The organism is Flavobacterium sp., from assembly GCF_031423415.1.
GTDB lineage: Bacteria > Bacteroidota > Bacteroidia > Flavobacteriales > Flavobacteriaceae > Flavobacterium.
In genome coordinates this window covers 1-57671 of the sequence record NZ_JANPFL010000001.1, presented here as the reverse complement: position 1 = coordinate 57671, position 57671 = coordinate 1, and the positions used below count along the sequence as shown (strand labels likewise).

Annotated in this window: 40 protein-coding genes and 1 pseudogene (1 of these 41 running past the window's edge); 17 read left to right on the top strand and 24 right to left on the bottom strand. The window is 36.5% G+C overall.

What is annotated here, in order from left to right; genetic code table 11:
- The 9 genes from RMO83_RS00205 to RMO83_RS00165 all read left to right on the top strand — a co-directional run.
- Positions 1–1252: the 3' portion of a G-D-S-L family lipolytic protein gene (locus RMO83_RS00205; RefSeq protein WP_310557652.1), read on the top strand. It extends 311 nt beyond the left edge of the window; only the last 1252 of its 1563 coding nucleotides appear in the window; its start codon lies beyond the left edge, outside the window; its stop codon occupies positions 1250–1252.
- Positions 1253–1499: 247 nt separating this feature from the next.
- Positions 1500–3011 carry a F0F1 ATP synthase subunit beta gene (gene atpD, locus RMO83_RS00200; protein ID WP_310557651.1) on the top strand — a complete coding sequence of 504 codons (1512 nt, stop codon included), beginning with the start codon at positions 1500–1502 and terminating at the stop codon, positions 3009–3011.
- A gap of 90 nt (positions 3012–3101) precedes the next feature.
- Positions 3102–3383: a F0F1 ATP synthase subunit epsilon gene (locus tag RMO83_RS00195; RefSeq protein WP_310557650.1), complete on the top strand. Its 282-nt coding sequence runs from the start codon at positions 3102–3104 to the stop codon at positions 3381–3383.
- A gap of 213 nt (positions 3384–3596) precedes the next feature.
- Complete coding sequence (locus RMO83_RS00190; protein ID WP_310557649.1) at positions 3597–4778, top strand: pyridoxal phosphate-dependent aminotransferase family protein; 1182 nt, start codon at positions 3597–3599, stop codon at positions 4776–4778.
- A gap of 73 nt (positions 4779–4851) precedes the next feature.
- On the top strand, positions 4852–5238 hold the full coding sequence (locus tag RMO83_RS00185; RefSeq protein ID WP_310557648.1) for a GxxExxY protein: 387 nt from the start codon (positions 4852–4854) through the stop codon (positions 5236–5238).
- A gap of 49 nt (positions 5239–5287) precedes the next feature.
- Positions 5288–5923, top strand: a complete 636-nt coding sequence (bioD, locus tag RMO83_RS00180; protein WP_310557647.1) for a dethiobiotin synthase — start codon at positions 5288–5290, stop codon at positions 5921–5923.
- 39 nt (positions 5924–5962) lie between these two features.
- Complete coding sequence (gene bioA, locus RMO83_RS00175; RefSeq protein ID WP_310557646.1) at positions 5963–7234, top strand: adenosylmethionine--8-amino-7-oxononanoate transaminase; 1272 nt, start codon at positions 5963–5965, stop codon at positions 7232–7234.
- A 774-nt stretch (positions 7235–8008) separates the two neighbouring features.
- Positions 8009–11944 carry a T9SS sorting signal type C domain-containing protein gene (locus RMO83_RS00170; RefSeq protein ID WP_310557645.1) on the top strand — a complete coding sequence of 1312 codons (3936 nt, stop codon included), beginning with the start codon at positions 8009–8011 and terminating at the stop codon, positions 11942–11944.
- A gap of 1218 nt (positions 11945–13162) precedes the next feature.
- Complete coding sequence (locus RMO83_RS00165; RefSeq protein WP_310557677.1) at positions 13163–14350, top strand: beta-ketoacyl synthase N-terminal-like domain-containing protein; 1188 nt, start codon at positions 13163–13165, stop codon at positions 14348–14350.
- On the opposite strand, the gene RMO83_RS00160 is transcribed toward RMO83_RS00165, so the two are convergent.
- Positions 14347–14736, bottom strand: a complete 390-nt coding sequence (locus RMO83_RS00160; protein WP_310557644.1) for a hypothetical protein — start codon at positions 14734–14736, stop codon at positions 14347–14349. The genes RMO83_RS00165 and RMO83_RS00160 overlap by 4 nt on opposite strands.
- A 372-nt stretch (positions 14737–15108) precedes the next feature.
- On the opposite strand from RMO83_RS00160, the gene RMO83_RS00155 reads away from it, so the two are divergent.
- Entirely contained in the window at positions 15109–23283 is an 8175-nt protein-coding gene (locus tag RMO83_RS00155; protein ID WP_310557642.1) for an MBG domain-containing protein, read from the top strand.
- 343 nt (positions 23284–23626) lie between these two features.
- Here the strand turns inward: RMO83_RS00155 and RMO83_RS00150 are convergent, their stop codons facing one another.
- From RMO83_RS00150 to RMO83_RS00135, 4 genes and pseudogenes are all read right to left on the bottom strand, one after another.
- Positions 23627–24355: a methyltransferase gene (locus tag RMO83_RS00150; RefSeq protein ID WP_310557641.1), complete on the bottom strand. Its 729-nt coding sequence runs from the start codon at positions 24353–24355 to the stop codon at positions 23627–23629.
- Between the two features lie 55 nt (positions 24356–24410).
- Positions 24411–24761 (bottom strand): four helix bundle protein, encoded by a 351-nt coding sequence (locus tag RMO83_RS00145; protein ID WP_310557640.1) that lies wholly within the window; start codon positions 24759–24761, stop codon positions 24411–24413.
- 186 nt (positions 24762–24947) lie between these two features.
- Complete coding sequence (gene rimM / locus RMO83_RS00140; RefSeq protein ID WP_310557639.1) at positions 24948–25472, bottom strand: ribosome maturation factor RimM; 525 nt, start codon at positions 25470–25472, stop codon at positions 24948–24950.
- A gap of 147 nt (positions 25473–25619) precedes the next feature.
- Positions 25620–26189, bottom strand: a pseudogene (locus tag RMO83_RS00135) (30S ribosomal protein S16); the annotation flags it as partial.
- 254 nt (positions 26190–26443) lie between these two features.
- On the opposite strand from RMO83_RS00135, the gene RMO83_RS00130 reads away from it, so the two are divergent.
- Both RMO83_RS00130 and RMO83_RS00125 read left to right on the top strand, forming a co-directional pair.
- Positions 26444–26920: a DUF6252 family protein gene (locus RMO83_RS00130; protein WP_310557638.1), complete on the top strand. Its 477-nt coding sequence runs from the start codon at positions 26444–26446 to the stop codon at positions 26918–26920.
- 116 nt (positions 26921–27036) lie between these two features.
- Positions 27037–27399, top strand: coding sequence for an RNA-binding protein (locus tag RMO83_RS00125; protein WP_310557637.1), 363 nt, complete (start codon positions 27037–27039; stop codon positions 27397–27399).
- 109 nt (positions 27400–27508) lie between these two features.
- Here the strand turns inward: RMO83_RS00125 and leuB are convergent, their stop codons facing one another.
- The 5 genes from leuB to leuC all read right to left on the bottom strand — a co-directional run bounded on the left by leuB (position 27509) and on the right by leuC (position 32634).
- Entirely contained in the window at positions 27509–28570 is a 1062-nt protein-coding gene (gene leuB / locus RMO83_RS00120; protein ID WP_310557636.1) for a 3-isopropylmalate dehydrogenase, read from the bottom strand.
- 88 nt (positions 28571–28658) lie between these two features.
- Positions 28659–30182, bottom strand: a complete 1524-nt coding sequence (locus tag RMO83_RS00115; RefSeq protein ID WP_310557635.1) for an alpha-isopropylmalate synthase regulatory domain-containing protein — start codon at positions 30180–30182, stop codon at positions 28659–28661.
- A gap of 37 nt (positions 30183–30219) precedes the next feature.
- Positions 30220–30522, bottom strand: coding sequence for an antibiotic biosynthesis monooxygenase (locus tag RMO83_RS00110; RefSeq protein ID WP_310557634.1), 303 nt, complete (start codon positions 30520–30522; stop codon positions 30220–30222).
- A gap of 3 nt (positions 30523–30525) precedes the next feature.
- Positions 30526–31122 (bottom strand): 3-isopropylmalate dehydratase small subunit, encoded by a 597-nt coding sequence (leuD, locus tag RMO83_RS00105; RefSeq protein ID WP_310557633.1) that lies wholly within the window; start codon positions 31120–31122, stop codon positions 30526–30528.
- A 117-nt stretch (positions 31123–31239) separates the two neighbouring features.
- The gene (leuC, locus tag RMO83_RS00100) at positions 31240–32634 is read right to left on the bottom strand and encodes a 3-isopropylmalate dehydratase large subunit (RefSeq protein ID WP_310557632.1); all 1395 of its coding nucleotides are present in this window, start codon (positions 32632–32634) and stop codon (positions 31240–31242) included.
- An 882-nt stretch (positions 32635–33516) separates the two neighbouring features.
- Here leuC and dnaE point away from each other — a divergent pair.
- The 5 genes from dnaE (at position 33517) to trxA (ending at position 43274) form a co-directional block, all read left to right on the top strand.
- A complete protein-coding gene (dnaE, locus tag RMO83_RS00095; protein WP_310557631.1) occupies positions 33517–38097 on the top strand; it encodes a DNA polymerase III subunit alpha in 4581 nt (1526 codons plus the stop codon).
- Between the two features lie 31 nt (positions 38098–38128).
- The gene (locus tag RMO83_RS00090) at positions 38129–38977 is read left to right on the top strand and encodes a hypothetical protein (protein WP_310557630.1); all 849 of its coding nucleotides are present in this window, start codon (positions 38129–38131) and stop codon (positions 38975–38977) included.
- A gap of 188 nt (positions 38978–39165) precedes the next feature.
- A complete protein-coding gene (locus RMO83_RS00085) occupies positions 39166–41793 on the top strand; it encodes an Eco57I restriction-modification methylase domain-containing protein (RefSeq protein WP_310557629.1) in 2628 nt (875 codons plus the stop codon).
- A 9-nt stretch (positions 41794–41802) separates the two neighbouring features.
- Positions 41803–42678 carry an Abi family protein gene (locus RMO83_RS00080; RefSeq protein ID WP_310557628.1) on the top strand — a complete coding sequence of 292 codons (876 nt, stop codon included), beginning with the start codon at positions 41803–41805 and terminating at the stop codon, positions 42676–42678.
- Between the two features lie 278 nt (positions 42679–42956).
- Entirely contained in the window at positions 42957–43274 is a 318-nt protein-coding gene (gene trxA, locus RMO83_RS00075; RefSeq protein ID WP_143392107.1) for a thioredoxin, read from the top strand.
- A gap of 99 nt (positions 43275–43373) precedes the next feature.
- Here the strand turns inward: trxA and RMO83_RS00070 are convergent, their stop codons facing one another.
- From RMO83_RS00070 to RMO83_RS00005, 14 genes are all read right to left on the bottom strand, one after another.
- On the bottom strand, positions 43374–44360 hold the full coding sequence (locus tag RMO83_RS00070) for a Gfo/Idh/MocA family oxidoreductase (protein WP_310557627.1): 987 nt from the start codon (positions 44358–44360) through the stop codon (positions 43374–43376).
- Positions 44361–44363: 3 nt separating this feature from the next.
- Positions 44364–45335, bottom strand: coding sequence for a virulence protein RhuM/Fic/DOC family protein (locus RMO83_RS00065; protein WP_310557626.1), 972 nt, complete (start codon positions 45333–45335; stop codon positions 44364–44366).
- Positions 45336–45950: 615 nt separating this feature from the next.
- A complete protein-coding gene (locus RMO83_RS00060) occupies positions 45951–46175 on the bottom strand; it encodes a hypothetical protein (protein WP_310557625.1) in 225 nt (74 codons plus the stop codon).
- A gap of 84 nt (positions 46176–46259) precedes the next feature.
- On the bottom strand, positions 46260–47141 hold the full coding sequence (locus tag RMO83_RS00055) for a hypothetical protein (protein ID WP_310557624.1): 882 nt from the start codon (positions 47139–47141) through the stop codon (positions 46260–46262).
- Complete coding sequence (locus RMO83_RS00050; RefSeq protein ID WP_310557623.1) at positions 47141–48574, bottom strand: MBOAT family O-acyltransferase; 1434 nt, start codon at positions 48572–48574, stop codon at positions 47141–47143. Before RMO83_RS00050 ends, RMO83_RS00055 begins: the two co-directional genes overlap by 1 nt.
- A gap of 78 nt (positions 48575–48652) precedes the next feature.
- Positions 48653–50023 carry an NADH-quinone oxidoreductase subunit N gene (locus tag RMO83_RS00045; RefSeq protein ID WP_310557622.1) on the bottom strand — a complete coding sequence of 457 codons (1371 nt, stop codon included), beginning with the start codon at positions 50021–50023 and terminating at the stop codon, positions 48653–48655.
- 92 nt (positions 50024–50115) lie between these two features.
- A complete protein-coding gene (locus RMO83_RS00040) occupies positions 50116–50484 on the bottom strand; it encodes a four helix bundle protein (protein WP_310557621.1) in 369 nt (122 codons plus the stop codon).
- A gap of 77 nt (positions 50485–50561) precedes the next feature.
- Positions 50562–52004, bottom strand: a complete 1443-nt coding sequence (locus RMO83_RS00035) for an NADH-quinone oxidoreductase subunit M (protein ID WP_310557620.1) — start codon at positions 52002–52004, stop codon at positions 50562–50564.
- 13 nt (positions 52005–52017) lie between these two features.
- Positions 52018–53889 carry an NADH-quinone oxidoreductase subunit L gene (gene nuoL, locus RMO83_RS00030; protein ID WP_310557619.1) on the bottom strand — a complete coding sequence of 624 codons (1872 nt, stop codon included), beginning with the start codon at positions 53887–53889 and terminating at the stop codon, positions 52018–52020.
- A gap of 5 nt (positions 53890–53894) precedes the next feature.
- Positions 53895–54215: an NADH-quinone oxidoreductase subunit NuoK gene (gene nuoK, locus RMO83_RS00025; RefSeq protein WP_310557618.1), complete on the bottom strand. Its 321-nt coding sequence runs from the start codon at positions 54213–54215 to the stop codon at positions 53895–53897.
- A 1-nt stretch (position 54216) separates the two neighbouring features.
- Complete coding sequence (locus RMO83_RS00020; protein WP_310557617.1) at positions 54217–54759, bottom strand: NADH-quinone oxidoreductase subunit J; 543 nt, start codon at positions 54757–54759, stop codon at positions 54217–54219.
- Positions 54759–55304 (bottom strand): NADH-quinone oxidoreductase subunit I, encoded by a 546-nt coding sequence (locus tag RMO83_RS00015; RefSeq protein WP_310557616.1) that lies wholly within the window; start codon positions 55302–55304, stop codon positions 54759–54761. The genes RMO83_RS00020 and RMO83_RS00015 overlap by 1 nt, the downstream gene beginning before the upstream one ends.
- A 155-nt stretch (positions 55305–55459) precedes the next feature.
- Positions 55460–56515, bottom strand: a complete 1056-nt coding sequence (nuoH, locus tag RMO83_RS00010; RefSeq protein WP_310557615.1) for an NADH-quinone oxidoreductase subunit NuoH — start codon at positions 56513–56515, stop codon at positions 55460–55462.
- Positions 56508–57557 carry a 2Fe-2S iron-sulfur cluster-binding protein gene (locus RMO83_RS00005; RefSeq protein WP_310557614.1) on the bottom strand — a complete coding sequence of 350 codons (1050 nt, stop codon included), beginning with the start codon at positions 57555–57557 and terminating at the stop codon, positions 56508–56510. Before RMO83_RS00005 ends, nuoH begins: the two co-directional genes overlap by 8 nt.
- Positions 57558–57671 lie beyond the last annotated feature (114 nt).

Genomic DNA, 57671 nt, shown 5'->3' with positions numbered 1-57671 from the left:
AACTCAATTTGCAGGGCCAAGATTGTATTTTAATGGCTCAGCCCCAGTTCCGGTTACGGGGACTCCATCAACAGAGATTCTCAATCCTGCGGTAGTTGCGGCAGGACCTTACAATAACTGCGGAGTTCCTGGTGCTAAAAGTTTTCATTTACTATCGCCAAGCTACGGGAGTGTAGCTGGAATTTCGCTTGGAACTGCAAACCCATATTATGTGCGTTTTGCACCAAATGCTACAACTTCGGTTTTAGCTTATGCAATGTCTCAAACACCAACATTCTTTTCGCTTTGGATTGGAAACAATGATGTTTTGGGTTATGCTACTACAGGTGGAGATGGATCAAACCCAATAACCCCATCCGCAGGACCAGCAGGTGCGGGCTTTGACGCTACATATGACGCTTTAGTAAACACATTAACTTCTGCTGGAGCCAAAGGTGTCATTGCAAATATCCCTTATGTAAATACCGTGCCATTTTTCACAACTATTCCCTACAATCCATTGTCCGCAAGTGTTTTAGGAGCTGGTAATGTTGCTTTAGGAACTGGAACAATAAACGCGTTAAATGCTCAGTTGTACGGGCCATTAAAAGCAGCTTTAACAGCCTTTGGAGAAGGAAACAGAATTAACTTATTGTCTTTAACCGTTGCAAACCCTTTATTGATAAAAGATGAATCTTTGACAGATTTATCCGCACAATTAACCGCTGCATTTACACCATCACTTGGTCTTGCAACAGCTACTTTTTATGGAAGTGTTTTTGGAAAAGCCAGACAGGCTAAAGCTAATGATTTGGTTCTTCTGACAACACAATCCGCAATTGGTGCCGCACCTTCTGCATCTGATTCTGGTCTTGGTTTTGCACCACCATCCCCATTAGATAAATTTGGAATCACATATCCTTTACAAGACAAACACGTTTTAATTCCGACTGAGGTTTTGGAGTTAAAAACAGCTACAGACGCCTATAATGCTAAAATAAAAGCAGTTGCAACTGCAAAGGGCCTTGCTTTCCTTGATGCAAATGCCCTAATGACACAAATTGCAAACGGTGGCATCCCTTCAAATGGATTTACGGTTACAGGAGCATTTATAACTGGAGGAGGATTTTCAACAGATGGAGTTCATCCGTCTCCAAGAGGATATGCATTGATTGCCAATAAGTTTATTGAAGCGATAAATAAAACTTACGGTTCCAATTTAAAAGGAGTAGATCTAGGAAATTATCGAATTTTATTTCCAAGGTCTCTTTAAATTTTTATACAACAGTTGTCAAAAACCATCATGGGAACATGGTGGTTTTTTCGTTTTTAGGCGCTTTTGTTTCTTTATTCTACTGCAATCACGAGAGCGATTGAAACCCACTTTTTTTTTATAAAAAAAGTGTTGATTTTTATGTTTTAAAAAATTATCTTTGCGCACTGAAAAACACAACTACTTGAATAGTTTCAATTAGGTGTACTTCATAAACCAGATTAGCTATTTAATAAATACATAAGCAATGTCAAAAGTAATAGGAAAAGTTGCCCAAATCATCGGACCAGTTGTCGATGTAGTTTTCAACGGTAAAGATGTTGAACTTCCAAAAATTTATGATTCATTAGAAATCACAAAAAAAGACGGAACATTATTAGTTCTTGAAGTACAATCCCACATTGGTGAAAACACTGTTCGTACCATCTCAATGGATTCAACTGACGGTTTGAGCAGAGGTTATGAAGTAGTTGGAACAGGAAACCCAATAAAAATGCCAATTGGAGCAGATGTTTACGGACGTTTGTTTAACGTAATTGGTGATGCTATTGATGGTTTAGGAAACTTGCCAAAAGATGGTGAAAACGGAATGTCTATTCATAGACAAGCTCCAAAATTTGAAGATTTATCAACTTCATCAGAAGTTTTATTCACAGGTATTAAAGTAATCGATTTGATTGAACCTTACTCAAAAGGAGGAAAAATTGGATTGTTTGGTGGTGCTGGTGTTGGTAAAACAGTATTGATTCAAGAGTTGATCAACAATATTGCAAAAGGTCACGGTGGACTTTCTGTATTCGCAGGAGTAGGAGAAAGAACACGTGAAGGAAATGACTTACTTCGCGAGATGTTAGAGTCAGGAATTATAAAATACGGAGATGCTTTTATGCACTCTATGGAAGAAGGTGGATGGGATTTATCTAAAGTAGATATGATGGGAATGAGAGAGTCTAAAGCTACTTTCGTTTTCGGTCAAATGAACGAACCTCCTGGAGCTCGTGCTCGTGTGGCCTTGTCAGGATTGTCTATCGCTGAGTATTTCCGTGATGGTGCAGGTTCAGACCAAGGAAAAGACGTTCTTTTCTTCGTTGATAATATCTTCCGTTTTACACAAGCAGGTTCTGAGGTTTCGGCACTTTTGGGACGTATGCCTTCTGCAGTAGGATATCAACCCACATTAGCAACCGAAATGGGAGCGATGCAAGAACGTATCACATCAACAAACAAAGGTTCTATAACATCGGTACAAGCGGTTTACGTTCCTGCGGATGACTTAACAGATCCAGCTCCAGCGACAACTTTTGCGCACTTAGATGCTACAACAGTATTGTCTCGTAAAATTGCCGAGTTAGGTATTTATCCAGCAGTGGATCCATTGGATTCTACTTCAAGAATTTTGACGCCACAAATTATTGGTGACGAGCATTATAACTGTGCACAAAGAGTAAAAGAGATTCTTCAAAAATACAAACAATTGCAAGATATTATTGCGATTCTTGGTATGGAAGAATTGTCTGAAGAAGACAAATTATCGGTATCAAGAGCTAGACGTGTACAGCGTTTCTTGTCTCAACCGTTCCACGTTGCAGAACAATTTACAGGATTAAAAGGAGTTTTGGTTGACATTAAAGATACTATTAAAGGATTTAATATGATCATCGATGGAGAATTAGATCACTTGCCAGAAGCCGCTTTCAACCTTAAAGGAACCATTGAAGACGCTATCGAAGCTGGAGAAAAAATGTTGGCAGAAGCATAATAAAGTGGGAAGTTAGAAGTGGGAAGTTAGAAGTTGTTTAAACTTTACCTCCACTTCTAACCTCTAACTTCTAACCTCTAATCTTAAATTATGTTATTAGAAATAGTATCACCAGAAGCACAATTATTTTCAGGCGAAGTAACATCGGTGTCTCTTCCAGGAGTTGATGGACATTTTCAAATGTTGAATAATCACGCACCAATAGTTTCGATACTTCAAAAAGGTATCGTTAAAATTACCGCGATTAGTTTCAAGTTTACCAAAGAATCCGAAGGGTTATTTACCAAAGTAAATGATCAAAATTACACACTAGCTATCAATTCTGGAACTATCGAAATGAAAGACAATAAAGTAATTGTATTAGCCGACTAAAGAAATTCTATATAATAACTAAAAGTCATACAGTAATGTGTGACTTTTTTTTTGAAGCTATTTCCAGCTATTCATTTCAATCTCTTGCTTTTTTAAAGAAAAAAAGCAAGAGGATTTCCACTTCTATCTGGGCTAGAAATGGCTGTAAATTCATAGTCCCCATTTCAGCCGTAGCCTATTTTTTTACCCCGTTTTTTTTCTAACTTTGCCATTATGATGTTTCCGAAAAATCTCTCAGCTAAACTCGAAACTCGCAAGCAAAACAGTGCATTGCGAAAATTGCCTTTACCTAACGATTTAATCGATTTTGCTTCGAATGATTACATCGGGTTTTCAAAAAGCAAATCCATTTTTGACGAAACCCACCAGTATTTAATTGACAATAAAATCATCCAAAATGGCGCAACAGGTTCACGATTACTATCAGGAAATCACAAAGTTTATCAAGAAACCGAAGATTTTATCGCCAATTTCCATCAGTCAGAAAGTGCGTTGATTTTTAATTCGGGTTACGATGCCAATGTGGGTTTTTTTAGTTCCGTTCCCCAGAAAGGAGACTTCATTTTGTATGATGAATTGAGCCACGCCTCTATTCGAGATGGAATCCAACTTTCGAATGCTAAATCCTATAAATTCCAGCATAACGATTTTGAAGATTTGGAACGATTGATTGTTAATTGCAATGGGAGCAACGGGGACAATTTGGCAAACACTCCCAACCTCCAACTTCCAACTTCCATCTATATCGTCACCGAAAGTGTTTTTTCGATGGATGGCGACACTCCAAATCTCGAAGAATTGGCACAACTTTCCGAAAAATTCAAATGTCATTTAGTTATCGATGAAGCTCATTCTCTAGGTGTTTTTGGAGATAATGGTGAAGGATTGGTTCAAATGTTGGGTTTGCAAGACAAGATTTTCGCCCGAATCATGACCTTCGGAAAAGGATTAGGTTGTCACGGCGCAGCGATTTTAGGGTCGAAAGTTTTGAGTAATTATCTCGTCAATTTCGCCCGAAGTTTTATTTATACCACGGGACTTTCTCCACATTCTACAGCTACTATTTTAGTGGCGTATCAATATTTACAATCAGAAAAGCAAACAATCGCAAAACTTCGGAAAAATATCGTTCACTTCAATCAAGAAAAAAATATTTTGGGATTGAAACCTATGTTTGTAAGAAGTAAATCAGCTATTCAAAGTGCTATAATTCCTGGAAATCAAAACGTAAAATCAATAGCGAGTCAGCTTCAAGAAAAAGGGTTTGACGTCAAGGCTATTTTATCACCCACAGTTCCCGAAGGTCAAGAGCGACTTCGTTTCTGTTTGCACAATTATAATTCGAAAGAAGAAATAGCAGATGTTTTGCGTCTGTTAAGTACCTTTGTTTTTTAGCCACAGACCTGCCTGCCGGCAGGTGACGCGGATTTAACCGATTTTCACAGATAATAATTTTTAACAGCGATGAATGACTGAATTTTTACACAAAGAATTATCGGAGGCGATTTTAAAAGTTTTTTATGAAGTTTACAACGAACTTGGTTATGGATTTCTTGAAAATGTTTATCAAAACGCAATGTATATAGAATTAAAATCACAAGGTTTTAAAGTAGAAGCTCAAAAACAAATTAAAGTATATTATAAAAATGAGCTAGTCGGTAATTTTATTGCCGATTTGGTTATTGATGATGTAATTATAATAGAATTAAAGGCTTGTGACACTTTAGTGAAAGCGCATTATGCCCAAACTTTAAACTATCTAAAAGCAACAAATATTGAAATTGGCTTATTATTAAACTTTGGTGAAAAGCCAGAAATTAAAAGACTTATTTTTACAAACAACCGAAAAGATTAAATAATCGGTGTAAATCCGTTAAATCGGTGTCATCTGTGGCCCAATTGCTATGAAACTATTTATAACAGGAATCTCAACCGATGTAGGCAAAACCATTGCCTCCTCTATCATCGTCGAAGCACTCGAAGCTGATTATTGGAAACCCATCCAGGCCGGTGACTTGGATAATTCCGATAGTCATAAAATCAGGAATAATATTTCGAACAACAAAACCATTATTCACGAAAACAGTTATAAACTCAACACACCAGCTAGTCCGCATCTTGCAGCTGAACGTGACGGAATTACAATTGACTTAAAACAAATCAAAGAACCCAATCCCGATGGCTATCGGGAAAAAAATCATCTTGTCATAGAAGGTGCTGGTGGTTTATTGGTGCCATTAAATGATACTTATTGTATTGTCGATTTAATCAAAGCTGATTATAAAGTTATTGTGGTTTCAAAGCATTATTTGGGAAGTATCAATCATACTTTGCTGACTATTGAAGCATTAAAAAGCAGGAAAATAAAAATTGCAGGAATCATTTTTAGCGGTGACAAAAACGAATCTACTGAAACGATAATTCTAAATAAAACAGGAGTCACATTTATTGGAAGAATAGAGCAAGAGCCTTATTTTGACCAAACTGTTGTTCGAGAATATGCCGATTTGTTTCGAGAGAATTTGTTGAAACTTCAATAGCAATTACAATTTCAAAAATCAATTTCAATCTGAAATCAAATGAATTTAACCGAAAGAGACCAAAAAAACATTTGGCATCCTTACACTCAACACAAAACAGCAACGCTGCCTATAGCTATAAAAAGAGGTGAAGGCGCCTTGCTCTGGGACGAAAACAACAAAGAATACATTGATGCGATTGCTTCGTGGTGGGTTAATCCTTATGGGCATTCCAACAAATATATCGCCGACGCCATTTATACCCAATTGACTACCTTGGAACACGTTCTCTTTGGTGGATTTACTCACGAACCAGCAGTTTTGCTTTCTGAAAAATTGATGGCAATTTTGCCTAAAAACCAGCAAAAAGTCTTCTTTTCCGATAATGGTTCTACTGCAGTGGAAGTAGCAATTAAAGTGGCTTTGCAATATTTTTCCAATAAAGGAGAGAAGAAAACGACCATAATTGCGTTCGAAAATGCTTTTCATGGCGATACTTTTGCGGCAATGGCAGCGAGTGGAATTTCTTTCTTTACAGAAGCTTTCCAAGGAATGTTGATTGATGTAGTTCGGATTCCGGTTCCAATAAAAGGAAAAGAAGAAGAAAGTTTTGATGCTTTGCGAGAAGTTGTAAAAAACAATAATTGTGCTGGATTTATTTTTGAACCTTTGGTACAAGGAGCGGCAGGAATGGTAATGTATGAACCTAAAGTATTAGATAAATTAATCCAAATTTGTCAAGAAAGTAAGGTACTCACAATTGCTGATGAAGTGATGACAGGCTTTGGAAAGACAGGAAAAACATTTGCTTGTGACTATTTAAGCGAGAAACCCGATATGATGTGTTTGTCCAAAGCCCTGACCGGCGGAACAATTCCAATGGCGATTACTACGTTTACTCAGGATATTTTTGATGCTTTTTATGATGAAGACATTAATAAAGCATTATTTCATGGGCATACATTTACCGCAAATCCTACAGGTTGTGCGGCTGCTTTGGCAAGTTTGTCATTACTGCAAACACACGAAATGCAAAACAATATTGCTCGAGTAAATAAAAGACATTTAGCATTTCAGAAACATATAGAATCCCATCCAAAAGTGACCACAACTCGAGTATTAGGGGTCATTTTCGCCTTGGAAATACAAACCGAAAGTGCCGCTAGTTACTACGGAAGTTTACGCAACAAGCTTTATAATTTCTTTATTGAAAATGGCGTGATTTTACGACCAGTTGGAAATATTGTTTATATTTTGCCTCCTTATATCATCAAGGACGAACAATTGCAAAAAGTATATGAAGTGGTCGAAAAAGCATTGGGAATAGTTTAGTTTAAACCACAGTTATTCTTCGCCTGTTCGCTACCTCTCGATTGAAGGATTAAAATGATTTTTGGAGGTAGTTTTTCAACTTTATTTATGGTTTGCGCGGTTTACGTCGCAACCATGATTGTCATGTTTTAAGCGTCTCACGCATTCTAGACAACTTGGTTTAGATAGCGTGGGATTCCTAATTAATGACAAGCTTTGCAGACAAACTTTGTGGTTTAAATAGCAACAGATTATTTTTACTTGTATTCCTAACAGGCTGAAAACCAAATCAACTCCCACTGTCTTTACTTTTTTGATTGATTTACAACCACTAAATGATTGATTTGACTTGTTTTAACGTTAATTAAACAATTATCTTTGTATATCAATGTTAAATCATCATTTTAGAGCACTATTTTTTATTAAAAAGGCAGTCAAGTATAAAGCGTTGAATAACGCTAAATAAACCAATAGGAATTGACATGAAAAGAGTTTTCACTATTTTAAATTAAAGACCGCTATACATTTTTTAATGATGGTCTGTTTAGGCGGTTCAACTGATAGACAAACTACCCCTGCGGCAGGTGATTATCGTTCGATAACCACTGGCAACTAGTAAGCGCTAAACAGGTGGCAAAGATTTACTAGCATTAAACTAGTAACCTGAGTTGCAGTTTTAAATAATCAAGGACAAAGCGCAACTATGCAAAAAGTGTTTATTTAAAACCGTCATGCCATTAATTTGCAATTACAGTTTATAACTAATAAGACAAACAACTTTTAAAACTTTATACTATGAAAAAATTAGTACTCACAAACAAAAATTTTAAGAACGGGATGTTGCTATTATTAGTTCTGTTGTGCGGATTGTTTGCAAATAATTCAGAAGCGCAGGTAACAAACACCAATTTCTTTTGGGGAGGCACAGTAAACAACTTGTGGTCAACAGCTGCAAATTGGAGCACTACTGGGCGGTTTGTGCATGCCGCTACTTTTGCTAGTGGTTCTACAACCGTTACAATTGATACAGCTAACTTAGCTACTACTGGAACTATTTTAGCTGTTGGTCATGCTATTGTTGGCGTTGGCATCCCAGCCAATACAACGGTAGTAGCATTTAGTGCAGTTCCAGCAGCTGGTACAACAATAACACTAAGTCAACCAACAACAGCTGCAGGTAGTGCCGCTTTAATTCAAACCTACTTAAAATCTTCTATTCTGCCTTTTGCGACTACTGGTAACTCGTCAGCCGGAACTACAGCTACAGTTGTTGTAGATAATGCAACTCTTGCTAGTCCTGTGCTAACAGGAGCTAGAGTAGCTTCTTTTCTCTTGATGCGTAATACTTTTGGACCTACAACAGGTACAACCTTGACTATCAATGCCGGAGCAAGTTTAACAATTAATCATTATGGTGCTGTACCTTGCAGTATTGCAGGTGGTAATATTGTAAACAATGGCACATTAACTATAACAAGTACTAGTGCTGCAGCGTCATCTGGTATCGCTTGTATTATACCTACTGTTCTTCCTGGATCTGCTACTACATACGGTTATTCAGGGACTGGCGCATTAAACTTAAATGTTAGTGCTTCTACGACAGCAAATAGTGCTGCTTTTAACGTTACCTCATTAAATGCGAATACTACTTACAGCCTTCTTTTTAATAGCATTACAACTTTTAGTCTTGGTTCTGCAACCACCTCGTTTGCGATTAGACATGCAGGAGGTGCATCGTCCTCGCCTTTAGTTATAGGAGGAACAGGATTTACAATTGGTAGTGCATCTACTCCTATTGCAAACGGAGGATTATTATCTTTAGGAGCTGCAACAACTGTGACTGTTAATTCGGGTACAACACTAAGCTTGTACACTGCCAGTACAAATCTTACAACGGCGATAACTTCTTTTTCATCAAGTGCTACTGCAACAAATTTTACCAATCTAGGCGAAATAAACATACTGGGGTCTTCTGCAAGAAGCGGCTTGTCATTTTCCTCAGGTGCTTCTGGAACAGCAAGTGTATTTAATATTTCAAACCAAGGCACGTTAAATGTAGATTTGACTATTCCTACTGTTGGTAGTGCTCCATTTATTATTGGGAATGGTGGTGGAGGTAATGTTAATGCTGGAACAGTTGTAAATCTAAACAATACAGCAACAGGTGTTTTAACATTAAAAAATAATAGTACAGCCGTTGGTGCAGGACAGGCTATTTTTTGCACTGTAACCGGAGAAGCAGCACCTCTGGTTATCAATAACAGTGGCACTTTGAACTTAGAGGGAACAGTAAATACTTTTACAAACAAAACAACATTAAACAACACCGGATTTATTACAACCAATAACGAGTTGCGTCATTTTACTGCAATTAATAATAATACAGGAGGAGAGATTTCTTTCTTTAATAACGCATCAACAGCAGTTACGCGACAAGTTCAATTTAATGGTTTAACTACGGCTTCTGCATCATCAGTCGGAGCGGTATATACGTATGGTGGAAATACCTTTGTTGTCATTACCCAGAAGTACACCGGTTCTGGAACTACGTTAACAGCCAATGTGTTATCATCAGCATCAGTGGTTTCGGCAGCAGGCTCGCTTACACTTTCAAGTGGTACAGGCGATGCTTCAATAGCTTTTACATCCATATCTATTGTAGCTACTAACAATGCCATTGTAGGAACTTGTACGAACTCAGGAACAATATATACCGCTAGCGGCACTAATTTGAATATTATTTCAGGGGTCAGTGATGCGTCCGCAGGTGCTATTGTTCCTGGAAGTTCTTTATACGGAATTACTGATTTGAAAAAAGCGTCAACAACGCCCAATGGAATTTTAAGAATACAAGTTGCAGGAACAACTGCGGGTGTAGACTATGACCAAATGGTAAATACTGCCGGAAGTATAAATGTTGGAAGTTTAGATTTGAATGTTGTTTCCTTGTACACTCCAGCCGTTTTAACAACGATTTCTATTATTTCAGCAACTGCTATAACTGGAACTTTAGTAAGTGCAACAGGACTTACACAAGTACCTGTAGGTTGGGCGCTGGCATACACAGCTACAACTGTAGACCTGGTGTATACCCCACCAACTTTCACTACTACAACATGGAATGGTAGTGTTGACACCGACTGGACAGTAGCAGCCAATTGGACTGGAGGACTTCCGTCCAACTTAACCGATGTTGTTATCGCAGCGGCTGCGAACCAACCCCTAATCGCAGCGAGTGCTATTAATCATATACGATCCTTGACATTAAACCCTAGTACTATATTAATTGTGAATGCAGGTGCTACACTCACTATTACCGATGCGATAACTAATAATGGTACTTTAATTTTCGAAAACAATGCCAATTTGGTTCAAGTAAACAATGCTGTTAACACTGGAAATATTGTATACAAACGAACAACCCCTAACTTATTAGATACGGATTACACCTATTGGTCCTCTCCAGTCGTGGGTCAAACCTTAGCCGCTATTTCTCCAATCAATTACGATGAAGGCAGATACTATTCGTTCGATACCATCCTTAACGACTGGTCAATATGGCTGCCTCACACCACCGTGATGTTACCAAGTGTAGGTTACATTATGAGGGGGAAAAACATACCAGGACCAAATATAGAAGCTACTTTTACGGGAGTTCCAAACAATGGAGTCCTAACAACGCCCACTGGCGCTGCTGGGAATAACTGTCTGATGGGGAATCCTTATCCATCAGCAATTGATGCCGATGCTTTTTTAGGTGCCAATATTGCAACTATTGAAGGGACATTATATTTTTGGACTCACAATACGCCGATTACTAATTTAGTTTACACTTCTGGCGATTATGCCAGTTATAATGGCACTGGAGGTGTTGCAGCAACTACAGGTGGTACTGCACCAACGGGAAAAATAGCAGCTACACAAGGTTTTTTTGCGACCAGCAAGACAGCAAGTACAGTAACATTCAACAACTTTATGCGATTTGATGGCTCAGGAACCCCTTTTGATAACACAAATTTTTATAAAACCAAAAATACAAAAAAGGCGATTACTATCGAAAAGCATAGAGTTTGGCTGAATTTAACCAATACCCAAGGCGCTTTCAAACAAATACTTGTAGGATATGTTACAAACGCTACCAATGAATATGACAGCGCTTTTGACGGTAGGAGTTTTAACGGAAATGCATTCGTAGATTTTTACAGCGTCGTCAACAATAAACGGTACACCATTCAAGGTCGAGCTTTACCATTTGATGAAAATGATGAAGTGCCGTTGGGATACCGCAGTACAATCGCAGGTGAATTTTCAATTAATATCAATCAAGTTGATGGTTTGCTGACCAATCAAGCAGTGTTTCTTGAAGATAAACTAACAAATACTATTGTAAATTTAAAAACGAGCAGCTATACATTTACAACCGCTGTAGGAGTATTTAATGAACGTTTTGTGTTGCGATTTGTAGCTAAGACTCTAAGTACAAATGATTTTGAAGGAAAATCCAATCAAGTGTACGTTTCTGTTAAAAACAAACAGTTAAAAATTAATGCTGTTGGCGAAGCTATAAAAAACCTAACCATATATGATTTATCGGGTAGAACTTTATATCAAAAAAATAATATCGGTAGCAATGAATTAACAGTGCCAAATTTTGTTTCAGGCACTCAAACGGTAATGCTTAAAATAATCTTGCAAAGCGGCACAATAGTTTCCAAGAAAGTTATTTTTTAAGCGATTATTAAAATATGTTTATACGCGTACTTAGTGTAAAATAGTATAACGAAGAAGCTTAGATTAGCTGGATTTCTGCCTAGTATCACGAACTCATTCTAATTTTTAAATTGCAAAAAATGTCTTTATAGTTTTGTAAAGTTTACTATTTTAAGGCGCAAATTAAATCCATTTTTATACTGTGTTGTTTGCCATTAATTAGCTTAGATTCTTACGGTCACAGGTCCGCCGCGGCGGGCGAACCTGCGAAGCAATGACAAAAAGGAGAGACAAATTTCAAATTTAATCAGCCGCAGATTTGAATGGATTATAGAGAATTTCGCGGAGTTCTTAAACGTAAGTGACCTTCTATGCCTTACTTGGTAAAAATTAATCAGCCACTCATTTAAAACTTAAATAACTTATATGGTTAAATTTAAAATTCGTTTTAATCCGTTCAAATCCGTGTTGTCCGTGTGACATTTTTATACCATGTTGTTTGCCATTAATTAGCTTAGATTCCTACCGACACAAGTCCGCCGTGGCGGGCGAACTGGCGAAGCAATGATAAAAAAGAGAGGTAAATTTCAAATTTAATCAGCCACAGATTTGAATGGATTATAGGGATTTTCGCGGGGTTCTTAAACTTAAATGACCTTCTATGCCTTACTTGGTAAAAATTAATCAGCCACGCATTTTTACTTAAATGACTTATATGGTTGAATTTAAAATTCGTTTTAATCCGTTCAAATCCGTGTCATCCGTGTGCCATTTTTATACCGTGTTGTTTGCCGTTAATTAGCTTATATTCCTACCGAAACAAGTCCGCCGTGGCAGGCGGACTGGCGAAGCAATGACAAAAAGGAGAGACAAATTTCAAATTTAATCAGCCACAGATTTGAATAGATTATAGGGATTTTCGCGGAGTTCTTAAACTAAAATGACCTTCTATGCCTTATCTGGTTGAAATTGAAATCCGTTTTTTATCCGTGTTTTTGCATTAGCAAATCCGAGTTATCCGTGTTCCATATTTCTTCAAAGATTTGAACCCATTAATCCTATTTTTTAGGAATTCTTAAACTTAAATGACCTTCTATGCCTTACGTGGTAAAATTTAATCAGCCACTCATTTATAACTTAAATGACTTACATGGTTAAATTTAAAATTCGTTTTAATCCGTTCAAATCCGTGTTATCTGTGTGCCATTTTTTCCGACCTTTGCGCCAAAATTAAAAGCCTTGTCACAAACCATCTCCATAACCGCTATAGCCTCCATTTCTCCACTAGGAAATGACCCAAAAACGATTTGGGAAAACTATCAAAATCCAAATCATTGTTTTACAAGCCATTTTTTAGACCATAAAAATACACTCGTTGCGAAATTGGATGAAGATTCAAGACAAGTTGTTGAAGCTATAAAGCAATCGGATCCTAAGTATAAATCATTAGACAAATCGGTTTTGTACGCTATGGCGGCTTCTCGCAAAGCTATTAAAAATGCAGGTTGGACACCAAATGATATTTTCGGAATCAACATAGGTTCTTCTCGAGGCGCTACTGATTTATTCGAAAAACATTTTCAGGAATATTTAGAAACCGGTAAGGCTCAAACTTTGGCTTCGCCAACAACGACTTTGGGAAATATTTCTTCTTGGGTGGCACACGATTTGCAAAGTGCTGGCCCTGAAATTTCACATTCTATTACCTGTTCTACGGCGTTGCATGCGGTGTTGAATGGTGTTGCGTGGCTTCGTGCCGGAATGATCGACAAATTTTTGGTCGGTGGAAGCGAAGCACCGTTAACCGATTTTACGATTGCTCAAATGCGAGCTTTAAAAATTTATGCTGCCACAGATGAACTTCAGTCTAAGCCTGTCGAAGAGTATCCCAATAGAGCATTAGATTTTGGAAAAAAGCAAAACACCTTAATTCTTGGTGAAGGTGCCGCAGTTTGTTGTTTAGAAATTGGCAAAAAGGAAAACGCCTTGGCTTTCGTTGAAGGCATTGGGTATGCGACTGAAATCTTGGAACACAACATCTCCATTTCGGCAGAAGCGACTTGTTTTCAGAAATCGATGAAAATGGCTTTGCAAAATACCGATTTGTCAGAAGTGGACGCCATCGTGATGCACGCTCCAGGAACAAAAACGGGAGATTTAACCGAATACAAAGCGATTCAAAAAGTTTTTGGCTCAGCCATGCCAATGCTCACCACCAACAAATGGAAAATCGGGCACACCTTTGGTGCTTCGGGAATGTTGAGTATCGAGATGGCGATTATGATGCTCCAACACCAAAAATTTATTGGCGTTCCCTTTATAGCAAACCCTATCAGGTTTCAAAACCCTAACAGAGCTGTAAAAAAAGTACTTGTAAATTCGGTTGGTTTTGGCGGCAACGCAGTGAGTATTTTGTTGAGAGCTTAGTGCCCTAAAACCCTAGGCGAGCCTATCAAAACCATAGGCACACCTACCAAAACCATAGGCGAGCCTATCAAAACCATAAGAGAGCCTACCAAAACCATAGGCACGCCTACCAAAATCAGAGCAGCAGCTACCAAATACAGAGTTGCAGCTACCAAAATCAGAACAGCAGTTACCAAAAACAGAGTTGCAGCTACCAAAAACAGAACAGCAGTTACCAAAAACAGAGCTGTAGCTACCAAAATCAGAACAGCAGCTACCAAAAACAGAGTTGCAGCTACCAAAAACAGAGTTGCACCTATCAAAGCCATAGGCATACCTACCAAAACCATAGGCGATCCGACCAAAACCATAAGCGACCTTATCAATTTTACGGTTGGTTTTGACACCCTTTTTGTCACGCTTTAAGCGTCTCACGCATTGTATATGTTTGCTTTCCTCAATGCGAGATTCCCTCAGAAACGAGAGCTCTGCCGCGGACGAACAAGCGAAGCAATGACAGACTTTGAGGTTTAAATACATACTAATTATTTTATACTTGTATCCCTTAAATAGGCTAAAAACCACCTCTTATCGCCCTGTTTTTTTAGTTTTGATTGATTTACGACCCCTATATGATTTATTTGACCCATTTTTATGTTAATCAAACAATTATATTTGTCTATAATTGTTAATTCCTCTTTTTAATACACAGTTTTTTATTAAAAAGGCAATCATTCAAAATCGTTAAATAGCTTCTAATACACTAAATAATACATACTATGAAAATAGCTTTACACCATTTCAAATTACAGGCCGCACTACTTTTTTTAATGATGGTTGGATTAGCCAATTCATCCTATGGGCAAAGTTTGGCTGTAGTAGTAGGTGATTATCGTTCGGTGGCCTCAGGCAATTGGTCTACGGCAGCAAACTGGAATATATGTACCAGCATTTCGCCCACTGTATGGAGCACTACTGTAAATTACCCAGGACAAACTGCTACTGCGAATCAAAGAGTGTATATTTTCAACGGTGACGCGATTACTTTGGATGCAGCGGCTACTATTTTTTCAGGCACCGTCATCACTAGGGTGGAGTTGATTCCCAGCGCCTTAACTGGGACTACTTCTCTGACTGTTAACAGGAATTTAACTTTTGCTGGTGCCTTAATAGTGGATGAAAGCGCAGGAAATAGTTCAGTCACGATCTCGACAGGTTTTACTGTAACTTGCCAGCAAGGTAGGGTAACAAACACTACTGTGTCAGGATCGGAGTCGGCAAGAATTAGCATACAAGGAACGGGTGTTCTTACTTGCAACACTGGCAGTCTCCAGTTACAAAATGGAATTGTTGATTTTACGGGTAGTGGAGCATTAAATATAACTGGAACTACTAGTTCTATTTTACTGACCGGGGCAGCACCTGCTGTTAATACTTTTGCTGGTAGTACAATTACATTTGGCGGTACAAATCAAGCGATACCTGCGTTAGCTTATCAAAATCTTACACTTTCGGGCTCACTAGTCAAAACAATCGCAGCTACCGCAACTGTTGCTGGAACACTAACAATATCGGGCACGGCGCAAGCCGCTCTAAATACGGGTACAAATTATGTTGTGTCCACGCTTACTACTACATCCGGATCTTCAACTGGTGGTGGTGCCACTTGGGGCTCTACAACATCAGCCGCTACTAATCAAAGCAACACTTCTTTCACAGCTACAACCGGCATAGTCACGGTTAATGGAGTACTTGGGGATATTCGTTCAAATGTAAGCACTGGCAATTGGAGTACACCAGCAACTTGGCAGCGGTATGACGGGAGTGCTTGGGTTGCCTGTACCGGTGTAACGCCGTTAGGATATCCTGGGCAGTTTGCCCTTGCGCAACGGGTATTTATTGTAAACGGACACGATATCACTTTAGATATAACGCCTGCAAGTGCATTTAATATTACAAGATTGGAATTCCCTGCCAGTACACAAACGGCAGCTAGTTTTTTAAGATTTAATAGTGGCGTAGCTTTAAGTATAAATGGTGCAGTGATAATGGAAGATAGTTTGGGTAATGATACCATCACTGTAGGCACTAGTTCTTTAACTTGTCCTCAAATGAGGTTGACCAACAGTACAGGTGCAGCCGAAGTTTCTGAAATTAATGTGTCCACAGGAAGCGTTTCAATTACCAGTACAACAACAGGTATTCAGTTGAATGGAACTACTGCCAAAAGCATCTTCCGTTTTACTGGCTCAGGAACATTGAGCATAAATCAAGGGATTACTGGAGGTGGAGCTTTTATCGCTAGTACAAGTACAGTTACCTTTGGGAATTTTGGAACTCAAACTATACCTGCTTATGCTTTCAATAATGTAACTTTATCGGGTTCTGCATTAAAAACAGTCTCTGCTACGGCAACTATCGCTGGTGCATTATCTATTGCTACTGGTTGTTCGGCGAGTTTAGGTGCTGCTACAAATTATACTATAGATTCATTAATTCTTGGCGGCATCGGTAGGGCTGCTGGCACTTGGGGAGGCACAGGTTCTGGAGCTACAAACATCAACACTACTTTTTTCGCAGCAACAACTGGTTTTCTTACCGTAGGTTCATCAACACCAGATATCACAATAACCATTGGTTCTTATACCTATAATGGTCTATCTCAAGGTCCAACTGTAGCAACTAATACAGGAACTGGCACTAGTTATACCTTCAGTTATCGAAATAGTGGCGGTACTGCTTATGGTCCTTCTGCAACGCCTCCTACCAATGCAGGTAATTATTTCGTAACGGTAACGGTAGCAGCGAATGCTCCTTGGGCAGCAAGAACCTCTCCAGCGACTGCTTTTACGATAGCTACAGCAGCATTAACCATTACGGCAAATAATGGAGTTAAAATCATAGGAGCCACTCATACTACAGGAGCTGGTTCAACGCTATTTACGTCTAGTGGCTTGCAAAATGGCGAAATTATAGGTACTATCACCATTGCTAGCACAGGTGCTGTTAGTACTGCAACAGAAGGAACCTACCCTATTGTGCCTTCGGCCGCAATCGGTGGTACTTTTACAGCTTCAAACTATACTATAACTTACAATATTGTTACACCTGGTCTTTTGACCGTAAATCCAAATTCTGGAGATTATCGTTCGGCAGCAAATGGTGACTGGGTAACGCTTTCCACTTGGGAAAGATGGAACGGAACTGCTTGGGCTGTACCAACCGTGGGTGAAGGATATCCTACTCAAACGGCAGCCGTTACCCGATTAGAAATCTTAAACGGTCACAATGTGACTTGTGGCATAGGAACAAGTGGGCTTATTAATTTAGTGGGAAGACTAAGTATATCTGCTGGTGCAAACGATACTTCACTTACTTTCACTTCGACTAATTATTTTGAGATGAAGGGAAATGCTCCAATAGCATTAACTTCAACCGGAGCGGGGAACGCGTTGGTAGATTTCGGTAATGCTAATATTTATTCATTTCAACAAATGTTGATGACAAATTCAAGCACAGGTACGTGTAAAGCAATCATCAATAACGCTACTCCAACTTTTGCGGGCAATATAACAATGTCAGGAACGGCATCGCAGAATATTATACAGTTTGATGGTTCAGGAACGTTGAAATGTGGCGGTACATTATCCGGCGGAACAATCATTGCGGGTACAGGAACGATAGAATACAATGGGGCAGCACAAGCTGTAGGTCTTTACGCATTTCACAATTTAATTTTATCGGGTTCTGGGATAAAAACATTTAATGCCTCAACATCTGTGACTAGAAGTTTAACCATTTCGGGTACAGCAATTGCGGGTTTGCCAAACGGATCTAACTACCCAATTCCCTCGCTACTTTACGGAACCACTGGAGAGGTGGCAGGAACTTATGGATCAACAGCCTCAGCCGCAACCCTAGCCAATAGAAGTGATACCTATTATAATGTAGCAACAACAGGTATACTAACGGTAGCATCTAATTTGCCTTTCGTAAAACCAAACGTTTCCACCGCTTACACCTATAACGGTTTGCCGCAAGGCTCGACTCCTACAAATTCTGGAACAGGAACTAGCTATACGTATTCCTATACGAATAACGGAGGAGCAGTTTATGGTCCTACTGCAACCGCACCAACTAATGTGGGTAGTTATTTTGTAACAGTAACCGTTGCTGCCGACGGTGTTTGGCTGTCTAATAGTTCTGCCGTTACAGGATATTCTATTATAGCGAGAGCCATAACCATTACGGCTAATGATGGAACTAAACTAGTGGGCGACACTCATGCAACTGGCGCAGGATCTGTTCTTTTTACAACATCTGGTTTACAAAATAGCGAAACTTTATCAGTAACTATTGCGTCTGCCGGTGCAGCAGGTGGTGCCGCTGTTGGCACGTATACTATTGTGCCATCGGCTGCCATTGGAGGTACATTTACAGCAAGCAATTATAGCATCAATTACGTTAATGGTACGCTTACAGTTTCAAATCCAACCAGCGGGGATTACCGTTCTAAAGCAAGTGGCAACTGGAATGTTCTGGCTACTTGGGAAAGGTGGAGTGGCAGTGCGTGGGTCGAGCCTACTGCCTTAGAAGGATATCCGAGTCAGTTAGCAGCCCCAGCGGTGGTCTATATACGAGATGGACACGATGTTGTTTGCAATATATCAATTATAACTGCAAATAGACCAGCGCGAGTAGAACTTTCGGCGGGATCTAGTACTAGTTCCCTTAGTGTATTTAGTGTCAACACTTTCCAACTTTCAGGTCAATTGAGAATAATGCCGAGTACAGCCGCTGGAATAACCAGAACTGTAAATGCTGGTTCAGGTTTTATTGTTGCTGGAAGTATTTTAGTTGACGACACAGGAAATGATGCTATAGACTCTGAAATTACGGTATCTACAGGGTCGGTATATGCATTTGGGAATATAGTAATGAGAGGATCAAGTGCTAGAAATGCAGTACGCTTTACCGGGTCGGGACTTTTGCAAGCTGGAGATGCTTTTACAGGAGGAACCATAGTACCTTCAACTGGAAGAGTTGAATTTTTTAAAGCTGGAAATCAAACTGTTGGAGCGTATACCTTTACCAATTTAACCTTATCAGGATCGGGCACAAAAACACTGAACTCTGCGACGGTTATTAATGAAAATATCACGATGTCAGGAACGGCAATCGCTAGTTTGAACGCCGGAACAACTTATACTGTTAATTCGCTAATTTATGGAACTGCAGGGCAGCCTTTGGGCACTTATGGCTCTACAAGCTCAGCCGCTACCAATAAAACCGATACTTATTTTGCTTCAACAGGAATATTAAATATTCTTTTTTCAACACCAGACATTACAGTTACACCAATAGGAACTTATATTTATTCTGGTGTAGGGCAAGGTCCAGTTGCCGCCACAAATACGGGATCTGGATCAAGCTATACCTTTAGCTATCGCAATTCGGGCGGTACAACTTACGGGCCTTCAGCAACTCTCCCTACCAATGTGGGAAGTTATACAGTAACTGCAACAGTCGCTGCAAACGGAGTTTTTGTTGCAAGAACCTCAACAGCTACAGCTTTTGCTATAACACAAAGACCGCTGACTATTACTGCAAACGATGGAACTAAAATTTATGGATCAACCTATACAACGGGTGCTTTGTCAACAGCCTTTACTGCGCCCGCTTTACAAAACGGGGAAACTATTGGTTCTATTACCATTTCTAGCACAGGTGCTGTTAATACCGCAGTAGTTGGCACCTATCCAATTGTCCCAACCTTAGCAACAGGAGGAACGTTTACAGCTTCCAATTATTCCATTACCTATGTTAACGGAACTTTAATTGTTGATGCAATATCAGGAGATTATAGAACAGTAGTAAGCGGAAACTGGAATGCTTTGGCTACTTGGGAACGATGGAATGGAGCAGCGTGGGTAACGCCCACCGCACCTCAAGGATACCCCGGACAATTTACACCAAATGCTACAGTTTATATACAAAATTCACACAATATCATTGGCAATACAACCATTACAGGTGCTGGCAATAGACTTAAAGATTTAATATTTTCTGCAGGAGCAGGTGCAAGTTCACTGACAATTAGTTCTAGTAATTCAATACAAGTACAAAGTAATGTAATCGTATTTTCCGGTGCTAATAGAGATATTAATGTTGGTGCTGGTTTCCTAAGCGTTGGATCTTTTAGTTTTAACGATACCGGAAGCGACAGTATAGTTTCTAAATTATCCGTATCAACCGGAGCAATATTCGTTGATGCATCATTAACAATGCTTGGGTCAAGCATTAGAAATATAGTAGAATTCACAGGTAGTGGAGGAGAATTATTTTTTACCAAAAGTGGTACTATGACTGGCGGAACTTTAATTCCGGCATCAGGAACAGTCTATTATAGTGGAACTTTTAATCAAACTGTCGGTTCGTATGGGTATTCAAATTTGGTATTAAAAGGCAGTTTAATCAAAACAGTTCCCGCTACGGTGACTATTTCCTCAAATTTATGGATAGACGAAGCGGCCTCAGCAAGTTTAGCTACCGGCATTACTTATGTGGTAGGTACATTAACTTTGGGATGTAGAGATTCAGAGGATGGCACTTGGGGTTCAACAATGTCTGGCCCTACTTATCCAAATGATGTTTATTTCCAACCCACAACAGGTATTATAAATGTAAGTACAGATACTAGTTTGAAAATCCCTGCTACTGCTGGACTTCAACCTACTTGCGCAAGCCCTACTGTATCCATAACAGTTACGGTTCAATATCCTGGTCAAGAGTATAGTTTTGATAATGGAGTTTCGTGGCAGACGAGTAATGTTATGTCTGGTTTATCTGCGGGAACTTATACTGTAATTATCAGAAACAGTAAGTTATGTAACTCCCCGACGAGAACAGTAACGTTAGTAACTCCTGTTAAAACTTGGAATGGTTCAGCAAATACGGATTGGAGCAATGCTGCAAACTGGACACCAAACGGCGTTCCTACTGTCGATACCTGTGTTGAAATTGCAAATAATGTAACGGTAACAGGTAATTATACTGGTTTAGGGCACAACTTAACCGTTTTGAATGGTGGAAGTTTAACAGTTAATTCAAATAATAATCTAAAAATTACCGATGTTGTCAATGTAAATGCAGGAGGTTCGTTAACTTGCGAGAATAATGCTAGCTTAGTACAGGTAAATAACGTTGCAAATACTGGAGCTATTACCTACAAACGGACAACCACCACACTTTTAGAGACTGACTACACGTATTGGTCTTCACCAATTGCGGGACAAAATTTACTCGCAGTGTCTCCTACGACCAAATTGGATAAGTTTTACTCTTTTGATGCCTCAGCAGACGATTGGGTTCAATTAGATGCCGCAAGTACAACCATGACATTAGGTAAAGGATATATTGTTCGTGGAATTCCTGTAGTATCGCCTGCTCCTCCAGGATTTCCTGAGTCTTCTTTTATTGGAGTGCCTAATAATGGAAATATTGACATTGCCGCTGTTGGGAGCATAAGTTCAAATCTTTTAGGAAATCCATATCCATCAGCTATAAATGCAGATCCCTTTATACTAGCTAATAGCACAAAAATAGATGGTACACTTTATTTCTGGACACATAAAACGCCGATTGCCGTTGGAGCATTTAAGCCAGGAACTGGCGCTAAGGCTTATACTAGTAATGATTACGCCTCTTACAATCTTAGTGGAGGAGTTGCAACAGCAGGGAATTATACCCCAGAATGGGTAGATGCAAATAAAAATGGAATCGTAGATTCTGGCGAATTTATTGATAAAAACGGAAATAGCATATTAGAAACCTCTGAATGGGTCGATAGTAATAGCGATTTAACTTTTGAATCAGGTGAATGGACTGACGCCAATAGCAACAGGGTTGCCGAAACAGGAGAGTGGACGGATACTAACGCTGATGGAATTTTAGATCTCCCTGGGGAATGGATAGATGCAAATTCCGATGGGATAAAAGATTTTGACGAATGGACGGACACCAACGCAAATGGCATTTTCAATACAGGCGAATGGAATGATATTAATTTCGATAAAATGTTCGATTTAGAAGTGGAACAAATTTCTAATACACCCACGGGCAAAATTGCTGCAGGGCAAGGTTTTTTCACAACAAGTACTGTCGCTGGAGGTCAAGTTTCTTTTACCAATAGTATGAGAGTGGATGGCTCGGGTAATGTATATAATAATTCTAATTTTTATAAAACTAAAAACCCTAAAACAAAAACAGCTTTCGACATTGAAAAGCACCGTGTCTGGTTAAATTTAACAAATAAGGGAGGTGCATTCAAGCAAACCTTGGTTGGTTATATAACCGGGGCCACAAATGCTTGGGACAGTTTATATGACGGTAAAAGTTATGACGGAAATGAATTTGTAGATTTTTATAGCATAAATGAAGGTATTAACTTGGTTATTCAAGGTCGAGCTTTGCCTTTTGATGAAAATGATGAAGTGCCGTTGGGATATCGCAGTGCTATCACTGGTGAATTTTCAATTGGCATAGAACAAGTTGATGGTTTGCTTGCCAATCACCCAGTGTTTCTTGAAGATAAATTAACGAATGTTATTGTAAATTTAAAGACCAGTAAATATTCATTTACAACCGCAGTCGGAGTATTTGATAATCGTTTTGTATTGCGTTATAAAGATAAAACTTTAGGTACAAATGATGTACTAGCCCAATCAAATAAGGTTTTAATTTCAATCAAAAATAAGCAAATCAAAATAAATTCATTTGCCGAAACTATATATAAAGTGACTATTTACGACTTTTTAGGAAGGCAAATTTATCAAAAAGATAAGGTAAGCAGCAACGAATTAATCCTATCAAATTTTGTTTCCAGCCATCAAACTTTGATTGTGAAAACAACTTTGCAAAACGGTGAAATAGTTTCGGATAAAATTATTTATTAGGTAAATTGTACCATTAAGAAAAATCCGTTTCGTTCGTTTCTCATTTTTGGCAACAAAGGAAATGTATGAAATGGATTTTAAACCAATATTGTTTGGGAATGTGAATGGAAATATCGCAAGATCCTAAAGTATGATATTCCAGAAAGTGTATTGAATTTCGTTTGTTTCGCCAGTTAGTCCCGATAACTGTCGGGACTCGAGTCAATAAACTTTTTTTAATTAGGAAAATCTCCAAACAAAGTGTTGCCCAATCTGTTTGGAATCTGTTATTCGATTGGCGTTATCACCCTCGAATTTGAGCAAATATTGATAGTGTAAGCGACATATTGAAAAATGAGATTTTTTACATCTTCAAATAAAATTCCTTTGTCAATTCGATGTATTCTGAAGTATAGATGTGTCGTGCGGTTTCGATGATTAATTCATCAGTAGCGAAATTTGGAGTTTCCTGCCTGCCGTCAGGCAAGGCGTTTCGGCTAAAAGCCAAAAGACTGCGTTTGATTTCGGAGGTTGGAGTTCCTTTTACCCGAGTAATTTTTAATGGAAATAATGCGTATGCTGCGGACAAAGCCAAGAAAGTTGACTCTTCCTTGTAAGGGATGATAACAGATAAAATGCCGTTTTTTGATAGTAGCAAAGCGGTTGCTTCAAGTAAATCTTCAAAAGGCATGGCGTCTTGAAAACGTGCCAAATCGCGTTGTTCGTTGCTAGATTTGTAATCTTCGCTATAAAAAGGAGGATTAGAAACAATTAAATCGTACTCGTCTTCGGGTTCTTCGACAAATTCGTCCAAGGCGGCGTGAAAACAAAACAAGCGGTCATTCCAAGGGGAATTTTCAAAATTGTCCGTGGCTTGTTCATAAGCATCGTCGTCGATTTCTAGTGCATCAATTTGTTCTGCTGAACTTCTTTGTGCCAACATCAAAGCAACAATTCCCGTTCCCGTTCCAATGTCTAAAATGCTGAAAGGATTATCTCCGATAGGAGTCCAAGCACCAAGCAAAACGCCATCGGTGCCAATTTTCATTGCGCAACGGTCTTGTTCAACAGAAAATTGTTTGAATTGAAACATAGATAAATATTAAATTCCAATAGTTTAAATTCCAAATTCCAATGGGAGCAAGAAATTAAGAGGACGTTTTATTAATTATAGAAGATAATATTTTTCGTAACTCGTCAATTTCAATCAATAAGGAATCGGAATAATGGGACAATTCTGGATTTAGGTCATGCAGTAGTCGCAACCAATATTTTGACTCTTTGGCTTCTTTACGGGATATTTTCAATCTAAATATAAAATCTTTATCCCCAAGTTTTTCATTCGCTTCAATATAATTAGCACCAACTGAACCTGACGATCTTACTAATTGTTTTCCATCTTCAATGTTTGAAATAGTTTTAGGCAGCTTTTGAATATAGATTCTACATTCTTTAGCAAACAAAAAAGTTCTTTCTTCTAAATCATATGGTTTTTCCATAATAATATCAAATTCCAAAAGTTAAATTCCAAATAGCTTACAAGAAGATAGATCCGTTTAGTTGATTTTGAATTTCAAATTTAGTTTAAAATAATCGAATTTCCATTCCTAAATTGGAATTTGGAATTTAAGTATTAGAATTTTCCTTTTGGTTGGAATTTGGGATTTCTTTTTTGGAATTTCCACTTAGAGGTACATTTCTATAAGTCCCTCTGGTAAATCCATCATTACTTTTTTATTTTCTCGGTCAATTTTAACCAAGAAATGGTCAATCATTGGAATTAATATTTCGGCTCCGTCTTTTAGAACTTCAAAAAGTGGTTGTGCCGTAGTGTCGTTGATGGATTGAATTTCTCCAACATATCCCAATCGTTTGTCTTCTACTTCAAAACCAATTACTTCGTGGAAATAGAATTTGTTACCCGTAAGTTTAGGTAACATTTTTAATGGAAGGTATAAATCATTTCCGAGCAAAGCATCGGCCTCTTCTTCGGTATTTACATCTTCAAAACGAATTCTGAGGAAATCGTTTTTGTGCAACGAGCTAGTTTCAATAAAAAATGGAACCAAGTGTTTGTTACATTCAACAAACACTGATTCCAAGTTTTCGTATAACTCCGGTTCGTCTGTATCTAAATAGGCTAAGACTTCCCCTTTGAAACTAAATTTTTTTGCGATTTTACCTAAATAGAAACAATCCTCTTTACGCATTTTCGCCTACTAAAATTATGCTTCTGGTGTTTTTTCGGCAGCAGGAGCTTCTTCTGTAACTTCTTCATTAGCAGTTTCAACTTCGGCAGCAGGAGTTTCTTCAACTGTAACTTCTTCAGCAGCTGTTTCAACTTCGGCAACAGGAGCTTCTTCCGCAGCAGGAGTTTCCTCAACGGCAACTTCTTCGGCAATAGCTTCTACTTCTTCTACTTCAGCAATTTCTTCTTCTTCAACAGCAGGAGTTGCAGCAGCAATAGCATCAGCTTCAGCTTGAGCAGCGGCAGCTAAACGTTTTGCATTTACATCTTGTTCCGCTTTGAAAGCTTTGGTTTTAGCATCAGCTTGCGCTTTTGTCAAACCTTCTTTTTTAGCATCTACTTTTCCAGCTTTAGCTTCTAACCAAGCAGCTAATTTTGCGTCAGCTTGTTCTTGAGTCAATGCTCCTTTACGAATACCTCCATCAAGGTGGTGTTTCAATAAAGCGCCTTTGTAAGAAAGAATCGCTTTTGCGGTATCAGTAGGTTGAGCACCATTGTGCAACCATTTTACTGCGCTATCCAAGTTCAATTCGATAGTTGCAGGATTTGTGTTTGGATTGTAAGTACCAATTTTTTCTAGGTATTTACCATCTCTTTTTGAGCGAGCATCTGCTGCTACAACCCAGTAAAACGGTTTTTGTTTTTTACCGTGTCTTTGTAATCTAATTTTTACTGACATAATCTAATGATTAAATTTTGAGGTACTCGACCTCGATTAATTAAGGGTGCAAATATACACTTTTTATCAATAAATACTAATTCAATTTGTATTTTAATGATTGACACTGTATTATGTTGATTTTCTAAGTGAATTTTCAGTTCAACTTTAATTTTTTGATTAAAATGATATACTTTTGTGAAAGTTAACGACTCAAATTATAAAATGAGATTAGCGAATTCCATTTTCAAATAAAAATCAAATAGTATCTTCGAATGAAAAAACAGTTCTTATATTTATTTCTATTTATCGTTTTTATTTCTTGTAGCGACAATGTTAAGTTTAATAATCCTGCTTTTGAAGGACAAAAAGACAACCTGTTTTGGAGAGCAGTTAATGCCAGAGCTTCAATTAGTGCCGGAGGTTCTTTAACAATTGAAGCATATACAAAAAATGAAGTTGTAACTTTGAAGACTTCTTCTACAAACGCACAAACGTATCCTTTGGGTACTAGTACTTCAAAAATGGCTACTTATGTTTTAACAGGCTCTAATGGAGCAATTACTTTTTCTACTGGAATTGGAATTGGGAATGGAGAGATTGTAGTTGAAGAATATGATGCCATTAATAATACTGTTACAGGTACCTTTAAATTTAATGCGGAGAATAATGAAATAGGTTCTCCGGAAGGAGCAATTTTGAATTTTCAACATGGTCACTTTTATAAAGTACCTATTGTTACAAATCTTTAAATACTTCAGCGCCTGTAGCACCCTAATTTTGATAAAAAAATCATAATTAATCTAATGTGTAGTAGATTAGAAAAAAATAATATTACATTTGTAAAAATTATACTAAATAAGTACATATGAATATTTTTGTTGGAAGCCTTCCGTTCAGTATTGAGGAAGCAGATTTAAGAGAGTCTTTCGAGGCTTACGGTGCAGTTGATTCTGTAAAAATTATTACTGATAAGTTTACTGGAAGAAGTAAAGGATTCGGTTTTGTTGAAATGCCAAGTGATGACGAAGCTCAAAAAGCAATTGATGAGTTAAACGGAGCGACTGTTCAAGGTCGTGCTATTGTAGTGAATAAGTCTGAGCCAAAACCAGAAGGCGAAAGAAGAAGTTTTAATAGCAACCGTGGTGGAGAATCACGCGGAGGTTATGGTGGTGGAAACAGCCGTGGTGGAGATAACCGTGGAGGTGGAGACAGAGGAGGAAGATATTAATATTCTTTTCAATCATATAAAAAAAGGTGTCAATGAAAATTGACACCTTTTTTGTTTCCTGACCCTCCGCCCTCTCCGAAGGAGAGGGAACTGAAAGAGGATTTTATTTTTATAAATTAGCTACCAACCAATCACCAACTTCGCTAGTGGAATAGGCTTTTGCTCCTTTATCAACTAAATCTTCAGTAACAATTCCTTGTTCTAATGATTTGTTGACTACAGCTCTTATTTCTTCAGCTTCTTCTTTTAATCCAAAAGCATCTTCAAACATCATTGCCGCTGATAATACGGTTGCCAACGGATTAGCAATATTTAATCCTGTGGCTTGCGGATATGAACCATGAATTGGTTCGTATAATGAAGTGTGTTCTCCCACAGATGCTGATGGCATTAATCCCATAGAACCTGAAATTACTGATGCTTCGTCAGTCAAAATATCACCAAATAAGTTTTCAGTGATTAATACGTCATAAGAATTTGGCCATTGTACCAAACGCATTGCCACCGCATCCACAAATTCGTAAGAAACGGTCACTTCTGGATAGTCTTTTTCCATAGCTTGAACGGTTTCTCTCCACAAACGTGATGTTTCCAAAACGTTAGCTTTATCTACACAACACAATTTTTTAGAACGTGTCATAGCCAATTCGAATCCTTTTTTAGCCAAACGCTGTACTTCGGCTCTGGTATACGTACAAGTATCAAAAGCAGTTTCGCCACCGTCTTTTCTTCCTTTTTCACCAAAATAAATTCCACCAGTCAATTCTCTTAAGAAAACCAAATCCGTTCCTTCGATTCTTTCTCTTTTTAAAGGAGAATTGTCAATCAAAGACGGGAAGGTAAAGGTTGGACGTACATTGGCAAACAAACCTAATTTTTTACGCATCAATAATAGTCCTTGCTCTGGTCTAACAGGAGCACTTGGATCATTATCATATTTTGGATGTCCGATAGCGCCAAACAAAACCGCATCGGCTTTCATACAGATTTCGTGAGTTTCGTCTGGATAAGGAACTCCTACTGCATCAATAGCGCAAGCTCCTGTCAATGCAGGTGTCCAAGTGATTTCGTGATTGAATTTTTTAGCAATAGCATCCGAAACTTTTACAGCTTCATTTACAACTTCTGGTCCGATTCCGTCTCCAGCTAATAGGGCGATGTTAAATTTCATTATAAATTATTTTTTATTTAAAGATTGAATTATTTAAAGATTTAAAGATTGGAGTTTAAATTTTTCAATCTTTAAATCATATCATTTTTTAATTCGAAACCACATTCAACATTTTCTGTGTCGCTTTGATTGCTGCTACAGTTTGATCCGAATCCAATCCTCTAGTTTTGAATTCTTTTCCATTATTAGTCCAAGTGATAATGGTTTCGCACAAAGCGTCCGAACTACTACCTGGTGGAATTCGAACAGCATAATCAATTAATTTTGGTAAAGTAAGTTTTTTACTTTTGTATATCTTGGTCAATGCATTCATAAAAGCGTCAAATTGACCATCGCCTTGAGCGTGTTCTTCAATAATTTCACCGTCTATTTTTAATTGCAATGAGGTTGAAGGTTGAAATCCTTTAGAATGAACCAATACATAGGATTCAATAACGATTTTGTCTTCATACGTTTGACTATCCAAAACATCAGAAATAATATAAGGTAAGTCTTCTTTGGTAACGGTTTCTTTTTTGTCGCCTAATTCAATGATTCTTTGGGTAACCAATTTTAAATCTTCTTGATTGAGTTGCAGTCCTAATTCTTGAAGATTTTTTTCGATATTAGCTTTTCCAGATGTTTTTCCTAAAGCATATTTTCGCTTTCTGCCAAAACGTTCAGGGAGTAAATCATTGAAATATAAATTATTTTTATTGTCTCCATCAGCGTGAATTCCAGCTGTTTGAGTAAAAACATTATCGCCTACAATAGGTTTGTTGGCGGGAATTCGATAACCAGTAAAAGTTTCAACTAGTTTACTCACCGAGTACAATGAAGATTCTTTAACGTTAATTTTTACTTCAGGCATAAAATCATTTATTACCGCAACCACACTTTCTATTGGCGCATTTCCGGCTCGTTCGCCCATTCCATTTACCGTAACGTGCAAGCCATTGATTCCTGCTTTTATAGCTTCTAAAACATTGGCAACGCTTAAATCATAATCATTATGAGCGTGAAAATCAAAATGTATCGTTGGATATCGCAGCTTAATTTTCGAAATATATTCAAATGTCTGCGATGGAATTAGCACGCCTAAAGTATCGGGTAATAATATTCTTTTGACAGGTTGCGTGGCTAAAAAGTCTAAAAACTGAAATACATAGTCTTGGGAATTTTTCATTCCGTTGCTCCAATCTTCTAAATAAATATTGGTTTCAATATCATTTTCTTTGGCCAAAGCAATGATTTGCGCTATCTCAGCAAAATGTTGTTCTGGTGTTTTCTTTAATTGATGCGTCAAATGATTCATCGAACCTTTGGTTAATAAATTCTGAACTTTGGTGCCCGCTTTTTTCATCCATTCAATAGATATTCCGCCATCGACAAATGATAAAACTTCGATTCTATTGCAATATCCTTTGGTTTTTGCCCAAGCTGTGATGCCTTTTACAGCTTGAAATTCGCCTTCGCTAACTCGCGCCGAAGCGATTTCTATTCTGTCAATATGTAATTCTTCGAGCAGCAATTGGGCAATGGTTAATTTTTCTGCAGCAGAAAATGATACTCCCGAGGTTTGTTCCCCATCGCGAAGCGTCGTATCCATTATTTCAATTTTTCTTTTTTCCATTTTAAATTTGATGCTAAAGCAAGCTTTAGGTGACAACCTATTTTTTATTCTCCAAAATCATCTCAAAATGTTCCACAACTGGAAACGGATCATAATAATGATGAAGCAATTTCTTCCATTCTAAATACGGTTGGGATTGTCTAAAACCAATAGTATGGTCTTCCAATTTTTCCCAATCAACCAGTAAAATGTATTTATTTTCCTGTTCGATGCACTTTCGTAAACTATGTCCTGAATATCCTTGAATTGAACTTATATATTGACTCGCAATCTTAAAGTCGTTTTCAAATTGTTTTTCTTCTCCTTTTTTTACGAAAAGTATAGCAACTTCTAGAATCATTTTTTAATAAGGCAATTGATTGGCAAATTCCACAATTTCCTTTTTGATGTTTTGCAAATAATCAATATCATCAAAACCATTAATCATATTATCTTTTTTGTACCCAGAAATGTCAAATGATTCTTCTTCGCCAGTGGCTTTAAGCGAAATCGTTTGTTCTGTAAGGTTGATTTCCAATTCTGTTTTTGGGTCTGCTTCAATCGCTTTGAAAATAGTTTCTGCAAATTCTGGACTCACTTGAACGGGCAAAACACCAATATTCAAACAATTTCCTTTAAAGATATCGGCAAAGAAACTAGAAACAACTGCGCGAAATCCGTAATCATAAACTGCCCAAGCTGCGTGCTCTCTTGAAGAACCCGAACCGAAGTTTTTTCCACCCACAAGAATTTTTCCGCTGTAGGTGTTGTCGTTTAAAACGAAATCCGCTTTTGGAGTATTGTCTCCATTGTATCTCCAGTCTCTAAAAAGGTTGTCTCCAAAACCTTCACGTTTTGTTGCTTTCAGGAAACGAGCTGGAATAATTTGATCTGTATCTACGTTTTCTATTGGTAACGGCACTGCGCTACTCGTAAGGATATTAAATTTATCGTATGCCATTTTTTTAGGTTTCAGGTTTCAGGTTTTAGGTTTTAGGTTTCTTATGGAAAGCAGAATCTTAAAAACTAAAACATTTTTTATTTTTTATTTTCTTTTTATATTGTTATTGAAATTCAATTAAAATAAATCTCTAGGATCTGTCAATTTCCCTGTAACTGCTGCTGCCGCTGCCATAATTGGAGACGCTAACAAAGTTCTTGAACCTGGACCTTGACGACCTTCGAAGTTTCTATTCGAGGTACTTACTGCATATTTCCCTGCAGGAACTTTATCGTCATTCATTGCCAAACAAGCCGAACAACCAGGTTGACGCAATACAAAACCAGATTCGGTAAGAATATCCAAAAGACCCTCTTCTTTAATCTGCGCTTCCACAACGTGGGAACCTGGCACTAACCAAGCCGTAACATTATCTGCTTTTTTGCGTCCTTTTACAATTTCTGTAAAAGCTCTGAAATCTTCAATTCGTCCATTGGTGCAACTTCCTAAGAAAACAAAATCGATTGGTTTTCCAATCATTACGTCATTTTCTTCAAAGCCCATATAAGCCAAAGATTTTTTGTATGTTTCGGCACCACCTTCTACTTGGTTGGCGCTTGGAATATTTTTAGTGATGCCAATTCCCATTCCAGGATTTGTACCATAAGTAATCATTGGTTCAATATCTGCTGCATCGATATTCAATTCCGCGTCAAAAACTGCATCAGCATCTGTTTTCAATGTTTTCCAATATTCAACCGCTTTTGTCCAAGCTTCTCCTTTTGGAGCATATAATCTTCCTTCTAAGAAATCGAAAGTTTTTTGATCAGGAGCAATCATACCGCCACGAGCGCCCATTTCGATACTCAAATTACAAACGGTCATACGGCCTTCCATTGACATATCTTCAAAAACATTTCCTGCATATTCTGCAAAATATCCTGTACCTCCAGAAGTAGTCAATTTTGAAATAATATACAAAGCCACATCTTTTGGACCCACGCCTTTACTCAATTCACCATTTACGTTGATACGCATTTTCTTCGGTTTCGGTTGCATAATACATTGAGTTGACAGCACCATTTCAACCTCAGAAGTTCCAATTCCAAAAGCGATACAGCCAAAAGCTCCGTGAGTTGAAGTATGAGAATCTCCGCAAACGATGGTTGCACCCGGTAAAGTAATTCCGTTTTCTGGACCTACCACGTGTACAATTCCATTTTTTTTATGTCCCAATCCCCAGTGGGAAATACCATATTCTGCTGCGTTATCTTCCAATGCTTTTAGCTGATTGGCAGACAATGCGTCTTCAACAGGTAAATGTTGGTTTATGGTTGGTGTGTTGTGATCGGCAGTTGCAAAAGTGCGTTCTGGATATAAAACCGAAATTCCTCTTTCTTTTAAACCTAAAAAAGCAACAGGACTGGTAACTTCGTGAATGAAATGACGGTCAATAAAAAACACGTCTGGTCCATCTTCAATTTGACGCACCACGTGCGAATCCCATACTTTGTCGAATAATGTAGTACTCATTTTTAACTATTTTTATTAAAATATCTTTCTGTTTTTAGAACAATAGGAGCAAATCTAGAAAAAGAAATAAATTTGTCAATTTTATTATTTACTTATATACGATACCCAAAATGGTTTTACGACACTTTATAGCTTCTATATAATAGTTTGGGATTTAATTTTACATTTTGATTTAGACATTAATTTTAATGTTGTCATTATTTTAAATGTTACCACAAGGACTTTTTGAGTTTATAGTTTTACTAAAATTATACTGCGAATAGCCGTTTTGGTTATAAATAGTTTAATAAAATGTAGGATTTAGGCGAAAATTAATAATGATAATGCTTTGATTGCTTTTTTTCAGTTGTCTAAAAAAACTATTTTTAGGCTTTTTAAGTTCCAATAAAGTGAAGTAAAATTGATGTTTTTAATGTCGAATTGACCAATTTTTTTGCAAAAATACTACGACATCCAAAAAATGAGAAGAGGTAAATTTTTGAGGTCAATTCAGGTTTTTTTGAAAAACTTTAGTTATTGAAATTGGTAATACGGGTCGAAACCTACGGTTCTTTTTTTGGTTTCGTCAAATTTTGGATGGATTAAAATCCATCCCTACAATTTGTTTCGAGCCTATGGCTCTATCGGTGAAAGTTCCTTAGGCCGGTTTATGTTGTAGCAACGTCCTGAAGCTTTCGGGATTAATCCGTTGACGTAGGAACGATCTATTTATTTTATAAACACCATTTTTTGTTAATAACTTCCCTGTTTTTTTCGAGTAAAAAATTCTAAATTTGAAATTCAACTAATTTGTAATTGGATGCTTTTTATAGTTTATAAATCAGCATTTTACGTTTATCTTAGATTGGAATTTGTTATTTTATCATTGGAATTTTCAAAACTATGTACTTAATATTCGATACCGAAACCACAGGATTACCAAAGCGTTGGGGGGCACCCATTTCTGATACGGACAACTGGCCAAGATGTATTCAAATCGCTTGGCAACTCCACGATGCTATGGGAAAACTTATTGAGCATCAGGACTATTTGGTCAAGCCAGAAGGATTCAATATTCCGTATGATGCCGAAAGAATTCACGGTATTTCAACTGAATTAGCCGAAACGGAAGGAATTCCTTTGGCCGAAGTTTTGGAGAAATTCAATATTGCCTTGTCGAAAACCAAGTTTATTGTGGGTCAGAATCTAGGTTTTGATGTCAATATTATGGGTTGCGAATTTTATAGATTGGGTGTCGAAAGTCCAATGAGTTCGATGCCGATTCTTGATACCTGTACCGAAATTACCGCCTCATTATTGAAATTGCCCGGAGGCCGTGGTGGAAAATTCAAATTACCAACATTAACCGAATTACATCAATACCTTTTCAACAAACCTTTCTCCGAAGCACACAACGCCACTGCCGATGTCGAGGCAACAACACGTTGTTTTTTCGAATTAATTCGTACCCAAGTTTTCACCATAAAGGATCTTGATGTTGAGCAAGAGTACTTCGAGGATTTCCAATTAAAAAATCCAAAAGCAATTCAACTTATTGGATTGCAACATATAAATTTAAAGGAAGCATCTGATAAAATTCGTCAAAAATTGGGTGGTCAACAAACGGCACCTATTTCAAAGCGGGAACTTTCAGATAATAAGCAAAGTTTAATTGACACAGATTTTGTGCATTTGCACAATCATACTCAATTTTCTGTTTTGCAGTCCACGATTAGCGTAGCGGCATTGGTTAAAGCAACTTCGCAACAAAAAATGCCTGCAGTGGCGATAACCGATCACGCTAATTTAATGGGTGCTTTTCACTTTGTTCGTGATATTTTGTACCACAATAAAGCGGCTGAAGCCAAGAATAAGGAAGCCGTTGACAAGGGTGAAGAACCTACTGAAGTTCCGATAAAACCTATAGTTGGCTGCGAATTTTTTGTTTGTGAAGATCATAAAAATAAGTCTCACAAAGACAATGGTTACCAAATTGTGCTTTTGGCGAAGACCAAAAAAGGCTACCATAATTTAGCTAAAATGTCTTCCATTGGATACACCGAAGGGTTTTATTATGTACCGAGAATAGATAGAAAAATCATTCAACAATACAAAGAAGACATCATTGTATTGTCAGGTAATTTGTATGGGGAAATCCCAAACAAGATTTTGAATTTGGGCGAAAACCAAGCCGAAGAAGCATTACTTTGGTGGAAACAAGAATTTGGCACAGATTTTTACATCGAAGTAATGCGTCACAATCAAGAAGACGAAAATCGGGTGAATGAAGGTTTAATTTCACTAGCCAAAAAACACGATGTCAAAATTGTGGCGACGAATAATACTTTTTACATTGAGAAAGACAACGCCAATGCCCACGATATTTTATTGTGTGTAAAAGAGGGCGAAAAGCAATCTACACCGATAGGTCGAGGTCGAGGGTATCGTTTTGGCTTGCCCAATCAGGAATATTATTTCAAGTCGGGCGCAGAAATGAAGAAAAACTTCAACGATTTGCCGGAAGCAATTTCGAACATTTCCGAAATTGTCGATAAAATTGAGATTTACAATTTGGCACGCGAAGTCTTGCTTCCGAAATTTGAAATTCCAATTGAATTTAATATTCCACAAGATGCAATCGATGGAGGAGTTCGAGGCGAAAATTCCTATTTGAAAAACCTAACCTTTATTGGAGCCAACAAACGCTACAAAGAAATCACGCCAGAAATTCAAGAACGCCTTGATTTTGAATTATTGACAATTGAAAATTCAGGTTATCCTGGTTATTTCTTGATTGTTCAGGATTTCATTGCAGCTGCTCGAAAAATGGGCGTTTCTGTTGGTCCAGGTCGTGGTTCTGCAGCCGGTTCTGTTGTGGCATATTGCCTCGGAATTACTAATATTGACCCACTTTTATACAATTTACTTTTCGAAAGATTTTTGAATCCTGATCGAGTTTCGCTTCCCGATATCGACATCGATTTTGACGACGAAGGCCGAAGCAAAGTAATGGATTATGTGATCAATAAATATGGCTCAAAACAAGTAGCGCAAATCATCACTTATGGTACGATGGCAGCCAAATCAGCTATTCGTGATACGGCGAGAGTTTTGGATTTACCGCTTTTTGAAGCGGATAAAATAGCTAAATTAATTCCAAATTTAATTCCCTCAAAATGGAGTTTGTCCCGGTTTTTGAAAGACGCCGAAGGCGATATCAAGAAAATTCTACGACCTGAAGATTTCGAAAAAATTAAGGAATTAATTGGAATTTCAAAGGAAGATGACCTGAGTGGCGAAACCATTCAGCAGGCAAAAGTACTGGAAGGAAACCTTAGAAACACGGGTATTCACGCTTGTGGAGTTATTATTACACCAAGTGACATTACAGATTTTGTTCCTGTGGCTACGGCCAAAGATTCTGATTTGTATGTGACACAATTTGACAACTCAGTTGTAGAAAGTGCAGGATTATTAAAAATGGATTTCTTGGGACTGAAAACCCTAACATTAATAAAGGACACAGTCAAATTAGTAAAATATCGTAGTAATATTGATCTTGACCCTGACGAATTTCCTATTGATGATGTGAAAACCTACGAGCTTTTCCAACGGGGCGAAACTGTTGGTATTTTTCAGTATGAATCGCCTGGAATGCAGAAATATTTAAAAGAACTAAAACCTACCGTTTTTCCTGATTTAATTGCAATGAACGCCTTGTATCGTCCAGGTCCAATTGCTTATATTCCGAGTTTTGTGAAGCGAAAAAACGGTGAGGAAGACATTGTTTATGACCTTGATGTTTGCGAAGAATTGCTAAAAGACACCTACGGAATCACGGTTTATCAAGAGCAAGTAATGCTTTTGTCCCAAAAACTGGCGGATTTTTCCAAAGGTGATGCCGACGTTTTACGTAAAGCGATGGGAAAAAAGCAAAAAGATGTTTTGGATAAAATGAAACCCAAATTCATCAGTCAGGCTGTCGCCAAAGGGCATCCCGAAGACAAATTAGAAAAAATCTGGAAAGACTGGGAAGCCTTTGCAGAATATGCTTTCAACAAATCGCATTCGACTTGTTACGCTTGGATTGCGTATCAAACGGCTTACTTAAAAGCCAATTATCCAGCCGAATATATGGCCGCAGTTTTGTCAAATAATATGAGTGATATCAAGCAAGTTTCCTTTTTTATGGAAGAATGCAAACGTATGGGATTGAAAGTATTGGGTCCAGACGTGAATGAGTCCTTTTATAAATTTACAGTAAATGATGATTACGCCGTTCGATTTGGGATGGGAGCTGTAAAAGGAGTTGGCTCTGGAGCCGTGGCTACCATTGTCGAAAACAGAAAAACCACAAAATACAAGTCTATTTTTGATTTGACAAAGCGTATTGATTTGAGGGCCGCCAATAAAAAAGCATTAGAAAATCTGGCTTTGGCCGGCGGTTTTGATTCGTTTACAGGTGTAACCAGAGCGCAATATTTTCATGATGATGGCGACGGAATAACGTTCTACGAAAAAGCCATTCGGTATGGCGCCAAGTTTCAGGAAAACGAAAATTCTTCTCAGGTCAGTTTGTTTGGCGAAAGTAGCGATGTTCAAATTGCAGAACCCATTGTACCTCCTTGCGAGGATTGGAGTACGATGGAAAAATTGGCTAAGGAAAAAGAAGTGGTTGGGATTTATATTTCGGGACATCCGCTGGACGATTTTAGATATGAGATGAAATATTTTTGCAATTCAAAGCTAGAATCGCTGAAAGATTTGAATCAGTTTGTGAATAAAAATTTAACTTTTGGAGGAATAATTAGCAACGTGCAACATCGAATTGCGAAGAATGGAAAAGGCTGGGCATTGTTTCATCTTGAAGGTTATGACGAAAGTTATGAGTTCAAAATATTTGGCGAAGAGTATATGAAGTACCGCCATTATTTGATTCCAAATAGTTTTACGTATATCAAAATATTGGTAAAAGAAGGTTGGCCAAATAAAGAAACGGGAAAAAAGGGAGATCCTTTAATTCAATTCTCGGAATTCAAAATGTTGCAAGACGTGTTTGATAATTTTGCTAAAAAATTGAATATTTTATTGGATATAAAAGATTTGAATTCAGAATTTATCTCGAAATTAAATACGGTTTTCCAATCCAACAAAGGAAATAATTCGGTTACATTTGATATTGTTGAGTTAGAAAATGAAATAAAAAAAGTTGAAAAATTGCCCGAAATACTAGAGGTAGAAGAAAAAGCAGATGCACTACTATTCGATGCTGAAATTCCGGACGAGTCAGTGGTTTTTACCGAATATTTTTCTGGAGATGATGAATTGATTATGGAAGAACCCATCGCCGAGCCCGTTACAACTGTCACAGAAACTAAAGTAATCACCCGAATATCAATGCCAAGCCGAAAATTAAAAATCAAGATTTCGAATGAATTGTTGATGGAGTTGGAGAAGATGGAGGTGGATTTTAAGTTGAATTAAAATACTTACTTTTGAAAGAAACATTTAGTAAATGAAATTAGAAACGATAAAACCTGCCAAAAGTTTAAATAAAGCTTATTTTAAGCAGTCGGTAACTCGAGAGCAAATTGAAATTTTCAAGGCGGAACTTCAAAAAGCATTTCATCATATAGACGAAAAGCAAGACGAAGAATACCACAAAAACATTATTTCGGATTTGTTTAAAGCGGTTTATTGTAAAGATAAATATCTGGTAAACGTAAATAAAAGAGAAGATTTAGTCATTCGTTTGGGAAATACTCCAAAAGATGAAGTAGGCGTAATTCTCGAATTTAAAAAACCTACTGAAAAGCGAGATATGGTTTCTAAAACCAATGCCAATGTCAAAGCTTTACAGGAGTTGGTTTTATATTATTTACGGCAAACGGTTGATGGGAACAATCATAATATCAAACATTTAATTGTGACTAATATTTATGAATGGTTCATTTTTGATGGCGTTTGGTTCGAGAAAAACATTTATAGAAACAGCAAACTAAAAAAAGAATTTGAAAGTTGGAAAGTGTCGGGAACGGATACTAAACATTTTTACGACCATATCGCTGCTAAATATCTAGCCGAATTCAAAGACGAAGTTCCGTGTACTTATTTTAATCTAAAAGATTACGAAAAGAAAATCACCAATGACAATAAAAAAGACGACAACGATTTAATTGATTTATACAAAATTCTTTCGCCAGAACATCTACTAAAAAAATCGTTTGTCAATGATAGCAATACATTAAACAAAGATTTCTATAACGAATTGCTCTACATCATTGGTCTCGAAGAAAGCAACGAAACCGCAAAAAAACCATTCGTAGGATTACAGCAGAAGAACGCAACGAAGGATCGCTTATAGAAAACACGATTTCTAAACTCAAAACCAAAAAACATTTTGGCTACGAAAATAACGAACAAACCGAAAATCAATACTATGAAACTGCACTAGAGCTTTGTATTACTTGGCTGAATCGAATTTTATTTCTCAAATTACTCGAAAGCCAACTCATAAAATACCATCGTGACGACAAAGAAAATTATTCATTTTTGTCTTATAGCAAAATTAAAGATTTTGATGAACTCGAAGAGCTTTTCTTTGAAGTTTTAGCCGAAAAAACAGCCGATAGAAATCCATCAATTGCAGTAAGATATGCGGCTATTCCGTACTTGAACAGCTCGTTGTTTGAAATGACCGATTTAGAAAAGAACGCATTATCATTAAGCAATCTCAAAGACCGATTAGAATTTCCAGTTCATAAGAAATCAATTTTAAAAAAAGGAAATAAAAACGACGTAAAGCCCAAAACCAGTCTCAATTATCTATTAGATTTTCTCGATGCTTATAATTTTGCAAGCGAGAGTAACGCTTTGATCCAAGAAGAAAATAAATCGATTATCAACGCATCAGTTTTGGGATTGATATTCGAAAAAATAAACGGTTACAAAGACGGTTCGTTCTTTACGCCAGGTTTTATAACAATGTATATGTGTCGTGAAACCATTCGCAAAGCAGTGGTCGAAAAGTTTAAAACCCATTTTCCTAAATGCGAAAACATCACTGATTTCGAAGAATTAAACGACAAAATACATTACACCAACAAAGAACAAAGACTAGAAGCGAACAAACTTGTAAACGACATTAAGATTGTAGATCCAGCAGTAGGTTCAGGACACTTTCTAGTATCGGCTCTCAATGAAATGATTGCCATAAAAAGTGATTTGCAAATTTTGAGTTATACCAATGGAACCCGTGTTTTAGGTTACTCCATTAGCCTAGACAATGATGAATTAATCATTCAAAATCAGGAAACCGACAAAATTTTCGAATACCAACTCAGCCAAAACAATAATATCATTCCCGACTTGCAAAACCTGCAAGAAACTTTGTTTACCCAAAAGCAAATCCTCATAGAAAACTGCCTTTTTGGTGTGGATATTAACCCAAAATCAGTAATGATTTGCCAATTGCGTTTGTGGATAGAATTACTAAAAAATGCCTATTACACCAAAGAAAGCGATTACAAGGAATTGCACACTTTACCCAATATTGACATCAACATCAAAACAGGCAACTCGCTTATTTCTAAATTTGCTATTAAGGATAATGTTTTTGAAAAAATTTCAGGATTTCAAAAAAAGTTAACAGATTATAAGACGTGGGTAAGCATTTACAAAGATACCAACGACAAGAAAGCCAAAGAGGTCTTGAAAAACAATTTAAAACTCTTTAAAGACGAATTTAAATTAGCCGATTTGCGAGTGACCAAACTACAAAACGATTTGCGAAAACTTAACGGTGAGTTTTACGACAAATACCAAACCTACCAAGTTTTTGCCAGCGAATTAACCGAAAAAGAAACCAAAGCAAAAACAAAACTAGAAGCAGAAATCAATGCCAAACAAGTAGAAATACAAACGCTGATGGACAACCCCATTTATGCCAATGCCTTTGAATGGCGATTTGAATTCCCTGAAGTCCTAGACGATAAAGGGAATTTTATTGGGTTTGATGTGGTGATTGGGAATCCGCCTTATGGTGTTTCTATGTCTATTTCTGAGCGAAATGAAGCTGTTTCTAGTTTAGGGAAAGTACCCGATTTTGAAATTTATTATTTTTTTATCAATCTTTCTAAAAACATACTTTCAAAAAATGGGTTAAAATCCTACATTATACCAAATACGATCTTATTTAATGTTTTTGCAAAAAATTATAGAGAAACTTTATTTGATAAATGGCAAATTAATTCAATTTTAGACTGTACTAATTTTCCAATTTTTGATGGTGCAACAGTTCGATGTATAATTACACAATTTGAAAATATAAAATCTAAAGATAAAGTAAGTTATAAGCCTACAATGGATGTTTTAAGTTTTGAAGAATTAATAGAAAGAAAAACAGAAAGCGTTTCTAAAGCTCAACTGTTAGAAAACAATCAAAATTGGGGCTTGGTTTTTAAACTTTTTTCTAGTAAGCTAAATATTATTTCTAAAATAAGAAAATCAAAGAATTTATTATCATACTATTTCCCAGATTATACTCAAGGATTGATTGCTTATGACAAATATAAAGGACAAGATTCACATACCATAAAAAATAGAGTTTTCCATTCCTTTAATGAAAAATTAGGTTGGCAAAAATGGCTGTGGGGCGGAGATGTTAGACCTTATTCAGTTAATTGGAATCAAAAAGAGTTTGTTAATTATAACGGAGAAATTGCCAATCCTAGAGAAAGGAAATATTTTAATAATGAAAGAATATTAATCAGAGAAATTACAAATCCAAAAATATTTGCAGGATACACAACTGAAGAGTTTTATAATGATCCTTCAATAATTAATATTTTAAATAATCCTAAAGGCGAAATAAACACCAAATCTTTGTTAGCTATTTTAAACTCAAAACTAGCTACTTTTTATCATTTTAATTCTTCGCCCAAAGCCACAAAAGGTGCATTCCCAAAGATATTGGTTGAAGATATCAAAAATTTTCCATTGCCTAAAATTGATAAAGACAATCAAGGCAAATTAACAAATCTAGTCGACCAAATCCTATCCCTCAAAAAAGAAGATGTCAAAGCAAATACAATCGATTTAGAGAACGAAATAGACGAGTTAGTGTATCGCTTGTACGATCTAACACCTGAGGAAATTGCGGTTGTAAATGGGGTTAAATAAAAAATAAAAATGGGGAAAACAGCCACAACGGTAGAACAACAAATAGCGCTTCTTGAAAGTAGAGGAATGACGTTTGATTGTGAGATAGAAAAAGTAAAAGAAACCTTACTTGATATTGGGTATTATCGTTTGGGGTTTTATTGGAATCCTTTTGAAATTGATGATAAACATAATTTTGCACAAGGAACTAAATTTTCAGATGTAGTAAAATTGTACTATCTAGACGTTGATTTAAAAAACATTTTAAATAAAGCATTAAATCGTATCGAGATTAATTTAAGAACACAAATAATTTACATTGTTTCAAACGAGTATCCCGATTTGCCAACATGGTTTGCCAATAGAAAAATAATGAATAGTAATTTCGTTAATCAATTTCCAAAATATTATGATGACAAATTTAAAGACAAAAACAAACCCATAAAAAAACACCATATTAATTATCCAAATGACATTTATGCTCCAGCTTGGAAAACTTTAGAATTTTTAACTTTTGGTAGTATTTACAGTATTTTCCATTCCATTAAAGAAGAGGGTGTAAAATTTAAAATTGCACAACATTATGGTTTTAAATCTTTAAAAACATTTAGAAATTTTTTTCAAACAATTATCTTCATACGTAATATTTGTGCACATAGTGGTTTATTGTATGACTCAAACACACCATTAGAAATAAGTACTACACCATTTTTTAAATTTAATAACAATAACAAACATTCTTTGGATTCCTCAATTAAAGTGATTTTATATTTTCTCGAGAAAATTTCAAAAAGCAGGAAAGACATAATACAAGACGAGATTTTTTCATTATTTGATAGCTTTGAAGAGAATGAAGTGATTATGAAAATTATCGAAGAAAAGATTGGGTATGTAAAAAAGATTTAAAATTATTTTGTAATTACATATTTATAAGTAACTTTGTACCCACAGTGCCCAGCTATTCATTGCGCTTTAGTGCCTGCACTTTAAAAAAGTAAATATAACCCAGACTCGCTCTGGGTTTTTTATTTGTTGTATTAAAACTTTATTTATTTTATATTTTACGCGGAATAGATAAATTAAACCAATTTAAAAATAGTTAAATGTAATACAAGTTACAGTTCGTAACTCAAATGTTTCTTTATCTTTGCATTACAAAAATATATAATTTTAAAACGAAGAATATGGCATTAGCAATAACAGACGCTACTTTTGAAGAAGTAGTTTTAAAGTCAACAAAACCAGTAATGGTAGATTTTTGGGCAGCTTGGTGTGGACCGTGTAGAATGGTTGGGCCAATCATTGACCAACTTGGTGAAGAGTATGAAGGCAAAGTAGTCGTAGGAAAAGTAGATGTTGACGCAAACCAAGAATTTGCTGCAAAATACGGCGTTAGAAATATTCCGACGGTTTTGGTTTTTCACAATGGAGAAGTAGTAGGAAAACAAGTAGGAGTGGCTCCAAAGCAAACTTATGCAGATAGTTTAGACGCTTTGTTGTAAAACCGTAATGCTAGTCCTAAATAAGCAATACGGATTATTAGACAAGAATAGATAAATTAAACAGCATCAAAAACGTTTTTGATGCTGTTTTTTTTATTTCTATAGGTTCCCTAAGATTTTGTCCATAACCCAACTAGTGTGCGAAGCCGTCAAACCATTCGAAGGATGTAGGCTATTGCCCAGCAGCTGTTCGCGAATTCGTTCTACGTGATGCAATTGCACGTTTACTGGATTCTCGATAAAAAGTTCTGAAACTCCTTCTTCATTAGAAAGTATAATCGGGTCGTTTTCGAAGATGGAAAAACTTATTTTACCTTTACTTCCGGCAATTTCCACACTATCTTCTCTTTTGTTGCTTCCAAAATTCCAATTGCCATTACCTGCAACAGCAGATTCGTGAAGCCAACAAGCCGTGATGGCATCTTTCGCGGAATACAATCCTTGTTGGTTCAAACTAAAACCCGAAACATCCTTGATGTTTCCCAAAAGGAAAGTGAACAAGTCCAAACCGTGGCTTGCTAAATCGTCAAAATAGCCTCCTGTAGCCACTTTGGCGTCGGTGCGCCAATTGTATTCTCCTGACAAATCTTTGGCGGAAGCTGGTTTGGTTAAATTCCATCGAATAGATCGTACGGTGCCAATTTCATTGTTGTCGAGCCACGATTTTATTTGTTCGAAACGAGGCAAAGTTCGTCTGTAATAAGCGGTGAACAAAGGAATGTTTTTGGTTTTAAAAGCTTCGTAAATTTCTAAACTTGCTGCATAACTCGGTGTCAATGGTTTTTCAATACAGCAAATTTTTCCAGCCAAAGCTACTTTAAGCCCATATAGATGATGGGTGTCTGGTGGAGTTGCAATGTAAATAGCGTCAATTTCGGGATCGTTGATTAAATCATCCGCATCCGAATAGTATTTACCAATATTATGTCTTTTTGCGTAATCGGCAGCTTTTTCGGCGTCTCTCCGCATCACTGATTCGATTTTGAAACCCTCAGTTTTTTGATAAGCTGGACCGCTTTTTAGTTCAGTAACGTTGCCACATCCTAGGATTCCCCAACGGGTTGTTTTTGTATTGTTTATTTGCATTTTTTAATTATTGCCATTAATCAAATTGACTACCAGTTTCACCATTATATCTTTCTCTTCCGACTTACTTTCGGCAATCATAATGGTGATGGCAACCAAAGCATTGTCTCCAATTCTTTTGGCACCAAAATCATTCAGTAGTTTGTTGTTTAGACTTAAAAAATAAATAAACAATCCTGCTGCAATTCGTTTGTTTCCATCCGAAAAGGAATGGTTTTTTACGACAAAATACAATAAATGAGCCGCTTTTTCTTCTAGTGTTGGATATAAGTCAGTTTTGTCAAAAGTTTGGTAAATAGTTTCCAAAGAACTTTTGAACGATTGGTCTTTTTCGTTACCAAACAAATTTCCCGCTTTTTGAAAATCTCTCCAAATTCTGATTTGCTCGATCGCATTTTCATAACTTAGTTTTTGGATTTCGGTTTCTTCAAAAGCTGTGTGAATCGTCAACTTTTGATGGTCGTATTTGTCCAAAGTTTCTAAAGCATAAGCATATTGCTCAATAACTCCAAGAATTCCTTTGGCTTCAACAGAAGTTAATGCTTCCGCATTTCCAGCTTTTGCTGCCAGTTTTACAGCGTTTTTTAAATCTTGAAATTTGTCTGTTGCTTCTTGCAATCGCTTTTCATTGATGGCATATCCTTGTACCAAATAGTCTTTTAAACGTTGCGTTGCCCATTGACGGAATTGGGTTCCTTGCGTGGATTTCACACGATAACCTACGGAAATGATAACATCGAGGTTGTAGAAATCAACCGGTTTATCTGAATTTGCAATGTGCATTTTTTGCACATTGCTTTTTTTATCTAATTCATTTTCCTTAAAAACATTATTTATATGCTTGGTTATAACCGTTCTGTCGCGATTAAAAAGTATGGATATTTGACTTTGAGAAAGCCAAACCGTTTCGCTTTCAAAAGTTACCTCGAGTTGAGTAAAATTTTCAGGAGAATTATATATAACTATTTCACTCATTGAAAAGCAATATTAAAGTGTATAAAAATTCATTATTTTTCATTTTAAAGTAATGCAATATACAAAATTTGAGCGGTTATTTTTTTTACAATTAGAGCCAGTTGTCAAGGAAAACTTGACAACTGGGTTTAGTATAATTCTCACTTAATTTCAACTGTTTCCATTTTGGAAATAGTTGCCTCTTTTTGAACTACCTAGAAAAACTTGGTATTTGAATTTTTTTCTAATTCTCTCTCAATTTTAACTGTTGCAAATTCTGCAACAGTTGAACCCAAATCTAATTCTTTTTTTGAGTTGTCGCAAAATTTGCGATAACTGATTGTTTTGTGTTTTAGATTATGTTTGACATTTCAATTATTTTATGCGTGTCCAAAAAAAATACTTGTTACGGAATAAACACTTCTTTAACTTCTATTATTTTATTATTCTTTAAACGTAAAATATAAAGTGTATCGTGATAATTTTTTTTAAAGTTTTCGAATGTATTTGAACCTTTTAAATTATCGCTAATTAATAAATTAAAAAAAGGATTGTCGGACAATTCTATTTTTCTAATTGTCTTATTTTTATTCACAATATAATAATCATTTGGGACAGCATAAATCTTCTTTCCATTCACAATAAAAACATCAGCATCCCCATTTTTTTTGCTTCTTCTATTGCTTTATCGCCAATATAATATTGGACATAATCTGCATCTACATAATTTTTTCCGTTTTCTGAATATACTTTTAAGATTAAAGTATATTGTTCTTTAGTCTGCTGACTCTCATCTTTTGTGAGAGTATTGATGAACATTATAAATAAGCCGAAATGAATAAATAATTTATTTGTAGCCATAAATTTATCTTTTTGTAAAGTCGAAATCAGTTACAGTTTATCTACATTTTTTTATGTAATAAATATAGGATAAATTGTTGATTTTTATTTCTCCCTAAAAAACTTCTCGATCACAACCTCCGTAAAAGCCCTAGCACCAACATCATTCATATGTCCGCAAGAAGAAAAATATTGGTCGCCTTCAACTACATTTTCTAGATTGTGAATTTCGGGGTAGATTTTATTTGCTTTTTCAAAATAATCTAATCCTTTCACATTACTGCACATTGGCGTCATTAAAGTAATTAGATTGTAATTATTTTGCTTGCAAATTTGCTTGATTTCCTCGTAATATTTGTTGCGAATGGGTTTCAAAGCCCTGATATCATTCTTCATATTTCCGGGTTTGTTGCTCGTCAAAGGATGATATCCCAAATTGTCCAAAATATTCGTGGGTTTACCCGTAGCAGTTTGGTACATTTCACGGAAACCAATCAATGCGTCAAAATCTACAAAACGATAAAATGGAATATAATATAATTCATTAAAGTTTTCCATTTTCGCAAAATGGGCTGCGATAACTTTTGAATGATGGATGTAAGGCAGGAATTTCGCAGCAATGGCATCAGATTGTTTTTCGTTGCAAAGACCCAAATCGGCTTCCAGAATTACGGTTTTGATTTTATAGTTGCGTTCTGCCATTAATTTTAATAACAATGAAGCTTCGAATAAATGCGCTCCACTCATTCCGTAATTGAAAGTTTTTAGTCCTTTCTTTTCAAACAATTCGGGCACAAAATGGTTATTGGCTCTCGAAGAACCCAAGATTACCACATCATAATTTCCGGCTTTGGAATTGAAAACCTTTTCCACTTTTCCACGCTTGGAAGATTGCAAATAAACGGTTATATAACTCCAATCCAATACTATTAAAAGCACTAGAAGAGTGAGTAGAATTTTAGCAACTAATGTTAAAAATTTGGTCATTAGAATTGAAAATAGATGAATTCTTTATAATCGGCATAAGTTCCCAAAGCAATGATACCCAAGAGGCATAAAGCCATTTTAAGTCCGCTGTATTTTCCTGAAATTGGTTCTATTTTGTAGCGGCTGTTCCATTCTACCAGTACAAAAGCAAGAACCAGCAGCAACAATTCGTAACTGTACCGTTGGTTTTGCAGAAATTGTGAGGTGAAAGTTCCATTCGTAAAAATTTGGCCAATGTAAGCAAATGCAATATGAATGGTTTTTGCTCTGAAAAATATCCAAGCCAAGCACGATAAGGTAAATGTCGCAAGAATACTAAAAAACACTTTTATAGAATTAAAATCCCAATGCAATTCTGCAGTTTCCATATTATTTCTGTTGGTTCCTAATAGCAATGAAGGTAGAAAATACATTGCATTAATGAATCCCCAAGCCAAAAAAGTCCAATTCGCACCGTGCCAAAAACCGCTCACCACAAATATGATGAATACATTGCGCACTTGTTTCAGCTTGCTTCCACGGCTTCCGCCAAGAGGAATGTACAAATAATCCCGAAACCAAGAGGACAACGAAATGTGCCAACGACGCCAAAACTCGGCAATATCTCTGGAGAAATATGGGTAATTGAAGTTTCGAAGCAAGTCCAATCCAAACAATTTGGACATTCCCAAAGCCATATCCGAATATCCAGAAAAGTCGCCATAAATTTGGAATGCAAAATAGACCGCACCCAAAATCAACGACAAGGAGTTCATAGAAGTGTAATTGTCAAAAATGGCGTTAGCATAAGTGGCACAAGTATCGGCGATAACCACTTTTTTGACCAGTCCCCAAATAATTTGGTACACGCCTTCTTTGGCTTTTTCGAAATGGAAGTTTCTTTTTAGTTTTACTTGTGGCAATAAATGAGTGGCTCTTTCGATGGGTCCAGCTACCAAAAGTGGAAAATAACTCACAAATAAGGCATAATCAATGACGTTTTTTTCGGAGTTAATTCTTTTGTAATAAATGTCAATTACATACGACAAGCCGTGAAAAGTATAGAAAGAAATTCCAACAGGGAGAATTACGTCCAACAAAAATGGACTAGATTGTATGCCAATATTGTTTAACGCTTCCGAAAAAGAAAAAGCAAAAAAGTTGTAGTATTTGAAGATTCCCAAGAATCCCAAATTGAAAACGATGCTCAACCAAAACCAAAGTTTACGTTCTCGTTCTTTTATACTTTTCTCTATTTTGATTCCCGTGAAATAACACAAAAGGGTCGAGAACAGCAATAAAAAGAGGAAACGCCAATCCCAACAAGAATAAAAATAATAACTCACTAGAACGAGGAATACGTTTTGCGTGCTTTTGGTTTTACTAAAAACAAACCAATATAATAGAAAAACTATTGGTAGAAAAACAGCAAACGTTAGCGAGTTAAAAAACATATTTAATTTCTATAATGAAGACAAAAACCATCAAAATTGCTCTTGATGGTTTTTTATAATTTATTTTTCAATTTAAGATTAACCCAATAAATCTAGTACTGCAGAAGGGAAAAGACCCAAAACAATATTCAAAAGAATGGAAACAACAGCCACTGCATAAAACACAAAAGGAGTTTTTGTGGCTTCTTCATTCGGTTCTTTATTGTACATCGCCAATATCAATTTAAAATAATAACCCACACTGATGATGGAGTTGATTACCGCTGCAATCACTACTACTAAATATCCTGCTTGAATAGTTTGAGTAAACAAAAACATTTTGGCAAAAAACCCAGCAAAGATTGGAATTCCCGCCATCGAAAGTAAAGAAGCTGTTAACACTGCTGCCATCAAAGGATTGTTTTTCCCCAATCCGTTGAAGTTTGCAATATCTTCATTGTCTTTATTTTTACAAACATATAAAATCACCGCAAAGGCCGCAATTCCCGATAAGGAGTAAGCCGAAGTATAATACAATAAATTACCCGCTGAGTTGCTAATATTTAATAGAGTCATCAACATAAAACCAGCATGAGAAATTCCGGAGAATGCTAGCATACGTTTCACATTGTTCTGTTTCAACGCCATAATATTTCCAACAGTCATAGATGCAATTGAAATTACGATAATGATGTTAAAAGAAGCGGCTGAAAGGTCAGCATTCATAGCAGTTAGTAATTTGTATAGAGTCGCCATAGCTACAACTTTGACCAAAGTACTCATTGTAGTAGTTGTCAATGTAGGCGAACCTTCGTAAACATCTGGAGCCCAAAAATGAAAAGGAACAGCTGCAATTTTAAAAAGCATTCCAATTGTAACCAAAGAAATTCCTATTGGAAACCAAATAGGCAATTCAGCAGAACGAGACCATTCTGTGATTTCGGCAACATCAAAAGAACCCATTGCGCCGTAAATAAAGCAAATTCCAAACAATAGTATTCCAGAGGCAAAAGATCCCATTAAGAAATACTTCATTCCAGCTTCATTACTTTTTAAATTCATTCGGTTGCTTGCTGCCAAAATGTATAAGGATATCGACAAAACTTCGATTCCAAGAAAAAACATAGCTAAGTTTCCGAAAGAAACCATAGCAACTGCTCCTGCTAACATAAATATTTTTATGGCAATGAAATCGGAAATTTTGGTTTGGTGATCTTCGTAGAAATCGTGAGCCAAGGCAATCAAAAATATAGTTAGTATAATGAACAAAGCCGAAAAAACAGCCGAAAATTTAGTAACAACAATCATATTATTGTAGTAGCTTGCTGGCGCATTAAATTCTGCATAAGTTAATCCAAGAACGGCAAATAAACCAAGTATTGTTAAAGGAACAATGGCTTTTCTGAAATTTAAAATTTCAAATAAAAGGCATAAAACACCTAATCCTGATATAGCTATTAATGTATTCATTTATTTATTTTTTGATTTAGGATTTACGATTTGGGATTTTGTGAAATTGGATTATAATTTACAAAAATCCTAATTCTTAAATTTCCCAAACCCTAATTTTTTATATTGTTTTTTTCTTTTATTGTTTTTATTCCAGCTGAAAAAATGGAAACCAATTCATCCGCTTCTTTAATTAATTTTTCAAGCTCTACATTATCACATTTTATTTCTAATCCTTTTATAAACTCTAACCAAAACAAACTTTCATCGGCTTCTTCATCAACAATTTTTAACTTATTCAAAAAATCAGCATTTGATTTACCTCTACATACTGCTCTATAATTTGCAGCAACTGATGAGGAAGATTTAAAAAGTTGAAAAGAAACTACGTCAACTGCTTTGCAATTATCTAATGACATTAAAAATTTAAAAACATTCAATGCAAAGTGTTTTGTGCGATTTTTAAGTTCTTCTTTAGTCATAATTAAAATATTTGTTTCAAAATTCTACTTTACTCATCCAACAAAAATCCTAATTCTCAAATCCTCAATCCTAATTCTTAATTAAATCTATTTATTTGAGTTAAAATATTTTCCAAACTTGGCGTAATCAAATCCATAATTGGTTTTGGATACAAACCAAAGAAGAATAAAACGGCAACAATAATTACTAAAGTTAGACCTTCATTAAAAGTTACATCAGCAAATAATTTGGCGTTGGTTTCGCCCAACATCACATGTTGGAACATTTTCAACATATAATAAGCTCCCAAAATGATGGTGGTTCCACCTAAAATAGCAAACCAAAGATTCACTTGAGAAAGGCTATATAAAACAGTAAATTCTCCAACAAAGTTAAATGTTGATGGCAAAGCAACCGATGCTAAAACCAAAATCATAAACAGAGAGGTGAATTTTGGCGATTGTGCACGAATTCCGCCCATTTCTGAAATCTTTCTTGTTTCATATCTTCTATAAATAATTTCAGCTACAAAAAACAATCCCACCACAACAAATCCGTGTGCTATCATTTGTAAAACTGCACCACGCAATCCGTCAAGTGTTAATGTATAAGCTCCTGCTGCAATTAATCCAACGTGTGCTAGGGAAGAATATGCCAATAATTTTTTCAAATCTTTTTGGCGTAAAGCCACGATAGAACCATAGATTACACCTGCAATTCCAAGACCAATGAACACATACATATATTCTTTTGCTGCCAATGGCGCAATTGGCAACTGCCAACGAATTACACTATACAAACCCATTTTTAGCATAATTCCCGATAAAAGCATAGTTCCAACAGTTGGTGCTTTTTGATATACTTCTGCTTGCCAAGTATGAAATGGAATCAATGGAATTTTGATAGCATAAGCCAAGAAGAAAGCTAAGAATATCCAGAATTGCTCAGTTGATGATAATTTAAGTTGCGTTAGGTCGCTGAGCAAAAAGCTTCCTGCTTTAGTGTACAAATAAACAAAAGCTACTAACATGAACAACGAACCTGCAAGCGTGTAAATAAAGAATTTCACTACTGCTTTTTTTCGTTCTTCGGCATCACCATTACCCCACATTAAGGCAATAAAATAAATAGGAATCAAAGATAATTCCCAGAAAACATAATATATAAGCCCGTCAGAAGCCAGGAAAGTTCCTGACATTGCAAAGGACATAAATAATAGTAAGGCATAGAAAGCTTTTGAGTTTTTATATGTATTTCCAAAAGAGGAAAAAATGATGATTGGTGTCAAAGCAGTTGTCAACAAAAGCATCGCTAAAGCAAGACCATCAGCTTGAAGAGCTATATAAATTTTTGGTTTGGATATCCAAAGTTGAGAATAACTTATCTCGGTTCCTAGATTGTATTGGCTAAGTAGACAAATTGCGCTAGCAAAAGCGGTTAAGCTAACAAGCAAAGCCACTTTTGAAGCCCATTTATCACCCGAAAAATAAGTTGCAAATGCGCCAACCAAAAGAATAATTAATAGTGTAGTTACATCCATTATGTAAAAAGTATTATAAAAATAAATAAGTTAGTATGGTAATAACGCCTATGACAAAAGCAAAAAGGTAGAAACCGACACTTCCGTTATGTGCTTTTTTTCCTTCTATTGCTATACTATTGGTTACTTTACCCAATCCGAAAACCAATGCTGATAATGTGGTTTCAACAGAATCTCTAAAGAAACTGGATAACACATTTATTGGTTTTACAAAAATAGCATCATAGATTCCGTCAACATAATATTTGTTGTATAAGACTTTCGAAAAACCGGTGATTTCGGAATCCTCACTTGGAATCGTATTGTCTTTCAAGTATTTTTTATAGGCAATTCCAATTCCGATTAGGGCTCCAATTGTTGCAATTGCCATCAGCATATACTCTGTACTTCCTAAAGAGTGTTCTTCGTGAGTTACTTTAGAAAATATTGGAGACAAATATTCGTTCAACCAACTGTGACCTGGCAAACTAATAATTCCACCAAAGAAAGATAAAAAGGCCAAAATAACTAATGGCACAGTAATCAAACTTGGACTTTCGTGTAAATGGTGTTTTTGTTCTTCAGTTCCTCTGAACGCGTTGAAGAATGTTAGATAAATCAATCTAAACATATAGAAAGCTGTCATTATTGAAGCAATAGAACCAATAACCCACAAACTTGGATTTCCGTGAAAAGCAGTCATTAAAATTTCGTCTTTCGACCAAAATCCTGCCAACGGAAATATTCCAGAAATAGCCAATGAGGCGATAAGCATTGTCCAAAAAGTGATGGGCATTGCTTTTTCCAAACCACCCATTTTGCGCATATCTTGTTCGCCGTGCAAACCGTGAATTACGGAACCTGAACCCAAGAACAAACAAGCTTTGAAGAAAGCGTGAGTGATTACGTGAAAAACGGCCACTTCGTAAGCTCCCAGTCCTAATGCTAAGAACATTAATCCCAATTGAGAAACAGTTGAATAAGCTAAAACTTTCTTGATATCGTTCTGAACCAAAGCAATCGTTGCAGCAACCAAAGCAGTGCAAGCTCCAACAATCGCAATAATGTTTTGAATGTTTGGCGCCATATCAAACAGGAAGTTCAACCTAGTAAGCATAAAAATTCCTGCGGTAACCATAGTCGCAGCGTGAATCAATGCCGAAACGGGTGTTGGTCCAGCCATCGCATCAGGCAACCAAGTGTACAGCGGAATTTGTGCCGATTTTCCGCAAGCTCCAATGAATAAAGCTAGGGCAGCAGCAGCAATCCAAAAATCATTAATATCCGTTGCTGATGTTATTGCCGTTTTTAAAGTGGTAAAATCTAAAGTATTGAATAATGAACCAACAATAAAAATCCCGATTAAGAATCCTAAATCACCAATACGGTTCATAATGAACGCTTTTTTGGCGGCATCATTAAAGTCTTGGTTTTTATACCAAAATCCGATTAGCAAGTAGGAGCAAAGTCCAACACCTTCCCAACCAATGAACATAATCAGCAAGTTGCTTCCGATCACCAAAGTAATCATAAAGAAAATGAACAGGTTTAAGTATGCGAAAAACGAGTGCATTTTCTCATCATCGTGCATATAACTGATGGAATATAAATGAATCAGAGATCCAATTCCTGTTACAAACAAAAGCCAAAGAATGGACAATTGGTCTAATAAAAAACCAAAACTAATATCGAATCTTTGAACCGAAATCCAATTGAACAAGTTGATAACAACTGGCTCTTGGCCTGCATTAGCAAATAAATATAAAGTTACTGCAAAAGAAACCGCAACCGAAAGTGTTCCCACAATTCCCACGATGCTTTTCCCAGCTTTTTTACCCAGAAAAGCATTAAATAAAAATCCTAAAAAAGGAGCTAATAGTAAGACTAAAACTAAATTTGTATCCATGGATATTATCCTTTTAAATTTTTCAAATTACTAACATCAATGCTGTGCAAATTTCTAAAGATCGAAACTAAAATTGCCAATCCAACCGCCACTTCGGCAGCAGCAACAGCCATAGAGAAAAACACAAAAATTTGACCTTGTGCATCTTGATGATAGGTTGAAAAAGCGGCAAACAAAAGGTTGATTGCATTCAACATAATTTCAATCGACATAAATACAACAATGGCATTTCGTCTGTATAAAACTCCAAAAACGCCAATACAAAAAAGTATAACCGAAAGGAAAATGTAGTTTTCAATGCCGATTTGGTTTAAAATATTATCCATACTATTTCTCTAATTTTTCTTTTTTAGACAATAAAACCGCACCAATCATCGCTACTAAAAGCAATACCGATGCAAATTCAAAAGGCACCATATATTCGTTAAGTAATACCTTGCCAAGTATATTGATAGATTGATAATCCTCGCCTGTTACATCATAGCTTCCATCTGCAATAGGTTTTGAATTCATAAAAATAGCAATCAAAACGACACACATTAAACAGAACAACACAATTGCTCCAAGTCTGGTAACTCGAGGTTTATGTACTTCATCTTCATTATTCAAATTCATCAACATTATGGTAAACAGCATCAAAATCATAATGGCTCCTACATATACAATCAAGTTTACGAATGCCAAAAACTGAGCATTTAATAATAGATAGTGCCCTGAAATTGAGGAAAAACAAATTACTAAATAAATAGCATTATGCATTGGTTTTTTGCTGTAAATTGCTAAAAATGCCGTTGCCAAAGTAACAATAGACAATACAGAAAATAAAATTTGTATTGGGGTTGCATTCGCTATATCTGGAATGTGTATCATTAGTTAACGTTTTTAAGTTGCGTATTTTTAACAGCCATTTCTAAGGGCATTACCAATTTATCCTTTCCAAAAATAAAATCTTCCCTAGTGTAATTGGCAGGAACTAATTCTTTCGAAATCGTCAAATAAATGGCGTCTTTCGGGCAAGCTTCTTCGCATAAACCACAAAAAATGCAACGCAACATATTAATTTCATAAATCGAAGCATATTTCTCTTCTCGATACAAATGTTTTTCGTCGGCTTTGCGTTCAGATGCTACCATTGTAATAGCCTCAGCAGGGCAAGACAAAGCGCACAACCCACAAGCGGTACAGTTTTCGCGACCTTGCTCGTCGCGTTTCAACATATGTTGACCTCGATAAACTGGGCTAAATTCACGTACTTGTTCTGGATATTGAATGGTCGCTTTTTTTCTAAAAAAGTGCTTAATCGTAATCGCCAAACCTTTGAAGATGGTTATAAGATACATTCGCTCTGCAAATGTCATCTCCTTGTTAGAGACTACTTTTTTTCTTCCTGAAAGTGATATTTCTTGTATTGACATTTAATTATAGATTTTAGATTCCGAACTTCGGGATTAAAATTTGATTTTCTTATATTTTCTTTTCTTGAAGCTTAATCCTGCTCTTTACTATATCTTTTGTGCTGAACCCCAGCACAAAAGGATGCCGTTTCGATCAGGGCTAGGGCATTTTTTTTCTAATTAAAACCCAAATAAGCAAAGATTTCTCCTCGCAAAAGCACAATTCCAGTGATCATAATATTGATAATCGATAGTGGAATCAAAATTCTCCAACCCAAATGCATCAATTGATCGTATCTAAATCTTGGAATGGTCCAACGAACCCACATAAAAAAGAAGATGAACCCGCATAATTTTACAAATAAAGCTCCAATTCCTAATACATTGGCAAAATTTACGCCCCAGTTTTCAACAACCCAACTCATTCCTGGATAATTGTATCCTCCGAAAAATAATACCGCCAAAATCGTTGAAGACACAAACATATTGGCATATTCAGCAAATAAATAGAAACCCATTCTCATAGATGAATATTCCGTATGATACCCACCAATTAGTTCGGTTTCACATTCCGCTAAATCGAAAGGTGTTCTATTGGTTTCAGCAAAAGCGCAAATTAGAAATATCAAAAAAGAAATAGGTTGGTAAAAAACGTTCCAACTCATTCCTGATTGTTGTTCTGTAATTTCTTTCAAACTCAATGTTCCAGTCATCATTAATAAAGCCACAATAGACAATCCCATTGCCACTTCATAAGAAACCATTTGAGACGAAGCTCGAACCGCTCCAATCAATGAAAATTTATTGTTAGAAGCCCAACCTCCAATCATAATTCCGTAAACACCAATCGATACAATACCAATAATATATAAAATACCAACGTTAATGTCGGTGGCTTGTAACAAAATATCTCTTCCAAAAAGATGAAAACGGTCTCCCCAAGGGATAACTGCGCTGGTCATCAATGCTGTCGCCATTGCGATTCCTGGACCAACTGTAAATAGAAATTGATTAGGTGTGTTTGGTGAAAATTCTTCTTTAGCAAACAGTTTCAATCCATCGGCCATCGGCTGAAATAATCCGCCCCAACCGGCACGATTGGGTCCAACTCTGTCTTGAAGAAAGGCTGCTACTTTTCGTTCGGCCCAAGTGGAGTACATCGCCATAAGCATTGTTATTGCAAATACTACAAAAATCACAACGCTTTTTTCTATAATAAATGTACTATCCATTTTTGTTAGAATTTAATGGGTTACCGTCTATTTTTTCGTTGTAATCAATTTCGGCCATACTTAATTTTTTTCGGTCTTGTTCTCTTCCTAAAAGAATAGTTTCTTCGGTATTAATAACCACTTTTTCTAATTTTTTAGTGTAGTTATTCTGATTGATAACTGAATCTTTTTCAAATGCTCTTGGGCCTTCAATGATCCAATCGTTTACATCTTTATGGTCAAACCGACAACTGTTGCAAATGAATTCATCAATTTCGTGGAACTCATCTTTTCTGCCTGTGACTCTTTGAATCTCATCACCAAACATCCAAACTGTAGTTTTTCCTGAACAAGTAGGGCAATCTCTGTGCGCGTCGTAAGGTTTGTTGAACCAAACTCTCGATTTGAATCTAAAGGTCTTATCGGTCAAAGCACCAACCGGACACACATCAATCATATTTCCTGAAAACTCATTGTCGATGGCGTGCGAAATACAAGTCGAAATGTTTGAATGATCACCTCTGTCCATCACTCCGTGAACTCGGTCGTCCGTGATTTGGTCGGCAACCATCACGCAGCGGTAGCAAAGAATGCAACGATTCATATGCAATTGAATATTCGGACCAATATCTTCTGGTTCAAAAGTTCTTTTTTCTTCTATAAAACGACTTTCTGATTTTCCGTGTTCGAAACTTAAATTCTGCAAATCACATTCACCCGCTTGGTCACAAACTGGACAATCCAATGGGTGGTTGATTAACAAAAATTCTGTCACGGCTTTTTGAGCCTCTTGAACTCTTGGAGACGATTTGGTTTTTACTTCCATTCCGTCCATACAACCTGTTACGCAGGAAGCCATTAATTTTGGCATTGGTCTTGGGTCGGCTTCACTTCCTTTGGAAACTTCCGACAAACAACAACGGCATTTTCCACCGCTTCCTTTTAGTTTAGAATGGTAGCACATCGCTGGCGGAACTACTTCTCCACCAATCATTCTGGCTGCTTGCAGGATGGTTGTTCCTGGCTCTACCTCAATCTCATGACCGTCTATGGTTACTTTCATCTTCTATTTGTTTAAAAGTTTAAAAGTTTAAAAGTGTAAGTGATTTCACTTCTAACTTCTAACTTCCTACTTCTGACTTTTAAATTATACTGTTACTTTAGAAACTAAATGCTT

What these genes read in the sequence shown, in the direction of transcription:
- atpD (WP_310557651.1), top strand. Translation starts at nt 1,500, where the DNA reads ATGTCAAAAGTAATAGGAAAAGTTGCCCAAATCATCGGACCAGTTGTC.
- RMO83_RS00195 (WP_310557650.1), top strand. Translation starts at nt 3,102, where the DNA reads ATGTTATTAGAAATAGTATCACCAGAAGCACAATTATTTTCAGGCGAA.
- RMO83_RS00190 (WP_310557649.1), top strand. Translation starts at nt 3,597, where the DNA reads ATGATGTTTCCGAAAAATCTCTCAGCTAAACTCGAAACTCGCAAGCAA.
- RMO83_RS00185 (WP_310557648.1), top strand. Translation starts at nt 4,852, where the DNA reads ATGACTGAATTTTTACACAAAGAATTATCGGAGGCGATTTTAAAAGTT.
- bioD (WP_310557647.1), top strand. Translation starts at nt 5,288, where the DNA reads ATGAAACTATTTATAACAGGAATCTCAACCGATGTAGGCAAAACCATT.
- bioA (WP_310557646.1), top strand. Translation starts at nt 5,963, where the DNA reads ATGAATTTAACCGAAAGAGACCAAAAAAACATTTGGCATCCTTACACT.
- RMO83_RS00170 (WP_310557645.1), top strand. Translation starts at nt 8,009, where the DNA reads ATGAAAAAATTAGTACTCACAAACAAAAATTTTAAGAACGGGATGTTG.
- RMO83_RS00155 (WP_310557642.1), top strand. Translation starts at nt 15,109, where the DNA reads ATGAAAATAGCTTTACACCATTTCAAATTACAGGCCGCACTACTTTTT.
- RMO83_RS00150 (WP_310557641.1), bottom strand. Translation starts at nt 24,355, where the DNA reads ATGTTTCAATTCAAACAATTTTCTGTTGAACAAGACCGTTGCGCAATG.
- RMO83_RS00145 (WP_310557640.1), bottom strand. Translation starts at nt 24,761, where the DNA reads ATGGAAAAACCATATGATTTAGAAGAAAGAACTTTTTTGTTTGCTAAA.
- rimM (WP_310557639.1), bottom strand. Translation starts at nt 25,472, where the DNA reads ATGCGTAAAGAGGATTGTTTCTATTTAGGTAAAATCGCAAAAAAATTT.
- RMO83_RS00130 (WP_310557638.1), top strand. Translation starts at nt 26,444, where the DNA reads ATGAAAAAACAGTTCTTATATTTATTTCTATTTATCGTTTTTATTTCT.
- RMO83_RS00125 (WP_310557637.1), top strand. Translation starts at nt 27,037, where the DNA reads ATGAATATTTTTGTTGGAAGCCTTCCGTTCAGTATTGAGGAAGCAGAT.
- leuB (WP_310557636.1), bottom strand. Translation starts at nt 28,570, where the DNA reads ATGAAATTTAACATCGCCCTATTAGCTGGAGACGGAATCGGACCAGAA.
- RMO83_RS00115 (WP_310557635.1), bottom strand. Translation starts at nt 30,182, where the DNA reads ATGGAAAAAAGAAAAATTGAAATAATGGATACGACGCTTCGCGATGGG.
- RMO83_RS00110 (WP_310557634.1), bottom strand. Translation starts at nt 30,522, where the DNA reads ATGATTCTAGAAGTTGCTATACTTTTCGTAAAAAAAGGAGAAGAAAAA.
- leuD (WP_310557633.1), bottom strand. Translation starts at nt 31,122, where the DNA reads ATGGCATACGATAAATTTAATATCCTTACGAGTAGCGCAGTGCCGTTA.
- leuC (WP_310557632.1), bottom strand. Translation starts at nt 32,634, where the DNA reads ATGAGTACTACATTATTCGACAAAGTATGGGATTCGCACGTGGTGCGT.
- dnaE (WP_310557631.1), top strand. Translation starts at nt 33,517, where the DNA reads ATGTACTTAATATTCGATACCGAAACCACAGGATTACCAAAGCGTTGG.
- RMO83_RS00090 (WP_310557630.1), top strand. Translation starts at nt 38,129, where the DNA reads ATGAAATTAGAAACGATAAAACCTGCCAAAAGTTTAAATAAAGCTTAT.
- RMO83_RS00080 (WP_310557628.1), top strand. Translation starts at nt 41,803, where the DNA reads ATGGGGAAAACAGCCACAACGGTAGAACAACAAATAGCGCTTCTTGAA.
- trxA (WP_143392107.1), top strand. Translation starts at nt 42,957, where the DNA reads ATGGCATTAGCAATAACAGACGCTACTTTTGAAGAAGTAGTTTTAAAG.
- RMO83_RS00070 (WP_310557627.1), bottom strand. Translation starts at nt 44,360, where the DNA reads ATGCAAATAAACAATACAAAAACAACCCGTTGGGGAATCCTAGGATGT.
- RMO83_RS00065 (WP_310557626.1), bottom strand. Translation starts at nt 45,335, where the DNA reads ATGAGTGAAATAGTTATATATAATTCTCCTGAAAATTTTACTCAACTC.
- RMO83_RS00060 (WP_310557625.1), bottom strand. Translation starts at nt 46,175, where the DNA reads ATGGCTACAAATAAATTATTTATTCATTTCGGCTTATTTATAATGTTC.
- RMO83_RS00055 (WP_310557624.1), bottom strand. Translation starts at nt 47,141, where the DNA reads ATGACCAAATTTTTAACATTAGTTGCTAAAATTCTACTCACTCTTCTA.
- RMO83_RS00050 (WP_310557623.1), bottom strand. Translation starts at nt 48,574, where the DNA reads ATGTTTTTTAACTCGCTAACGTTTGCTGTTTTTCTACCAATAGTTTTT.
- RMO83_RS00045 (WP_310557622.1), bottom strand. Translation starts at nt 50,023, where the DNA reads ATGAATACATTAATAGCTATATCAGGATTAGGTGTTTTATGCCTTTTA.
- RMO83_RS00040 (WP_310557621.1), bottom strand. Translation starts at nt 50,484, where the DNA reads ATGACTAAAGAAGAACTTAAAAATCGCACAAAACACTTTGCATTGAAT.
- RMO83_RS00035 (WP_310557620.1), bottom strand. Translation starts at nt 52,004, where the DNA reads ATGGATGTAACTACACTATTAATTATTCTTTTGGTTGGCGCATTTGCA.
- nuoL (WP_310557619.1), bottom strand. Translation starts at nt 53,889, where the DNA reads ATGGATACAAATTTAGTTTTAGTCTTACTATTAGCTCCTTTTTTAGGA.
- nuoK (WP_310557618.1), bottom strand. Translation starts at nt 54,215, where the DNA reads ATGGATAATATTTTAAACCAAATCGGCATTGAAAACTACATTTTCCTT.
- RMO83_RS00020 (WP_310557617.1), bottom strand. Translation starts at nt 54,759, where the DNA reads ATGATACACATTCCAGATATAGCGAATGCAACCCCAATACAAATTTTA.
- RMO83_RS00015 (WP_310557616.1), bottom strand. Translation starts at nt 55,304, where the DNA reads ATGTCAATACAAGAAATATCACTTTCAGGAAGAAAAAAAGTAGTCTCT.
- nuoH (WP_310557615.1), bottom strand. Translation starts at nt 56,515, where the DNA reads ATGGATAGTACATTTATTATAGAAAAAAGCGTTGTGATTTTTGTAGTA.
- RMO83_RS00005 (WP_310557614.1), bottom strand. Translation starts at nt 57,557, where the DNA reads ATGAAAGTAACCATAGACGGTCATGAGATTGAGGTAGAGCCAGGAACA.